A 57,671-nucleotide genomic window follows, 5' to 3' on the forward strand; every position below is an offset into this window, starting at 1 on the left:
GGCGAGAAGGATTTGGGCAATCTGGACGAAATTAATAACGAATTAAATGAGTTGGATGACGATGTGTTAACCAACGAAGCCGAAATTAAACACCCCAACCGTAATGTGCACAAAGGCGAGGACGTGGCCCGCTTTACCGACCGCGATGATGATGACGATCAACCGTAATTATGTAATGCCCTGTGTATGGCAGATTTATTATACTTTTATGGGCAAATAACCTTTAAAACCCGATCGGCCTTTTAACACAAAATATGACTATGATCACGGCACTTGACGCTAAAACCGCACTGGTTTTAATCGACCTGCAAAACAGTATTGCCGGCCTGCAAACCGTGCATCCTTTTAATGATGTGGTAAAAAACTGCACTCAATTAATTGATGCTTTCCGGACTAAAAAGCTGCCGGTGGTTTTTGTTCGGGTAATTACCGTCGGTGCTAAGTGGACACTGGCGCGGGTGGAGCGGTCGAATATGCCAAAGACTGAAGAAGGCATCCGCGAGATGAAAGCGAAAATTGAAGCTACAGGCGCTGCAAATATCATTTCACAACTGGAAGTTAAAGACGGCGATCTGCTGATCACCAAGCATACCTGGAGTGCTTTTCCTGAAACGTTATTGCATGACGAACTGCAAAAGCGAGGTATCACCGGTATTGTATTGGGCGGTGTAGCTACCAGCATTGGTGTCGAAGCCACGGCCCGCGACGCGAGCGTGTTGGGTTATAACCTGACTTTTGCTAAAGATGCCATGACAGATCTGACCGCTTCAGGGCATGAACATAGCCTGAACACTATCTTTCCGCGTATCGGCGAGATTGATACTACCGAGGCCATCATTGCCAAACTAAGGGAACTGGCTGTTATTTCTTAAAATAAGGCTTTATTATAGTTGCTATTTTCCTGGTGGCTATAGCAGAACCCTGGGCCGATAAGTGATGTTGGTCTACAAAAAATGTATCCGTTGCAAATTCGGGTATATGTGCTAAGTTGACGTAGATACCGTTGTTTTTTTTGACGATGGCTTCACATTTTGAGGTATGCTGCAATGATATGTTGGGATTATTTAAAAATTGTTCGTAATCTTTTCGCACAGGTTGTTGAACAAAAATCAGCTTAACATTTTGTTGATTTAAAAAACGGGCAAGTGAGTCTAATGATCGGTACTGCGAATTGGTATAAGCCGTAGGAAAAAGGATTTTGACATTACCCGCACCTGGTGCTGCGGTTTTGCTCAGCAATATAGCGCCATAGTTATCAAACATAAGCGAGGTATAAATATTATATTTTCGAAAGGCATTAACCATTTTTTTGCGATCTGCGATAGCGGGTAATGAATTAAAGTTTTTGTAATAAAAGTAGCCTTTAAATTGTTTGAGGAAGTCGGGCACATCAAGATATTCTTTGATAGATGCATTGCCTCCTGATTCGAAGTCGCGCGTTGAGGACGCTATTATGACGTACCGGGGCTTAAGCCGCGGCGTATAATATTCTAACAGGTTTTTAAGATCGCTCATTTGCAAACCCCACGATGCCAGATTATAATAGCTTCGGCTCAGGCTGTCGGTTATAACCTTAGAGTTGATGTTATCTACAGTCATCGATGAGCCGATGGCCAAAATATCGACTTGCTTTATATGGTGTTGTCTGAAATGGTCTATTTTAGCGTCAAAGCTTACAGAATTGGTTAGCAACGGTTCATATCCCAGTTTTAAAAGGAACGCGAACAAACAAACCACAGGTGCCACGATTGCAGCCAGGCTCAAGAGCAGAGAGCATACTTTTTTAAACATCTCTTAGAATTGGAAATAGATAAACTGTTTGTGGCTGGCGGTACCAAAAGTTAACAATAACAATATAAAAGCATAATAAATACCCCAGCGTATATATTTAGGCTTGCTGTTTACATACTCAAGTATGCTGCGGCGTTTTTGTAACAAGTGCACGGTTTCAAGTATGGCTATTACCAGTATTGCCGGTATCATTTTATTAACCGGGGGCGCTAGTGACTGCAGATGGTGCGTGTGTATAATGCTCATAACATCTGCGCAGGTATCAGTAAACATACTTTTCAAAATATGGATAGCATCGGCAATGGTATGGGCTCTGAAAAATACCCACGAAATACAGATCAGCACAAAAGTAGTTGGAAACTGTATCCAGCTATATAATTTCGGGAACCTGGTAATACCGCTGGCCCTGGCCACACGGTCGCGTAGTTTTTGGCTGATAATAGCGAATATGAGGTAAAAGCCATTTAGTACCCCCCAGATAATGTAGGTCCAGTTGGCTCCATGCCATAAGCCGCTGATCAGAAACACAACAAACAGGTTAAAGTACCAGCGTGATGCACTTACCCGGTTGCCGCCTAAAGTGATGTACAGATAATCTCTGAACCAGGTTGACAGCGATATATGCCATCGGCTCCAAAACTCGCTGATACTTTTGGAATGGTAGGGGCGGTTAAAGTTTTTTACCAGTTTAAACCCCATAACCTTAGCAGCACCAAGGGCAATATCAGTATAGCCGGAAAAATCGCAGAATATCTGAAAAGCAAAAAATATTGTGGCGATGACAAAGTTTAGCCCGTGGTATTTATGCGGCTCATCATAAGCTACATTTACAATGTCGGCGAGCCTGTCGGCAATAGCAATTTTTTTAAACAAGCCCCAGGCCATAAGCTTTAAACCATCTGCTATGCGCTGATAGTCGAAATCATGCTTTTCATAAAATTGGTGCAGGATATTTTGTGGACGTTCTATTGGTCCGGCAACCAACTGCGGATAAAACATTACATATAAGGCGTAAATGCCAAAGTTGCGCTCGGGTTTATAATTGCCGCGATAAACTTCGACGGTATAGCTCATAGCCTGAAAGGTGTGGAAAGATAAGCCTATGGGCAGCAAAATGGCGAGATAAGGCACCGGGTTTTTAATGCCCCAATTACTCATTACTATGGTGATGTTTTCGTTAACAAAATTATAGTACTTAAATATTGCCAGCACGCCGATATTGGCCACCAAACTGGCCGCGAGTAACCATTTTCGCCTGCGACCCTGCGACTGCCCGATATATATCCCCGCAAAATAATCAATCACAATGGTAAAGAACAGGATCAGTATATAAACGGGTACAAAGCTCATGTAAAAATAGCAGCTTGCAACAAGCAGCAAAAAACACCTGAAACGATGCGGGAGCAGAAAATACAGCGTCGTAACTACGATGAAAAAGTATAAGAAGTGATAAGAATTAAATAACATGACATCGTTTACGGTAATTAAAATTATAAAAAATTATAAAATTGAGATTAACGGCAGGCAGCTTTTTTTACAGTAATACTCATAGCGGTGTTGTATTATGATATTGTAAATCAATTATATTTGATAAAAACCATTTATCATGACGCAGATAAAAAAAGAAGACATCAGCCAGGAAGTATTCGACCTGTATGATGATTATGCACACAACCGGCTTGACCGTCGCGGATTTATGCAGAAGCTGTCACTTTATGCCGTAGGCGGGCTGACGGTACCGGCACTGATGAGTTTTCTGATGCCCGATTATAAAAACAATATCCAGGTAAAAGCCGACGACCCGCGTTTAGAATCGGGATACATCACTTATCAGTCGCCCAACGGTGGGGGTAACATCAAGGCGCTGCTTTCAAAGCCCAAAGATGCCAAAGGCAAGCTGGGCGGCATTGTGGTGGTGCATGAAAATCGTGGTCTGAACCCTTATATTGAAGACGTGGCCCGCAGAGCAGCTGTAGCCGGTTTTATTAGTATAGCTCCGGATGCACTGACGCCGCTGGGTGGTTATCCGGGTAGTGACGATGCGGGCCGCGAAATGCAATCGAAACGCAATTCGGGCGAAATGCTGCAGAATTTTATTGATGCATTTAATTATCTCAAAAACCATAAAGACTGCAACGGTAAAGTAGGTGTGGTGGGTTTCTGTTATGGAGGCGGTGTTGCCAACTCAATGGCTGTACGTTTGCCCGACCTTGCTGCTGCCGTACCTTTTTATGGCGCGCAGCCGCCGGCAGCGGATGTGCCTAAGATACAAGCTCCACTATTGCTGCACTATGCTTCGTTAGATACGCGCATAACCGGTGGCTGGCCTGCTTATGAGGAAGCGTTGAAGGCAAATCATAAAAAATACCAGGCTTATATTTATGAAAATGCAAACCACGGCTTCCATAACGATACTACGCCCCGTTATGATAAAACCGCTGCCGAGCTTGCCTGGAAACGTACGATCGACTTTTTTAAAGAACATTTATCGTAATAGGCAGAGCCTGTATTTTGCCTGTTCAGCATTGATGCGCGAACAGGCTTTTTATGAGCATTTGCATTCATAATATCAAGGCTTAAACAAGACTGTTAGGTGTGTGTTATTTACACAGCTTTATGAATATAGCTGATCTATTGATACTCGTTATTGTGCTGGTCTGTGCCTGGGCATCCTTTCACCGCGGATTTATTCTTTCGGCGCTTGTTTTATTGTCGTGGATAGCGGTGCTGGCCCTGGCGCTGTTACTCTATAAACCGGCCGGTGCACTATTATTAAAACTGCTGCCTAAAACCGGCAAATGGTCGTCTGCACTGGCTTTCGTCATTGTTATTATACTGGCGCAGATAAGTTTTGACCGTTTAATTTTTTGGTTATTGCGGCGTTTACCGCAGCGTGTGTCGCAAAGCCTGCTAAACCATGTGTTGGGCATTTTGCCGGGGCTGGTTAACGGCTTGGTATGGGCAACATTGCTGTCGGCTTTTTTAATCATTTATCCAAGTGACGGGACATTTATGCGCGAGGCCAGGAGAAGTCGCGTTGCAAAACAACTGGCCGGCAACATAAACGGGCTGAATAAAAAGCTGTCGCCCATATTTACAGATGCACTGCTGCAACTTCGCGGAAACAGTTCTGCCGCAGTGAGTCATGAGCGAACGGTGCAGCTGCCGTTTAAAGTGATGGCCGCCCGGCCTCGGCCTGACCTGGAAGCTGAGCTTTTACGATTAGTTAACGGTGAGCGTACACAAAGAGGGCTGCAACCCTTGAAAGCCGATCCGGAACTGACTAAGGTTGCACGCGAACATTCTGATGATATGTTTCGCCGTGGTTATTTCTCGCATTATACACCCGAAGGCCTTGACCCGTTTGAGCGGATGAAAAAAGACGGCGTGCATTTTTTGACCGGGGGAGAGAATATCGCCATCACGCAAACTTTACCCATGGCACATGAGGGATTGATGAACTCGCCCGGGCACCGGGCAAATATTCTAAATCCGGCTTTTGGCAGGTTAGGTATCGGCATTCTCGATGGCGGGCTTTACGGGCTGATGATCACGCAGGCGTTTCGGGATTGATAAAGCCCTCAACCGAACTTAAAATCGGCGACTTTTTGGACCTTCCCCATATTTGCGAAGCCTTGAGCTCTTCATATTTCGCCTTACACTAAACGTTATTTGCAGATGCAGCACATTTCTTGCTGCGTTGTAATTTAACGAGTGCAACAAACTCAAGTGCGATACCTATACCGCCCAAAAACCCTTTCAGAAAATCGGGCAGGGGGAAATACCGGCTTACTATGGGCATGAGGCTGGTTAACAGCAAACCACTGATCAGTAAAAATAAAACAGGTTTTGGCATGGCGTTACGTTTCATATTATTTAAGTTGTTTTGATATGCTTTCTAATCGACGGGTAATAACATTTAGTTTTTCTGCATTTCTTTTGAAGGTGCGTGGCCTTACAATAAACCACATAATTGCCAGGTAGATTGCGGCCCCGGTGTAGGTGGCAATGAGCCAAAGGGTATGCTGACGCACAGGTTCATACAAGTATAATCCCCAGCCTATCGAGCAAAGCAGTAAGATCATTACCATGGTCTTTTTATAATAGTAGATCTGATTTTGCCGGGTCTGCTCTATAAAAGCCAAAAATTCGAGGTTACTGCAATCATCCAACCGGTAAAAACGCTTTAACGACCTGACGTTGGTAGCGGCCAATAACAGGGCAGAGGCGGCCATTAACCCTCCGCCTATAAAGGTGGTTACGAGTTTAAATTGGCCTATAAATAGCGCTATAATGATCAGGCAGGATAATGCTAAGGATAATATAATAACCAGCCATTTTTTTCTAAGCTTTTGACCGCGAAATCCTTTTACCAGCTTTATCATTTCTTTTGAGCTGGGCAAATTGTCTGTTTTTGCTGTATGCCAAATGGCTTTCAGATCATCTAAATTGTCCATGTGCTTTAAATTTTTGACTTAGCTTTTCTTTTATCCGGTGAATTTTTACCCGTACATTCCCACTGTTCAGACCTACAATGGCAGCAATTTCTGCTTGTGGCAAGCCTTCCAGCTCAAGCGAAATGATGATGCGATCCGTTTCTTCGAGCTCTGCAATACACTGGTATAAAAAGTTCAGTTTTTCTTCTTGCGACTCTTCCCTGGTTTCAACAAGATCAAAAGGCAGCTCTGCAACAGGCATTCGTTTAGCAACCTCCAGGGCACGCAGGCAGCGGTTTGTAGCTATCCTGAATATCCAGGTGCTGATCTGCGATTGGTTGCGAAAGCCGGGCAGATTTTTCCAAACTGAAATAAAAGTTTCCTGCACCAGATCTTTGGCTTGATCAGCATCGTTGGTATAGCCTAAACACACCCGAAATATTTGCGGGGCATAGCGGTTATAAATTTCCTCGAATGTTGTCATTTTGACCAGACCATTATAAGATGATTTTTCATTTATGCCGGGTTAGATACGGCACTTTATAAAATGTTACAATTTAACGGGTATTAGCTGAAAATAGGAAAAGCGGTAAGGACAGAAATCAGGGGCCTTACTGCTGACTTTAATAAATGAAAACAGCTGATGATCATAGCTGCTATAGCCAATATGAAATTTCGGATGTGGCAGGGTAAGTAAGTATGTGGCTGTGGGAATATGATACTAACTAGCAGCGATTAAAGTTTGAGGAGCAGACGATTTTATCCTCGTCAAAAGCCAGGCGGCCTGGCGTTTTGACTGACGTTCAATTTCCGCACATAACGATATTAAAGCTTCATCTCTTAAACCCAAAGCTGCCTGGCCCAAAATAATCGCAGAGATGTTTGCCTCATTGGCCATCAGCCATAGGTCTTGCAGGTCTTGTAAAAGCGCGAGTGCCCCTTTTCGCTTTTGATCAAAGAAAGCGTGAAGAAGCCGGTCGGCTTCCGGATTGTCTTCTTCGTGGTATTTAACGGTCATAGGTTGTATCTGATCGCTCAGTTTTGCAGACCAACCGGCTAACATTTGGCAGTTAGAAAAAATATCAGGTTCTGCTTTGTGGGTGTCGCCGACATAGTGAAAAGCTTTGGCCAGATCCTTTTCGCTTTCATGCACCAATCGTATATAAGCTCCTATATGCATTGTTATAAATTTATTGCTTTGTAAATTGACTTATCGCACTTCTTATCTTACCTAAAACACCCTGGCCGGCTTTTTTAATTTTTACTGCCGAGTATTTAAAATGAGGTTGTTTACTCACCGGGTCCCATTCTGTAATGGTAAGTTCGTTAGCAGCTCTTGAACGGCCCGGGTTATCCCAATAACCGTAATGAAACGGAATAAAAAGCAAGCCGGGTTCTATGCCACCAATCTTAACCGGTTCAGTCACCTTCCCTCTGCGCGACTCTACTTCGACCATATCTCCCTCTGCTACTCCTAATTCTGCCGCATCTTCTTCTGACATTTGTATAAAAGCGTCAGGAGCCGCATCATTCAATTGTTTTGACCGGCCCGTTTTGGTACGGGTATGAAAATGATAAACCACCCTGCCCGTTGTTAACATAAACGGATATTCTTCGTCAGGCAGCTCATGCGGCGGGGTATAGTCTGACGGTTTAATAAACGCTTTGCCTTTAGGATCAAGCACCTTATATTCTTCTTCCGTTACTGCCGCGCCGGTGTCCAGGTCATGTCCATAGGTTTCACAATAATCTTTAGCAGTGTTAAATGTATGATCGGTATATAAGTGTTTGGCGCCATCCGGGTATTCATCGTTACAAGGCCATTGGATGCCGCTGCCTATGTTTAATTTCTTATAGCTCATGCCACTATAGTCGCAAGGCCGGCCCTTGCTGCATTCTTTCCATCCTTCGAAAGCACCTTCAGCATCGTTCCATTTTATTAATGGATTGCCATCCTTATCTTTAAAATCCATTCTACGGGCGTAGTCGATAAAAATATCCAGGTCAGACCGGGCGTCTCCGGGAGGGTTCACTGCCTTGTTTGATAGGTGGACAGTCCGGTCGACATTGGTAAAGCAGCCCGTTTTTTCGCCCCAAATTGCCGCAGGTAGTACAATATCAGCATGTTGGCAGGTCTCTGTCATAAAAGCGTCCTGTACAATAACCAACAGATCTTCTTTGTCTAATATCTTTCGAACGCGGGCTAATTCAGGCAAAGAAACCGCCGGATTTGTTCCGCTTATCCATAATAACCTGATCGATCCTTGTTCGGCATAACGCCATATCTGCATAGCATGTGTAGGCGGCGCCCAGTGGGGGATCTTGTCCGTTTCTATATTCCATATTTTGGCAAGCTCGGCAACATGCTGTTTATTACTCCAGTTTCTGAAAGCGGGCAGGTCACCATCGGCTCCGCACTCCCGGGTATTTTGTGCGGTAGGCTGACCGTTCATCTGATAAATTCCGCAGCCATCACGCCCGATCATTCCCCTGATAAGATGCAGGTTATTTACCTGTACAGAAGCAGCCGTTGCCTGCATAGACTGATAAAATCCCTGCAATACCGTTGAAACCAATGTTTTTGTTTGCGCGAGCAGATCAGCAGCTTCTTTTAACTTAAATGCCGGTACGCCGCTTAGGTGTTCTACTTTTTCGGGCGTCCATTTTGAAACTACTTTAACCAGGTCATCATAGCCTACGGTATGCCGGCTTATAAAATCGGTATTAATATTGCCCGATTGGATGATGAGGTTCAACAAACCGTTGATAACGGGAATATTAGTACCCACCCGCGGAGCAAGATGTACGGTAGCTTTTTCGGCGGTAAACGTTTTTCTTGGGTCGATAACGATAAGCTTTGGCGGATTCGGGCCCGCCAAACGATCTAATATCCGGGTCCATAGCACTGTTTGCTGCGACGCAATGTTATGTCCGCAGTGAAGTATCGTGTCTGTTGTATCCAGATCAGTGTAAGAACCAGGCTGCCCATCAGAGCCAAAGGACTCCTTAAGCGCTGCCGCCGAGGTGGCGGTGCATAAACGGGTATTTCCATCCATGTGCGGTGTTCCGATGCCTGCTTTGCCGATAATTCCCAACGTATAATATTCTTCCAGGAAAAGCTGTCCGGAGGTATAAAACCCGATACCGAGACCGGTTTGTTCAACTATAATTTCTTTAGACTTTTCAACGATCATCTCCATCGCTTCGTCCCAGGTAGCTTCCACCAACGCACCGTTTTTTCTGATCAAAGGCTTGGTTAGCCGGTCTTTGCTGTTATTTGCCATCCAGGCGTGAAGGCCCTTGGGGCCGAGCCTCCCATGATTTACCCTATCTTCGGCGCGTCCGCGTACGCCTACAATACACCCGTCTTTAACGGCGATATCTAAGCCACAGCCATTAGAACATAATACGCATGCTGATTTTACCCAGTGGTCGGGTTCTGCAGTAAGGGATTGATCCACTCTTGCCGGCCATTCTCCATAATAGGGATGGCGTTCGCCCCATATGTCGGTTATGCTATTTCTGGACTGTATCATAAGCGGGAGTCTTTTACAGTAAATTTTGAGCGCACGGAATATGCGATTGATATTTTATTAACCAGAAAAGCTTTGAAGTGTTTTTAGCCGGTTTTTGTCATGCTCACATGCTGAAGCTATTATGACCCCCCGGCAACTGATATATCTTATTTGAATAATAGCCAATATAATAATGGGAGATCGCGGCATCTGTTAAGTTATATTAATAATATTTACTCTATAGATTTGGTAGTTTAAATTATTGTTTTTATGTTTGTCTCACTTTTGTAAATTATGCCTATGACGGGGGAGTCCACGTTTATGCGTTTTACTTCGTAGTACTTGCGGCATTCCTGATAGCCGCTTATGTGCCCTATCTTTATAATTTATTGATACGCGAACGCGCTACTGTTCATAAACGTATATATCCTGATTTTACCAAACCCGGCTTAAAGTATACACGCCTTGTGTTAAAGGCGCTTACGCTTATCATTTTCTTTGGGGTATTAACTTATACCGAGTACATCAACTTTAAATACGGCCCCTATAAACAACCATCAACAGCGGGCGTTAAACAGTTACGCGGCAACTACCATGTTACTGAGTTTAAATTGAACGGGCAGGATATCCCATACAACCAGTTAGATACGGTGCGCTGGCAGGAAGCTACTTTTGAGAATTGGACAACCCTGACTTTTAAAGTTAACCAACCTGTGGTGATCGACCCATCAAACGGCGGCGGCAGCCCGATGCACGATATTCAGCGTACATTTGAAATAACCGGGGTGGCCGGCGGGCAGCGGGCCTTTCATTATTATGCCGATACAATTGATAAAGTATTATACCTGCAGGATAAAAATGCCGTTGCTCTACGTCGTGGCAGGGGCGGCCGCGGCAACCGCAATCGGTGTGGCGATGCTAAAAAGCAACCGCAGGATAACTGGATAAGCAAAACTGCCTGGCAGCATATCGGCGACGAAAAAATGATGATCGACAAACGTGCTTGGTCAACCCGCAGAGATAGGGAATTTGCCCAAAAACAACGTGAGCCAAAACGTAACAGGATGGTATTAAAATATACCACTACGGATGGCTCAAGGGTTATTCTTACAGGCATTAATGAACATAAAGACTCGATTTATATAGTGCTTGACCGTTATAACCGTAACTATATTTTACCAAAAAGCACTTTAGTGGCGGGGAAGTATTAATTTAAAAGAATGATAAAACATAGTACAGATTTTGACGCGGTAGTTATTGGCTCGGGACCAAACGGACTGGCTGCAGCTATTACTTTGCAGCAGCAGGGCCTATTTGTGCTATTATTGGAAGGTAAGTCAACCATTGGTGGCGGTTTACGTACCGACGAGCTTACTCTACCTGGGTTTCAGCATGATGTTTGTTCAGCGGTTCATCCGCTGGCAGCAGCATCTCCATTTTTTGAGACATTGCCATTGCACCATTATGGCTTAGAATACATCTATCCGGAATTTGCAGCGGCCCATCCTTTTGACGACGGCACCGCAGCTATTTTACAACACTCAGTAGAAAAAACAGCCTTGTCATTGAGCGGTGACAAGGATGCGTATATAAAACTGCTGGGGCCGTTGGTTAAGTCATGGCCCGGGATGGCTGCCGATATATTGGGCCCGCTACATTTTCCTAAACACCCGCTGGATTTGGCCGCATTTGGCTTAAATGCACTATTGCCTGCTACCTATTTAGCTAAAAGATTTAAGACAAAAGAAGCGAGGGGTCTGTTTGGCGGGATGGCAGCACACAGCATTCAGCCATTATCAAATGCGGCAACCTCGGCAATTGCATTGGTGCTGATGGCCAACGGGCACCTAAAAGGCTGGCCTGTTCCTAAAGGTGGTTCAAAAAATATAGCAAATGCATTGGCCGGCTACTTTACCAGCCTGGGCGGGCAGATACAAACCAATACCTATATAACTTCGTTAGATCAACTACCCTCAGCAAAAACAGTACTGTTAGATATTACTCCAAAACAGTTATTAGCCATTGCGGGACATAAGTTCTCCAACATTTATAAATGGCAGTTGGAACGCTACCGTTATGGTATGGGCGTATTTAAAATTGATTGGGCACTTGATGCCGAAATACCTTTTACTGCTGCTGATGCTTCAAAAGCAAGCACTATCCATATAGGGGGCACATTTGAAGAAATAGCCAATGGCGAAAAGCAAACGAGCAAAGGCACCCATGTAGATAAACCATTTGTATTGCTGACCCAACCATCTGTTTTAGACCCAACCCGCGCACCGGAGGGTAAGCATGTGGCCTGGGCCTATTGCCACGTACCCAATGGCTCTACCAAAAACATGGCCTACCAAATTGAAAATCAGATAGAACGTTTTGCCCCCGGTTTCCGTGAACGGATAATTGGCAAGCATACCATAGATGCCGCACAATTGCAGGAGTATAACCCCAACTACATAGGCGGCGATATTAATGGTGGCATTATTGATCTGGCGCAATTATTTACGCGCCCCGCCCTGCGCAGTTCGCCTTATCGTACGTCAGCGAAAGGTTTGTATATCTGTTCGTCCTCAACCCCTCCGGGCGGCGGTGTACATGGCATGTGCGGCTATAATGCTGCAAAGCGTGCATTAAAAGATGTTTTTAATATACAGCTATGAAATTATTAAGCATCCTGCTGATATTTTCAGCTATTACTTTCTTGCCCTTTAGGAAAGATATAACACAGCAAAATACTTTACCTGTTACCGACACTCCAAGCCGCCCGGTAAAGTTTGGTTTTGGCAGAGTAGCAACCGGACGGCAACGTATTATTTAAACCTGAATAAATTACATTAAAATATGGCACAACATTCTCATCATGAAACTACAAACAGATCATCTTCAACTCCGCTAACCGAAGATTGGTGGGCGGTAATATTGGGCCTTGGTATAGTTATACTGGCCTATGTATCTTACCTATCCGGCTCCGGTATTTCGTGGATAGCCGTGGCTCCGTCTAAATGGGTAAACTTTTCGCAACTGGCTGAGCAGTTTCAAAAAAACGGCGTCAGGTATCTGGGCCTGCTTGGTGTTTTATTGGTATTGTTTACTACCGTGACGTCTTTTATCGGACAAAAGCCAAAGCAGTTTATCCCGGCGTTCATTTTCATATTTGTAGTATCAGCTATTGTCTACACACTGGGTAGTTGGGATCAGGCGGGGAAATATACGCTTGAGCCGCCTTTAGTGGCCCTTGCGTTGGGTTTATTTCTTTCTAACGTGGTTAAGCTGCGCGATGGTTTGACGCGGGTTTCCGTGTGGAATTTTATATTAAACTGGGCATCATTTTATTAGGCGCTACCTTGCCATTCACATTAATTATCTGGGCAGGTCCGGTGGCTATTTTGCAAGCCTCAATGGTTTCATTAGTTACGTTTTTAACCATATTTTTTGTTGGCAGGATTTATCAAGGTAAATGCATTTGCAACAACAGTGCTTAAGGATACCACTTATGTCGTAATGGTTAAGGATTGGACATCAACTTATATTAAGGAACAAACGGGGAGGCTCGTACAACTCCAGTACAACAGACATACTATGATAGAACATGATTTTTCGCAGACTTCTGGTGCATATCTTGGGATTCATTCCGGAGAAAATGGAGATGCTGCTGTTGCTGCAATATTAGGGAACTATCCAGGAGCACTCAATATCTATAAGGCCGATGATAGCAATCCACATGAGTTTTATCCTGTTGAGATGGGAACAGAACTTGATCAGGCTATGCAGGTACAATCCGTTGTTCAAAAAAAATATTGTCCTACCTATCACTAAATTTAAAAAGCCATGAAAAAAGCGATATGTGTTATAACAATGATTTTTTTCAGCGTAGCAGCTATTGCGCAACGTTTGGAAATAAACAATGTCGCAACAGTAAATCCGGCAAATAAATTAACAAAAATAAGTACAGACCGAACAATATCTGTTATTCATGAAAAGTATAAAAATAGTAATGATCACGTATTTAAGGTTTTAAAAGACTTTCATTCGCAAGACACTTACCTCATAAATGACCTGGTGGTTGCAATTCATCCGGTTCAATTGAAACAGCCCCTGAACGTCGATTATCTTATAAAACAAAAAGCGGGCATGGATGCGTTGTCAAAAAATGTTGCGGGATATAATTCATATATAGAAACGATAAATGGCCGGCGTTTTTTGATTACATTATTACCGGCTCCGGCAGGTGAGTTGTGGACTTATTCATATTTTACTGCAGACAAATCACGAACGAAGACTATTGACGGAATGATGCCTTTTGACGCAACAGACTCAGCTAAGGCCAAAGCAACTCTATATGACCTTCTAAAAAGTTTAAAATTTAAATAACAGTAAAAGTTATGTTCTGAGAAAACCATAGATTATTTATGGCTTTTCTCAATCTGCAGTTGCAACAACCACAAAATGAAAAGGATTACATTTTTGATAGCATTTTTAATAACCACAATCACTTGCTTTGGGCAACAAATACAATTTGCGAATATGGCCAGCATAACGCCACCAAGCAGGATGCAAAAAATGCAGCGTTCAGAGCTGCTGAGTATAACACAGCAGAAATTAGGAAAACATCCCTCTCTTCAAAGCTTTTTTAATAATCATCCAGATGATGTGTATAAAGTGGGTAACATTATGGTTTTACTTAATACTATACCCAGGCGCCCGTCTTCTAAATTAAAAGCCGAAAAAATAACAATGCAAAGCATAGGCCCTGCCAGCATTGAAACTGTAGACGGCAAAAGATTCGCCTTAGGGCTGGACTCTACCAAAAAAGATGTAATTCTTTATCGTTTCTTCTGTGTAAATAGCTCTAATACCGTTCAAGTAGCAGGCGTTGTCACAGCGGATATCAAAGACAAGGAAAAGGCAAAAGCAATCATTTATGATATCATAAAGGGTATAAAGTTTAAAGTCCAATAGTGCCCAGTGCTAGCAAAGCCAAGCTTAATAATAAGTTTTTCTTGCTATTTGATAACGCCAAGGCCGATTTGGGTATTAATGAAAGCAAAAAGGCCGACATTTCTGTCGGCCTGTCTACTAAGGCTCCTGAGGCTGGGCTCGAACCAGCGACCCTCTGATTAACAGTCAGATGCTCTAACCGGCTGAGCTACTCAGGAGTGCTGTTTTAGCCCACTTTTGATTAGCTGCTCAAACTATTTGCAAACCATGACCTGGTTAAACTATTATTCCTTTATAAATTTTGTTATACAAATGCTTCGACTACAGGGTCACTTTACTAGTCATTACTTGGCTTCAACAGCATTGAAATAAGAGCTAATACAAGTGAAACCAAAATAGCCCCTTCCCAGGAAATCCTGCCTGAAAACGAAGAGAAGAAAATGGAAAAGATTAAAATGCTAATAAATCGAACAAGAAAAGCTTTCATAACAGTTACCCCTGTCTTAATATCAAAATGCCAACCCATGTTGCCAAGCTAATTTACTAATATTTTCTGGTTGACAATCTTCAAGCTCTTTGAAAATAGCCCCCATTTCTAAATATCTTTCAGACTTAAAAAAGCCATCCGGGTCTTTGATTTTAAGCCTATTTATTTCCAGTTTCACATTACGGATCAATGCAATTTCATCCCGTACATTCTTATTTTCATACCATCCATTAAAGAACCTATCAATCTTGTCTACATTAGCTGGAATAGAAAGGTCAAATTGGGCGAAGTTCTTATCAGCCCACTCTTTAACATCCACTTTGTATTTTTCCAAGTTGGCTTTATTAGCTTTATTTACTAATTCAAGATTCATTAGGTCATCATAATCAGCTTTCAGCCTATTATAACCGGCTTCATACTTAGAAGCAGTAACCTGCATTTGCCGTTGATATAAGCTCAAGTTTGGATGATACTGGGGAAGATCCGGTATTACAGCCGTAACCCCAGGCATGTAAGTTTGAGCCTCTCCGGTGAATGCCCTGGCACTAAATATGAAGCAGAACAGGATGGTCTTTATACATTTCATGATGCTTTTTTTATCTGTTGGCTGTTGGTTATAATAATTTCTGGTTTACCCTTAAATATTGTAATAGCACCGGTAATACATACTTGACCGTTACTAAATTCAATATTGGGCGGAGTTTTAAACTGCTTAACAACAGCAGCTTTAATCACCACTGTCAAATCTTGGTTTGGGTAATAGCCTCCGATGTTTAATAAGACCATACCGGTTGACTGTATAACCTTTGTGCTATACACTTTACCACAGGCTGTAACTGTGTCTTTTATGTGGCGGGGGGCTTCCTTTGCTTCTATTCTTGTTTGCGCGTATGCCGCCTGGAATATACAGACCATGCTGATTATTATCAGTCTGGAAACTTTATGTTTCATTTTATTAAGGTTAAAGGTGAACAACACAACATTAAGGCAAATTTGCCACAAATCAAAATAAAATTTACTTCCAGCTTTGGGTTGTGCCACAGCTTAGGGATATAGCAGCCATTAGACTACTTGCAGAAAATGTAAGGAAGTATCGTATTGAAAAAAATATGACTATGGAAGCTTTGGCTAATGAAGCCGGTATTGAGTATAGTCAGATCAGTAGACTGGAAAGAGGCTTGCTGAATACAAGTGTATCAGTAATATTTGCTGTGGCTAAAGCTTTGAAAATCCCACCATCCAAACTATTGGATGAAATAGGTAATTAAAGTTGACTGTTCAAAAAGGCGTTTTCTTCTTCTAAGTTTTTATAAAACCTATCAAATCTTACGTTGAATACATCCTCATCAAATGTTTTATAGTCCTGTAAAGCTTTTTCCAGGCAACTCTTCTTTCCTAAAATTACAACATCTGCTTGTTCAATCTGCATAAAATTATTACCTAAACACTCAAAGTAAGACCTCTCATAATCTAGCTTAATCCTATGTAATTTTCTGTTCCGAAAGGTCGGGTCATCATTAGATGGTAAAAGTCCGACCATATATTTATGATTAATAGGCATCTTGATTGTCCCGGTAGGATCATAAATGTTATGTGCCGTTTTTACAGGGTTATCACTCGTTATAAAAAAATCACCAGGATGAGCTTCATAAACAACAATCCTATCATTTATTCTTCTACTGGTAAGGTCCTTAAACCTGTTAAAGCTATCAACATTATATCCTTCCCTTGTGTCCTCTTTTTGCTCCTTTATAACCTCATCAACCGTTTTATTTTCAAAGCTTATTGCTCCACCTCCATCAAAATGAATTTTCTTTTCTAATCCTTGAGACTGTATTAAGTTATAACCATGTTGTATAGAACTAGTAAAAATATTATTAATAGCATTAATGTATTTAGCAGTCCTCCAGTATTGACATATAACAAAAGCTATTATTTTAAATCTATCATTCGGACTGATATTGTCACCGTTCATTAAAAGATTATATACCTGGGCATAATCAGCTTCTACTGTTTTACTATAGAATTTTTCTAGGAACCTTTTATCTCCATCAGGTAGCTTCTTAAAAGTATAGAATTCTTTTTGTTTACAAACCGCTTTGATATTGACGTTGAAAATCTTAGTATCATCTACTTGTACATTACAAGCATCAATTAACCAATCCTTGTTTTTACTCAAAGCAAAGTTTTTTAGATAGCACCTCGGTACTAGATGCTGTCCTATAGGTTCACTCATAAAACAACCTCACTCCTGATTATTATTGTTTTTCATAAAAATAAAACCCTTTTCTGGTATACAGGCTTTTACAAACAACGCACCAAAATCGGTTAACTTTATAATACTATGCTGGATTAACCCCGTTTGAATACCGGCTTCATTTTGGGGGTATTCAGTATCAACAACAGGCCAGGTAACTAGATTTAGGCTTTCTAAATGTGAATAATACATATGAAAATGCTCCGGGAAATTGAATTGGGTAGCAGGAAGATCTGTCTTTGTAATTTGGTAGTTAATAAACTTGTTTGCTTCCCTGTCTAAATCTCTGTATGTGGTAACCTTTATTTCAATATCTTTTAATTTAAATAGAAATAAGGCCTCATCCGGAGAAAGCTGATCTATTATGTGAAAAAATGCTGGATGAGCTTCATTTACACGTTCTATATCAATAGCACGTGACAACAGGTTAAGATAAAGGTCTGTTAAATAATTATCTTCCTCTAAAAACTTTAACCGTTCTATAATTGGGCCACTAAGGGATGCTGGTGCTGACTGTTGGTTGTTTTCAGGAACAGAGTTTCTTACCCTTTCAAAATATTTAGTTATTCTGTCTTGATAATTTGCCGCTAGCTGGAACGGCATGGTAAACAACCGTGCAGACTTCATTAAGTCTGTGAGCATTTTACCGGCTTCCTGTACTGAGCCTGAAAAACCATCTTCGTAAACTCGTTTGATGGTTTCTGCTCCAAAAATATTTCCAAGCTTTTCTAAATCTGTCATCAATATTATTATAAATATACCTGCGAGCCTGCTGCGAACGGAACAACAGGTCTGTGTAGGGAAACCATGAAATGGGACTACACAGAATGTTTACACAAGATACTAACAATGTGTGAAATGCCGGTTCGGTAGGGAATAATTTTTAGTATTGCCGCCTGTTGTGACCAGCAGGTGAGCCTAACACGGCAAGCGGGTAGCTTATAAATGAGTGAACGCACGTGAATGATTTATAAGATACAGGAGCTTGCATGGAAACGGAGTTGGCTTAAAACAGAAAGCATGACAGATTGATGCAGCCCGGGGCCTGATACCAGGAGCATCAATGGAGTTTAACGGGCTTGGAAAGCTTGTTAAACGTAATGGCATCTGGCGTGATTTATGAGTAAGCCAATGGAGTTGGAATACCTTTGGGCCTGTGGGGTGGCCTGTGCAAGGGGAAATGAAGTATACTCTATTTTATTATCAACTGAAAATAGCTGTAGGGCATCCATTTTTTGAGTACCAGGTACATGATAATTTCTTCATCATGGGGTTTTACAGCATCAACATTTACTAGAGCATTTTCCTTTAAAATATCCGTTGCTCGAATACACCGTACTGTAAACGGAGCTACTAAGGTTCTCAAATGGCCTTTATCCGTTACTATCATTAAGGTGTTTTCATCACATAAAAAAAAGTTCTTGTTGTTCATAGGTAAACCCTGATAGTTTATTGGTTAAATAATAAAAGTTTAAAAATGGAGGGACAGCATTATGCTAATCCCCCCAAATTATCACCCTCCTAAAGGTGAGAAGATCATCAAGCCATTTCTGTGCTTTGTACCGGAGTTGCTCCAACTAAAACGGAGCTGGGACTACGTTGGTAAGCCCAGGTGTAGTTTAATAGTAGCACTTCACCAGTACGAGGGTTCAGAAACTCATAAGGTTCTACATCAAGCTTTACAATTTCACCTTCAAGCTGAGAGCCAATTAAGCTTTTAGCCGTTTCCTCATCAAAGGTGCTTGGCATTGAACACTTACGTGTAGTTGCATAGAAATTACCTGATACCTGGCTCTGAATTAGTTCAAGTCCACCGGTTAGTTCAAGTGCTATGAACACACGGCCATCTGCTGTTGTGCGTACAGCATAATTACTTACTGTTACCATTTTTTTAATTTTTAGGATGAATAATTATTGTTGCCAGTTTTACCCCAGGGGGTAACTGTCCGGCAAGAAAGAGGGGGGGATGCTTGGATGGCCAGGCTTTGTCTTACTCGTACACAAGCTCAAATTTTTTATAGCTATTTAATGTCTTATGTATTGAGTATTTAACAGTTTGTAAACGAAATGTAAAGCTTATATATGTTATCAACAATGACTAATAACTTCCTCTCTCATGCATTCATATAACAGATTTTTATTAGTATTTTGTAGTGTACCCCTCTCCAGAAGCATTGGAGTTGTTCAGCCTAGAGGGTCTCAAAAGATAGTTATAGGCAACGACATTGGGTTGTAACCTGCGGGCTTGAAATAATAGCTAAACATAGCGGGGGAGTTTTCTCCGGTAGGTACAAACGGGTTAACTTATAAGTTTGAGGGTGGAGCATGACACATAAGTAACAAGTGTTCTGAATTAACAGAGTAGGCTATAGGCATCCATGTAGGTGTAGGTATGAAAATACTGACGTACGGCTCAGACGAAGTAGTTAATTGAAGAGTAGCAGGAAAAAACTGTAAGGGGATACGTGTGCTTTTATGACAGAAATAGAATGATTAAGCATGAGGAATACCATTGTGCATATCTTTCATGTGATGTCTAAAAGTAAACCTATGAAATGAACTAAAGCCAGTTTAACTTTGTGCTTGCACATAATAACATAAAAAACTGATTACCTGTAGTGAAAGACAACATTGAAAATATATTGAAACCCCAGATAGGGCAACCAACATTTGGTTTCTCTTCTTATAACCTTACTTCAAAATTATCTTCAGACAGCATGCTTAAGTTAAATTACAATAGAGAAGTAGTTTATAAAAAAGTAAGCTTCTGGATACAGCACCACCCAGTGTCCATATGGGAACTCTTGTACAGAGGAAAAATATCATTGGCTAAAGATGCTCATCAAAAATTGATGGCTGTTGTACAACACCGGTATCCGGAACTGTATTTTAAAAAAGAAGTAAGACGGCTTAAATATAAAAAGCTTGCTGAAACAAGGATGTTATAGCTTTTACCCGCAGATCATGAACTGCTCATTGGATGATACTTATTCAAAGCTTCTTTCAGTTCCTCCAGGTTACTTTCCCTGTACCTTTCTGTACTGCTCACATACCGGTGTCCTGCCATATACTGTACTACCCTTAAATCCTTCTCCTTTAACCATTCAGTAATCACACTCTGCCTGAGTTGTTGTGCATGTCTGACCTTAGGGTTTATCCGCTTTAATGCATAGAACAAATGCAGCAATGTGTTCTTTAGGTCCTCGTTGTCATCTCTACCCGTAAATAGCCTCGGCGACCTGCTTTGCAGTTGCCCTCTTATTAAAAGGGAATATTCCTGCAAGTCAAGTACCTGGAATGACTGTAAAGCCAGTAGCCTTTCGTTCTGTCTACCTGTGACTGGTATCTGTATCTTACCATCACGTAGCTTTAGATGCTCAGGCCGCAAGGTTTCCAGTTCTTCCCTGGTCAATGCCTGATAGACCAACAAGCCTAATATGACTTTGTTACGGTGTGTACGTGGGTCTATGATCTGATAGGCATTGTATAAGGCTTCTAGTTCATCCTTGCTTAACAGGTTGTTAGGTACGGTACGAATAGCTCCTTTTAGATTGATGCCTGTCGCAGGGTTATAACTAACCTGGTTCTTAAACTGTAAGTAGTCAAAGTAATACCGTAAGGCCAGCATCATTCGGTTAATCAGGTTAACTCCTTTACCCTCATTCTTTAATTGATCCGCATAGTCCAATATCTCTGTATAGGTAATTTGTTCTAAGGCATAGCTTGTTTCTGCTAGCCAGGCTGAGAAGTAGCTGGCGTAGTTACGATGCTGCTGTATGGTATCCGGTTTAAACCCTTGCTCTATAAGGTAAGTTTCAAATGTGCTAAGATTGGTTTTCATGTTTCAGGTGGGTATATATCTGCGTACTTTCTAAACTGCTATGTCCTAAGAATCTTTGTATCTGTTCTAACATCATTCCTGATTGTAAGAGATGGCTCGCTATGCTGTGACGAAGCGTGTGAACACCAACAGGTTTAGTAATGGTTGTTGCTGCTCTTAACTGTTGCAACCTCACGTAAGGGGTTGAGCTACTTAATCGTTTACCTTTAACATTGATCAATAGTGCTTCTTCTTTCTTGTTACTCAACAAGTGAGGCCTGCTGTAGCAGATGTAGTTCTCCAAATCGGCTTTGTTGTTGCCAGCTAGGGGCACATAGCGTTCTTTATAGCCTTTACCTTTTTTGACCAAGACCAAGTCTTTATCAAACAGTACGTCCCGTACATTTACATTGACACCCTCATTCTTCCTCAACCCGCAACCATAGTATAAAGCAAGCATAGCTTTATCACGTAGGCCTAACACATCTTCTGTTGTAGCTCCAAAAAGCTGCTGTACTTCTGATATGGTGAGCACATTGCTACTCCGGTCTGCTGCTCCTTTAATATGATAGTTTACTGCAAAGCTTTCTTTACCACTCTCTGTGAGGTATCTGCTAAACTTGTTGATCACCTGTAACTGTTTACGGATATAGTTCTTGCCTAGTCCTCCACCTGATTTGCGGTTGGGCCGGATATGCAGGTATTCAAAGTAGCTATTGATGTGTGTAGGGTGTATATCATGGGGATGGTTACACTCTTTGGCTTCTAGAAAATCCAGGAACTCGGTCAGCATTTTAGGCATGTACTTCTGACTAGTGGGTTCAAAGTTGAGTATGCGTAGCCATTCAGAGAACCCCGCATGTAGCCGTATGTATAGTGGATTTGTCATAAATTGTAAGCATTAAAGTGTAGCGCCTGTTGTAATGGATTGATGGGTTACTGTGGCTTCTTCCTCTTTTTCTGTGGATTAAGTAACTCATTGCTATTATGGGTTACTGGTGGATTACCTATTATCGACTGAATATATTCTAAGACACCTACTATCATTTCCTTTGACTTGTTTTGTAGCTGCTCCAAGTCATTCCAGTTACTCACTTTGTACTCGAATCCTTTGTATCTGTTACCCCTGATTATTTTGATATAGTTCAACTTTTCCAGTTCAGCCAGGTAACGTTGCATACTACTGTGACTTAGGCGTAAGGCTGATCTGATGTCTTTGCTATAAAAGTTTTCAGTACCCTGTAGTTTTAACCAGGCTTTTAGCTTTTCAAAGAAGTTACGGCAGGCGTCGTTTAACTCATCACTCTTTTTAAGCAGTGTAACCTCCAGTAAAGTAAGGGCTGCTTCTATATCAGCCAGGGTAGTTTCAATAAACATTTCACCGGTAATAACATCCGTTTTCAATTCTCTTTGGTATTGATGATAGTATGTGACAGTCTCTATAAAAAGTAATAGCAACCACATGGTTCTTCTTGGCTTAAACACTTCATCAGGTAGCTTCAAGTATGTAGCATAAGGGTTTCGAACTGTCACTTTTTGTAAAATCCTTTGTACATTTTTTAGTTGTTCTTTTACCGCATTCTGCTCTGATTGATCAATATGTCCGGCACTCAATTTTCTTTGGTATTCCATAATACGGTCATCTTGCTCTTTACTATTATCCATGTAAAGCAGTATGCATCTGTTAGCATTGTCCTCATAAAGTTCTTCGCGGGTAGTACAACCACTTACACATACAGGGCCCTCAACATTTAAAGTCATGGTTTTCATGTTTCCCTTGCTGTCTTTCAGCGTTACCGTTTTACTGATTTTACGTTTACTCTGCAACTCTCTTAGCGGGTACATTACATTCTCGGCTCCGTCCAGGTCTTCTATTAAGAACAGCTTATGCTTCAATTCCTCTTTACCGAAGTAGTAAAATGCATTAGCTGTAAGTGTAGTGATCTCTAGCTTATCTTCCTCCGGCATCAGTTCTCCCACTTTCTCCTGTAGCCAGGTCTTACCTGTACCTGATGCACCCAAACACATCAGATGTAGTGGTATAGTCCTTTTCCTTGAGGTGTAAACTAAGTAAGCTATCAGTGCATTGGTTTCTTCACCAATAATTCCACTCTGTGCTATTAATTGTTTTGTCTGTTCCAGCAAGCCAGGGGACTTTAAAAAACTGACAGCTGCTTTACGTTGGGATTCTGTTAGCTGTATCTTTTCTTGTACTTTAGGTTTCAGACTTTCCAGATGTTCTGTACGGTATACTTCTAAAGCTGTGGTTAATTCAGTTATAACCTGGTTGACTTCTTCAGTGGTTATACTTAAAAACTCTGATACTCTTTCTATCAGTTGGCTTGTTTGTATTGTGTTATACAAGTCTACATTATGCCTGAATACGTTTTGCTTGTTGTCTTTTATACCGCCCAAGACTGTAATATGTAGCCTATCTGTGATATAGTGCAATAATTCAGGATTGTCTGTAGTGAGTTTATTTGGTTTCATAACTGTGGGGTTTGATAAAAGAGATAGAAGCTGGGTGTGCTAACACCAGGTAATCAGAATGAATAGTAAAGGGTTATATGATAGCTGTAGCTAGACTGGCTATGGGAGGTGTAAAGTAGTAAGAATGTATTGGTGGGTAGAAACAACAAAGCCTGACACCAGGCCAGGCTTCTTATAAATAGCTAAGAGATTATAAGCTTAAAGCCAAGAAATAGAAACCGAATGGCTGGGCTTGATTGCCAATTTCAGTTGTTTAAATCATTATCACCAATTTTAAAACATGACCATTTTTAGTTCATCTTTTTTAAATAAAATAAAGTTACAATAACAATAAAACCTGGGATTAACAGAGAAAAATAGGTCCACGAGTGGGTTGTTATCAATAATATTTGATTAACAATAAAAAATGCGGTGTATAAGTACACCCCCCACTTTTTCATGTACCATATTCCGAGGACGCAAAACAACCCTACCAGCAGGGAAAACTCCAAATATGGTAGATACCACTTACCGATGCTTTTGATTGGCCCTAATACCAAGCTTTTATGTGATATTATCAACCCACTAAATACTATTCCACTAGCGACAATTACTGTACAAACTATGATAATAATGATCGGCCTTTTTCTTTCTGTGTAAACCATAATAGTAAAGCAATGATCAAAAATGTTTTACCATAACTACGATTCCAATTATAATGGCCATAACTCCACCTCCTAATAATTTATAATCAAATCCTAGTTGATCTACATTTTCTGTTTTAATTTTGGTGAGTTGATTTTTTGTAATGTAAATACCCAAAGCAGTTAAAAAAAAACCGCCAATTCCGTAAATGGTGTTCATCTCTTATTTATTATTGTTGTTGCTGCTGTTGTCTATCTTCCTCACGTTTTTTGAAAAAGTCTTGAGCATATTTTGTTGCTTTTTTATTATGTTCATTATCCGGCATTCGCTTATCAGCTTTTTTTTCTGACTTACCTTCCTTTTTCTCCTCTTTTAATTTATCTGTGCCAATATCGGCTAATTTTTCTGTAACTGATAACATAGCTCCTAAAATTGGCTTTTGTACAGAACTAAGTTTCCCAACTCTTTCTAATCCTTCCAGCCTACTACCAGCAGCACCGAAAGCGATAGTACTTACGGTTGTGATAGCGGCATTTTTATCATTTCCCTTCATTAAATCTGAACCTACTGACCAAGCAGAAGCCGCGGTTTGAAATTTTTCACCTAGGGGGACCAATTCAAGACTAGCTCCATCCGTAAAGGCTGCACCGGCATATCCTCCAAAAACTAAAGCATCGCCTGTATTTGACAAAGCCTCTTGAGGGCTTCTTTTCGATGCCATAGCAGCATATGGACCGGAGACCATTACCGCAGTGCGCATATATTCACGTGCATAGTTTTTTAATGCATCACAACACCCATTGTTCCCCTCCGGCGCTCTACCATCTGGGTCCGTATATCTTACAGGGTCATCAAATGTATAACCATAAGGTGTCATTGACTCTTGTCCAGCCTCAACTAGCGGATCCACACTCGTCCACCTTGCAATCACCGGATCATAAAACCGCGCACCGTAATCATACTGCCCAAGTTCCGTCTGTAACTCCTTCTTATTGTAAAGATATTTATTTCCCGGGCTAATTACTGAACCTATTGATAATTCATATCCAAATGGCAGGTAGTCGTCTTGCTGTATCAAGCCCGGCGTACCGGTATGGCTGTCAAATGTGCTACGTACATTAGAAAGAAACGAAAGGTTTCTCAAAGCGACCTTGCTTTGGAAATAGCTGTGCACCCTAACGTATTAGGACGCTATGAACGCGATGAAACGCTACCGTCGATAGAAGTTGCAGCTAAGATCGCAAAGGCTTTAAATGTCTCGTTAGACTACTTAGTTGAGTTGTCCGATACCGAATTAGACAGCACTGTATTAGCCCGTATTGATAGCATAGCCACCCTACCAGAGCATGACAAGCAGCGTATCTTCACTGTAGTTGATGCTTTGGTACGTGACGCCAAGCCAAGAAATACAAAAGCCCAACCTAATGGCTGGGCTTGTGGTATAATAGTGGCGGCTTACTATAGTTTCGAAATATCTATTACTTGAATATCCTTGATTACGTCTTTAGCTGAGAACACTGCCTTACCTTTATGTTGAATGTTAAACAATATGTCTCTGTATATTTCTTTATAACCAACGGCCTTTGTACTGTCAACCTTTAAAGCGATTTCAAACAGGTCGTTATCCTTTTCAAATACTGTAGAATAGGTCATGTAAGGCTTGTGCTTTATTGACGTATAATACTCTCCGTATACTGATTCTTTATCCTCAAAGGTTATCTTCTTAACAGTATAGCCTGTAAATACCTCCACGGTATCGTTCTTAAGTGAATGGTATGTCGTCTTAAGATATTTGGTTACATCGAGGCCGCTTGAAACCTTGTTATACTTTAGTACAACGAAGAAGGTACTTTGATCAAAAGCGTCAACATCTGACATGAATAGATACTTGCTTTGTTGCCTCATCTTCCAATTTGTGGGGATGCACACCCTTTCTTCATCGACATCATAGCAGTGCCAATCTTTTGAGGCCAAGGATCGTCCCTGTTTCATTTCATAGTGCACGATAGTTGTGTCATGCTTAAGTTTGTTACTATCTCCTATACACCCTAACATTAAGGACATAATTATTAATAGCAATGAAGTTAATCCAATTTTATATTTCATGGTTCTACTGTTGTACAGTTACGCCGACACTTAGCGTACTTGTAGTTTTAACTTTATTCTTTTCATGAGTATAGCTTGCTTTAACACCAACATCAGTTTGCGAACTTAGTTTTGAGTTTTCTGATGTGTTTGTATGTGAAACATATCCAGCGAAAGTTGCTCCTTTTATCGTTTTACCTGCAGACATCTCTGTATTGGTTGTAACTTTGGATGCACTTATGTTAGTAGTATTGTTAGTGCTATAATCTATACCCCTTACAGTCGTACTTCCTTCTACCTCAGTCTGCTGACTGACCTCTGTGTTATTAGTAACTTTAAACATTGGTGCATTCGGAGTATTTTGAGAGTTTGGTGTAAGAAACTGACCGAGGTTAGTACGTGCTGTGGTCGTGTTGGTTATATTGACTGATGTGGTTACTCTAGCATCTCCAAATCCTAGGCTTACTTTAGCATCACTAATAACTCTGCTTACACTGGTTGAAGTACTTATGTATGCTCTGTCAATAGCAGAGCCAGCAGCTTGAAAATATTGTCTAAAGCCTTCCGCAATATAAGCCATAGGATTACCCAAACTTTGAGGTCCTGCACCACAGCAACCCTCCGTCTCCATCCCATCAGGATCAATATTCCTAATAGAATTATCATCTCCGTAAACATACGGACTGAACCTCCTTGACTTCTCCGCCAGCGGGTCAACACTTGTCCACCTGGCTATCACAGGGTCATAAAACCTGGCGCCATAATCTAACTGATCAACCAGCGCGTCCTGCTTTTCCTTACCATTATAAAGATACTTATTCTCTGGGTTTAAACGATACCTTCCGGTATCCAAACCAAAAGCAAAATACTCGTCTTCCTGGATAACGCGTGCTGCCCCGGTGCTAAAGCAGCTTGCTAAGTGCCTAGTGAAATAGAAGGCATATCTACTTCATAAGAGTTCAGGCAATTAATGCCAACTATTATTAGTTATTCATTCCAAAAACTTTTCTTGGCTTTAAGTTGGTTATCTATTTCTTGATATAATCTGGTAAAAAAGTTGTTATTACTTTTTAATTTAACCCGGTTAGAATCAATAATAACATTGACACCTATCTGTGTTGCCGTAATAGTATTTTCTTCGTTTGCAACCGTGTTCCAGTAATTCAATATTGTTAACGCGCCTAGACACAAAGTTTCACCCTTGGCAAAAAGAAAGTATGGCATAGTATTCAATATAGACATAATGTCTTTTGATGACGGTGTAAACCCATTTACCATCCATTGAAATACGTGTTGCTCAATTTTAGCTGATTGCTCAACTTTACCGATCACTTCTCTTGCCTTTTGTTCTCCATACTCATAAACATATCTGTAAGCAATAATATCGGTCAACTCATTAAAAGGCATTTTTTTCATGCCGTCATAAATTTCTTTTGTCATAATAAAATAATGAACTATAAAGTGAAAATATGAAATGTATTTCATTGTGCAAAAATGAAATAGATACCACATTTAAATGTGATAAGTGTCAGGCACGAGGAACTTATAAAAGCATTTGGTAACCAGGTAAGGCAACTGCGTAAGCAGAAAGGCTACACTATGCAAAAGCTTGCTGAAGAGGCTGGTATTGACACCCGTCAGTTATCATATATTGAATTAGGAAAAGTGAATACCACTATCAGTTCAATTTATGTCATTGCCAAAGCCTTAAACATTTCTATATCTGAATTATTGAAACTGGAAAACTACTAAACCCTTAGTGGTTCTGTTAAGAACCTTTTTTGCCGCTCACCAGCTGCGAACTGAGCACCAGGTCTAAGTAGGAGCAGCACTCAAGAGTGCGACTACTTAGTACGTTTACGCAAAATGCTGGCGGTGTATTTGAGCCTGGTTAGGCATGGGGTTTCAAATACTGTGACAGCATTGAAGCCTTGTGCGAGAAGCAGGTGAGCCTAACACGGCAAGCGGGTAGCTTATAAATGAGTGAACGCACGTGAATGATTTATAAGATACGGGAGCTTGCATGGAAACGGAGTTGGCTTAAAGCAGAAAGCATGACAGATTGATGCAGCCGGGGCCTGATACCAGGAGCATCAATGGAGTTTAACGGGCTTGGAAAGCTTGTTAAACGTAATGGCATCTGGCGTGATTTATGAGTAAGCCAATGGAGTTGGAATACCTTTGGGCCTGTGGGGTGGCCTGTGCAAGGGGAAATGAAGTATACTCTATTTTATTATCAACTGAAAATAGCTGTAGGGCATCCATTTTTTGAGTACCAGGTACATGATAATTTCTTCATCATGGGGTTTTACAGCATCAACATTTACTAGAGCATTTTCCTTTAAAATATCCGTTGCTCGAATACACCGTACTGTAAACGGAGCTACTAAGGTTCTCAAATGGCCTTTATCCGTTACTATCATTAAGGTGTTTTCATCACATAAAAAAAAGTTCTTGTTGTTCATAGGTAAACCCTGATAGTTTATTGGTTAAATAATAAAAGTTTAAAAATGGAGGGACAGCATTATGCTAATCCCCCCAAATTATCACCCTCCTAAAGGTGAGAAGATCATCAAGCCATTTCTGTGCTTTGTACCGGAGTTGCTCCAACTAAAACGGAGCTGGGACTACGTTGGTAAGCCCAGGTGTAGTTTAATAGCAGAACTTCACCGGTGCGGGGGGTCATAAACTCATACGGTTCTACATCAAGCTTCACAATTTCGCCTTCAAGCTGAGAGCCAATTAAGCTTTTCGCCGTTTCCTCATCAAAGGTGCTTGGCATTGAACACTTACGTGTAGTTGCATAGAAATTCCCTGATACCTGGCTCTGAATTAGTTCAAGCCCACCGGTTAGTTCAAGTGCTATGAACTCACGGCCATCTGCTGTTGTGCGTACAGCATAATTACTTACTGTTACCATTTTTTTGTTTTTAGGATGAATAATTATTGATGCCAGTTTTACCCCAGGGGGTAACTGTCCGGCAAGAAAGAGGGGGGGATGCTTGGATGGGCGCCCATTGACACTTTCAAAAACGAAGTAAAAAATATGGAAGAAATTTAAAATTATAGCTATTAATACTGTATAAGTGATACTGCTTTTTATAGTTATCGCAACGGATTGAACTAATAATGTTACCTATTGGCATAACCCTTTACAGACTCACACCCAATGTTTTGTCCGGTATTTAACGTAAGAAGAAGGTGGACGGACGATAAGAACTTAGGAGTCCTTACATTAAAATGACATAATGTCAGCTTTTGAGGGTGTTGAAAAATTTAGTTCTAACTTTTTTTTCTGACGTGCAGATCAAGTATTGTTGTTAACTGATTGTTAATATAGTTTATCACCTCTAAAAATTAGGGGTGAAAATTCCCCAAATGAAATTATTTTGTAAAGCATCAATAAAAATGCCAGGTCCATTTAAGTTGTAGCTAAGAAATCAAAAGTTGTTTCTACAATATTCAATGGCAGTAAACTTGTTGGTAACTGCTTGTAAAAAAGGAACTAAAGGAGGTCAATCCAATAGTTCCAATGGTGTGTCACGTTATCAAGCAGCGTTACTGCCGACATACCGAGATGGTCGTGTGCTTAAAGGTGCAAAACTATAAAATGTTTGAAAGTTTCAAATTTTTATTAATTGCATTTACACTGTCTTTTTACTGCTTGATACGTAGATGACTTCCTGACACGTGATAGAAATGGAAGACCCCATTTTGCCAATGGGTAATTGTATATTAATATGTAAGCGTATGAAGAAAAATGGAAAGTCTGTTGGTGCCAGACATTATGAGAAAAATGCACTGCTATGTCATTTTGTTAACTATGGTCAGGAAAATGATTTTATAGAAATAAGAGCCGGTATTATTTGTACAAAAAATAAGGAGGATTAAATGAAAAAGAATTTAAACAAAGTTCCCAATATTTTTATTGCAAAAATTCAGGCTTCTAATAATAATGCTTTTATTGCCGCTACAACCGTAGAAGCAAAAAAAAGTGATATAGCTGCTGGGTTATACCATCATATCGGCGTAGCTCTTTCCGAGGATACAGAGGTGGTAGTTAATGGTGATATTTACCCATTACCAGAAAATGGAAGATATTCAAAAAGGAACCAGGAGGGGAAATTTATTACTAGAAAAGATCTTCCTAAAATTTACAAGCAGTTCTATTATGGTGAAAGACCAATATTCGGTGATTACTCTAAAGGTACGTTTTCGTTAATAGTGACCAAGCTAGTTTATCAAAAAGAGTTTGTACCGCCTGAAGAGGTTACCATATCTACTGAAATATTAAATGATTATCGTTCCGGTGACGACCATGTATATATTTTAAAAGTCATGGTTAATAAAGTCATGGATAAAAATGACAACAGTTTTTATTCTGACTTATTATTTTGCTTAAATATACTACAGGAAAATATAAATAAATCTGATGTTTTCGAAGCTGAAGCTGCCCAAGCTGATTATCTAAGGACTTTAAATATAGGATGGGAGTTATTACCACTAGGAAACCGAGATATTCTTGATGAATTACTTGGCGGTGGAGGTGGTCGACCATTGACAGATCAGCAAAGGGGCATTATTCAAGAACGATATAACTACTTGGAATCACTTAATCCAACTCAGTGGATTAAAGGTATTAGTGGCATGAGAAGATATTTCGGAGCAAAGTTTGCGGACAACATAGTAGTGCTTGAAAACTTAGATTATGGAAATGCTATCTATGTTATGTTTGATAACTGGGAAGAGCTAAGTACGCTTAGTAGGACTGAATTACTTAAAAAAACCAACAGGGATTTCGAGAGGATCAAACATACCGGTAATGGATGGAGGACTAAGTTACAAATGGTAATAGCAGATAGATTAAATAGAAATTAACGTTCTACTATATAACAAAAAGGAGGTAACATTTTATTGCTACTTCCTTTTTTGTCCACAAATTCTATGCAAGCTGGACAGATTTGCTATTTACCAGGCTCTTCCCAGTCTAACCTGCATGGAATTTCTGTTGTTGGATAATTCACCGATGGTTGACTTGTCAATTTTTACACCTTCCTTTCTTAATTCATCCGAAATGCTTCTGTAGGATAACTGTTGCTTATGTCGCCAGGATTCTATGTATTGTAACTGTGGGCTTATGGGCGTTTTTCTGAAATTGACCCAGTAATGTCAGACAAAGCGGTCAGGCATTCTGTAAAAGAAAAGGCAACTATTTAAGCTGCCTTTTTAAACGTCCGTCCTGTCTATTCACTAAATAGCAACCGGACAAGCATCACCGGGTGAAGTTTTGCCGGCTCGTTGCTGCCTAATTATTTCATTAATTCTGCTTCTGCATAAACTATAACCTTCTTCCTTAATCTTGGCTTCTACCTCCCTTACGGAAAGCCCCTGGTCTGATAAAGCCATTATCCGTAAAATCAAAGCGGGTGAAGTCCCACTTCTTGTTTTACTTAAATCCGAAATTAGGCTTCTGTCTCCCGTATATTCATACCTCAACGTTGAATCCAATTTTAGCTTATAGGCCTCCTTTTTATCAGCCGGTGACAGATAATTGGATTTGGTTATTATCAGATGCCGACAGTCGTCCTCTTTGGGGTCAGACCTTAATTCTAATACACATCTCATTGATGATTCAATCCCCTGTGAGCCTAATACATTCGCTTTTGATGGTGCTCCTGCCTCGCCTTTTTTGCTGACATGGTGTATGAAAAGGACAGTACATCCATATCGGGCTGCTAATTCTTTATACTGCAAAAAGTGCTTCCTGACTTGTATCGCATTATTTATGTCCTGCTCAAATGTGTCGGAAAAGACATCTATAATGAGTATGTCTACTGGATTGGTGGCAAGCCGTTTTTCAATCAGCTTTAAATTATAGGTAGATGACCAGGTTAGATTAGTAAGCCTCTTTATTTCTTCCTCGGTCAATTTATACTTTAATAACTTTTCCTGCCAATCCTGAACTGAATCTTCAGTACTGATATACATAGAGCTGTTATAGGTAAGGTTTAACTTAAAACCTGCTACCTCGTTTTTACCCAAAGCAGCCGCAACTGCTATTTGTCGTGCTAATATAGATTTGCCGGTATCGCTCGGGCCTGATAGTACACATATTGTGTTCAACGGAAGTATTCCATCTATAAGCCAGTTATGTTCTGGTACTTTAGCATTAATTATTTCTAAACCCGAAATAAATGCCTGTCCTTCTAAATCCTTTACAAAATTACTTACCGGGGATGCTTCTTTCATGTTTTCACCCCCATTTGATTGATCTAATAGGTTTTCTTTATTTTGACTATTCATAGTCTTTTTTGATTTTACTTATGAGCTTCCTTATGGAATACGACTGACAGGGTTAACTAACCCGGCTGTTTAATAACAGCCTCGCCATTTTCTGCTTTGCTCTTGGCAGATACGTTAAAATTTAGTTAAGTAAAACAGATGAGGCAGAGAGCCCATCATCTATTGATCGTCTTGGTGGGTGGGTGAGTGCGATTTAGCTAAATATATACATAACACCCGTTCAATCCGGGATTTTGGTTTTAAAGAGTTTGGGATTGGGGGATATCATAATCCATGCCATCCCTTAAATATATCATCATGCTGGCAACCTGTCAGTTGATTTTGACATGGCGTCATTATTTTCATGACAACTGCTGTTTATCACAGCCTCATGCATCTTATCAACTACTTCTTTATCAAAAGCATCCAGGTAAATGTTGGTTATCCTATTGCCGTATTCATGCCCCAAAGCCTCTGCAATAAGTTCGTTTGAATATCCCATGCGTTTAGCTGTGGTAGCAAAAGTATGCCGGCCCACATAAGTAGTAACTGGCTCTGTGATACTAAGATTTTCGGCTAGCCGGTTTAGATATTTGTTGGTTGTTTTAATCCATTGGAAAATCAGCTTTTTGCTCTCTAAAGTGTCTTCCTCAATGTAATCTGGAAGCACCGGCAGTAAAAAAACTTTGGATTGGTTGGCGTATAACTTTAATATCTGTTCAGCCTGTGGGAACACTTTGATGCTATATAGTTTATGGGTCTTTCTTCTTTTGTATTCCAACCTGCCTTTTATAATATTTCCAGGCTTCAAATAGGCCAGGTCGGTAAATGATATACCTATCAAGTAAAAACTTAGTATGAAGTAGTTACGCGCGTGCCACTCCGGTGTATTTGTAGTAAGCTTTAATTGTTCGAACTGCCTTATGTTGACTCTGGTAATAGCTCGTTTGGCTGTCTTTTCTGTCTTGATGGATATGTCTCTAAACGGATAGGCTGATCGTTCAACCAATTTAGCCTTGATTGCTTTGTTGTATATTGCCCTAATGGAACGAAAGTAGTTACTAATTGAATTTTGCTTTATGCCTTGCTTTACAAGGGAACGGCTGAACCCATCCAGTAAATTATAGTTGATATCAACCAGTTTTAATTTGTTGTCGCCATAGTAATTTAAAAGCCTATTTACAGCCGTCCTGTATACTATTGCATTTCCGGTTCTTTTAACCTCTATCATTTCTGCTATCAACTTCTCAGCAAAAGGTTTAAATAAAGCCTGGGCATTAACCTTAGGCTTCCCGGCCAGTATAAGCTTTAAATCCTCAAATGAGAAGCTTTCATTATCCTGCTGAACTAAAATAGCACGTTGTATTTGATAATACTTTTTGCTTAAGGTCGTGTTGATGCTTTGCGCATTAGGATGAGCCTTTAATACTTCTCTATTGGTATTGTCCCAAAGATGCTCCGGTACGTCTATACCCGAGGTCATGGTATACGTTTTTTTAAAGTCAGTTATTCTAAAAATAACAGGATAGTTTCCATTTGATTTTTTTCTTCTTGTGTCTAAAGTTGTTTTTAAGGTTACCATAAAACGGGTGTGTTATGGTCATGGTTGCACAAACTATGCGCAAACTAAAGGCTGTAATGACTGCTTAAGAGGGTGGTTTAGAAATAAAAAAACCACCTAGAAGTTACTCTAAGTGGTTGATTATCAGGCTCCTGAGGCTGGGCTCGAACCAGCGACCCTCTGATTAACAGTCAGATGCTCTAACCGGCTGAGCTACTCAGGAGTACATTTCCGGTTTGGAGTGTGCAAAAGTATAATTTATTAGCTTATTTCACAATGTTTTTTTAAAAAAAATGTAAGTCGCTAAATATGAGATTAATTCTTTTTTGGTGATTAACCCGGGATACTTTTACGTTCAGAATATAGCGCCAAAGCAGTCGTATGATAAGTGGTGGATTTTAATGATATTTGCGCAAAAAAACAGAAATTATAATGAGTTTATTAGTTATTGGTACCGTGGCGTTCGACGCTATTGAGACACCTTTTGGTAAGACAGATAAAATTGTCGGCGGTGCTGCAACTTACGCAGGTTTAGCCGCTTCATACTTTTATGATAAGGTTAAGATTGTTGCCGTTGTCGGTGACGATTTTCCCGAGAGCGAAATAGCTGATTTTCGGGCTCATGGTATTGATACAGAAGGTTTACAGGTTAAAAAAGGGGAGAAATCTTTCTTTTGGAGTGGCAAGTACCATAACGACATGAACAGCCGCGATACGCTGGCAACAGAACTGAATGTACTGGCCGATTTCGATCCGGTCATTCCGGAAAGCTATCAGGACTGTGAATACCTGATGTTGGGTAACCTTACCCCGCAAGTGCAGCAAACGGTTATTAGGCGCCTTAAAGATCGCCCTAAATTAATTGTAATGGACACCATGAATTTCTGGATGGACATTGCCATGGGCGATCTGTTGGAAACCATTAAAATGGTTGATGTACTGACTATTAATGATGCCGAAGCCCGCCAGCTTTCGGGCGAATACTCATTGGTTAAGGCCGCGCGCAAAATATTAACCATGGGCCCTAAATATCTTATCATTAAAAAAGGCGAGCATGGCGCATTGTTGTTCCACGAAGATAAGATCTTCTCGGCGCCGGCTTTACCGCTGGCCGAGGTGTTCGACCCGACAGGCGCAGGTGATACCTTTGCCGGCGGTTTTATCGGTTATATGGCTAAAGTAGGCACGGTTAACTTCCATAATATGAAAAATGCAATCATCTTTGGTTCGGCGCTGGCATCTTTCTGCGTAGAAAAGTTTGGTACCGAAAAGATCAAAAATCTGACAGATGCCGAAGTAAGCGATAGGGTACAAGCGTTTGTACAGTTGTCGTCTTTCGAGATAAGATAATCGAAAAAGTTATAAATATTAAAGGCGGAATGAGTTAATCAATTCCGCCTTTGTTGTTTGTAATTGGTTAGCCGGTTATTTTTTAAGCTTGTTAAGTTTGATGCCCAAAGTAATTTGCAGATTGTTAGTATTGGTGGTAAATGAGCCCAGGGCTGAGCCCGCTTTTTGTGATTGAGGATAATAACTGTAAGTAGCATCCAGCCATAAAAACTTATAGGTAAACCCGGCACCTACAGACAGACCATAACGCAATTTATTTTCAAAATACGCCGGCTTTAGCTTACTTTTAACGCTATCAACATACCGTGTAGAGTCTTTATAGGATAGTTCGGTAACGCTGATGCGATTAACATCTTTAATAGGTATACTTAATAAAGGCCCGGCTTTTAGCCTGATATTTGGTGTAGCCTTATAGATCAAATGTATCGGTACATCTATCGTATAAATTTTGCGCGAGTTATTTATTTTGAACGTTTGTACAGTTTGCAAGGTGTCTACTTTAATTGGGTGATTATAGTTATAACTGCCATGGTCAGTGTGTGGGGTTAAAAATCGGCCTTGCGCACCTACAGCCCATTGGTCATTAAAGTTGTGATTGACAAATACCCCTAAATATATATCTACCGGAAAACTGCCATAAAAATTAAAATTTTGAGCTTTGGATGTAAAGCTACCGTTAGTGTTAAACCCTAACAACAATCCCCAATCAAAATTACTGATCATTGAGCTATTGGCAGATTTAACATTTCTTGCACTTTTATCTAAAATTCTTATGCTTGTATTTGGGCTGACGAATAAGTTAGAAGTTAATTTAGCGTTTGACGCAACTTCATTCCACGTTAAGGTGGCTTTAGCAAGCGCAGGGGTTAAAAAGAATGTTGAATTGTTTTGACGCTTATAGTCTGGTATTAATCTTGGCGCATCAGGTTCGTTTTTTTGATTATTGCCAGATATTATGTTGTGTTGACCGGCAACCAACTTATATTGGTTTGTATGATTGCCGGGTAGGCGATTACCTAATCTATTATAAGCGCGCTGGCCGCTCCCGTTGCTATTTCGAGATGATAACATACTTCCGGTTATAGTATGATTTGCCTTTGAAGTATTGACTGACTTGTTATTCCTTAATCTTGAATTATAATTTGCAGTCAATAAGTTTACAGAACTAAGTGTATTGTTATCATGGGCTTTAACTGTCGATTTATAGCCTTCCCGCGTGTTCTTTAAACTTGAATTGTAGTTGGTAGCGGGGGCGTTCGCCGAAGTAGTTATTTTGCTGTTATCAGACGTTAGTACATTCAATGAACCGTTTATTTTATTGTTGTTTTCAGGATGATCTTTTCCCGTAGCGTCTGCAGGTAAATTTGTAACCGGAGCGCTGTTTTTATCATTTTCTAAACTGTCTTCCACAGCAATAGGGTTGGCAGAAATGTTGTCTTTTCTGACTTCAGTTTTATGTTTTTGGTACCGATTGTTTTTGTTGTTATTGTTCTTATTTCCTGCCACGTAAGTAATTATGCCTGCTGCTACAATGAATCCTGCCGCAACATATAATAATTTAAATTTTGCCAGATGCGTGAGTGCATTACCGGTACTTAAGTTACCGTCATTACCAGGGATATTAACCGGCATGTGTTTGTCCAAAAGCTGGTGCATATCAGACCAGTCAGTATTCGCGTCGGAGCCGATATGCAGTTCATTGCGTTTTTGCTGCCAAAGCTCGAGGTATTGATTCCAATTTCTCATATGGCTTTGTTACTCCTTTCTGTTGTACTGTTGCTCCAGTTGTCTAATAATGTTCTTAACTTCTTTTTGGCCTCGGCTAAATGCCAGCGCGAGGTGCCCTCGCTAATATTTAGTTGTCCGGCTATCTCTTTATGATTAAAACCATCCATTTCATACAGGTTAAAAACCATTTGAGTAGCATAGGGCAGTGTGCGGATCTTCGCCAGGATATCCTCAAAATATAACTTCTCTAACACCGATGCCGGGACAACAAAATCACCCTCCTGATTTTGTTCGACCAGGGTAAGCGTGGTAAACTTTAGCTCTTTACGGCAAAGATCAATGGCTGTGTAGATCATGATCTTGCGCATCCATCCGCCCAGTTCGCCTTTTTCCAGGTCAAAACTTTCGATTGACTTAAAAACTTTCAGAAAGCCTGTATTGAACGCTTCTTTAGCCAGTTCTTTATCCGGCAAATAGTTATGGCAAACCCGTAGCATATCGGCATAAAATAACTTGTATAAAGCCTCTTGTGCCGTCCGATTGTTATTTATACAGCCGTCAACCAGTTCGCGGGTTTGGTGTTTAGACAGATTCATTCAAAAATTATCGCCGAGATAGCTTCTCAAAAACGCTCTTCGCAGGGGATTATAGAAACGTTGGGTCCATTTGAAAATATTTTAAATATACAGGAGTTGGGCAAAGTTTAACCGCTAAACTTCTGTATTGTTGTTAATTTTTAAGTTAAAGCGCAATGCGTTTAAATGACCGGTAACCCCGGGATGTATTTCCGTTTAATAGCTAATGTGTTTGTTTTTATCTCGAGGCTCAAGTATCGTTATTAATAAAAATAGTGCAAATGATATATAAGTCAGGTATAGCATTGTTTAAGTTGAAAAGCTTAGCAACAAGGGCCGGCTATATAGCTGCCGGACCCTTGTGTCTACTGGCAACAATTGGTTAGGTAATTAAAGTGTTATATGTTTTGAAGAAAATATCACGCCCGACGTATAATTCCAGGTTATGTCCATATAGGTTTGATTAAAAGTAATGGAACCTGTATAAGTTGTACTGCCAACAGTTATAGTTAGCGGATAGGAGTTGTCGGGTACAATAGAGGAGTTTGCCATTGAGTTAAAATTCATAGTTCCTTTTAGCTGAGTGTCAGGCATTGTGCATAGTGTAGCCGGAGGCTGTACAATATTAATAGCGTTTACCACATAGCTATCATTGATTTTAAATGAACGTATATTCAGATAGCTATTGCCGCAAGGATAAGTGTTGCTGGTTTGAACCATCAGCTTGAAACCCGTAGAGTCGGCGTTTGGTACCTTAAAATAGGTTGGAGTGATAACAAGATCGCCGGTGATCGGAATATTGATGGTAGTATCGCCGCTCTGATGCTGAGGCGGCGGTGGCGGCGGGTTAAAGTCCTGATCTAATACAGTTATGGTTTTAGAAAGTGGTGTATGGCCTGCGTCTGTTGCAGTCACAGCATAAGTGCCTGCTTTAGTAAATACAACAACTACCTTGTTGCCAAATTTATACAGGCTGCTTAAGCCTTCCAACGGATTCACGTCCCATTTTATTGAATCGTTCTCTGCACCGAGTAAGATCAATGTGTCAAGCTCGTTATATTTTATAGTTGTTTTTTTGGCTATAAGCGATAAAACGTTTTCAGAGTGATCTTTCTTGCATCCTGCTATCAACGCTATGGATAGCAGAAATGCTAATGATAAATAAATAAAGTTTTTCATCTTTTTAATTATTAAAGTTTAATAGAGTGGACGTCCTTTTATTACATCATCGGGCTGGGTATGCAAAACGTTGGGTGAAGAAGAAAAAAAATAAAAAGAAAGTCTTGCCGCGCCTATCGCTATTGGGATGGTTTCTGCATGTTACATGCTAAATAAGATATGTTTTATCGCCGTTTCAGGATCCTGAAACAAATTCCGAATAGCGAGAATGTTAAGCTAACCTCCCAATCGGGTCGAAATTCTGGAACACCCATTCATCATGCGGTGCGTCGCCAAGCTCGTGGGTTAAATCCTGACCGGCCCAGTGTTCATAGTGTTTGCCATTGCGCCAAAGGCGGCTGCGGCTAACATCGTATATTAAACCTTTGTAGGCAACCCATACCTCGGGCTTGTCCTGCCCGTTGCGCAGGGCCAGTTGCGATCTGGTATATACCGGCAGGTCGTTCATAACTGGTTAAAAACTATGTTTAACTAATGCCTGCAAATACAAAGCGGCCTTATGAGTATTAGATATCCGGATACGATGATCTGCAATCTCATTAACCGGCGTACGCTGAATTTTTTTAAACAGCTGCAGATAATAACTATAAGCGGTATAAACACCTAAGCGAACGCCCTGGGGCAAGAGCACGATCCCTTCAAGGCCTTTATCAAAATCTTTTTTGATGTCGGCTTCAATAGCCTCTTTATCTTGTTGCGTAAAGTTTTTAAAATCGATGCCGGGAAAATAAGTACGCCCGCGATCTACATAATCAGCCTTGATATCGCGCAAAAAGTTGATCTTTTGAAAAGCCAGGCCCAGGCTAAGCGCCATTGGTTCCAGGCGGTTGTACAGCTCCTTGTCTCCCTGGCAAAAAACCTGCAGGCACATCAGTCCGATCACCCCGGCCGAGCCGTAGATGTAGGTTTCGTAGTCGGCATTGGTATAAACTTTATGGTCAAGGTCCATCTCCATCGAGCGTAAAAATTCCTCGATCAGCTGCTTTTCAATACCGTATTGGTTTACCACCAGTTGAAAAGAATGCAGTACCGGGTTAAGACTTATCTTTTGATCGATAGCTTTAAATGTATCCTGTTTAAAATCATGGATAAGGGCGGCATTGTCATGATCATGAAAGGTATCAACAATCTCATCCGCGTAGCGCACAAAGCCGTAAATAGCATACACAGGATACCTGAATTGCTTTTTAAATGCCTTAATACCTTTGCTGAATGAAGTGCTGTATTTAGTGGTTATTAATTTACTGCATTCAAAACAGGCTTCGTCATACAGATCCATTGTCTCACGTGTGCGCTGGGCTTCAAAAGTACATATTTCAACCCGCCCGCAAAACAATTTGCTTACTTTAGGCCAATCAACTCATGAAATCTTCAAAACATATCGTTGTAATCGGCAGCGGCTTTGCGGGGCTGTCTGCAGCCTGTGTTTTGGCTAAAGAAGGGTATAAGGTAACAGTGGTCGAAAAGAACGACCAGCCCGGCGGTCGCGCGCGGGTATGGCGGCAAGACGGTTTTACCTTTGACATGGGACCAAGCTGGTACTGGATGCCCGATGTTTTCGAGAGCTTTTTCACGTTATTCGGCAAAAAACCATCTGATTATTATGAGTTGAAAAGGCTCAATCCGGCTTACAGGATCTATTTTGGGAAGGACGACGTTTTAAACGTACCGGGGGAGAGACTCGAACTCTCCAAAGCGTTTGAAGCCTTAGAACCGGGCAGCAGCGCCAGGCTCGACCAGTTTTTAAAACAAGCCGAATACAAATATCGCGTTAGCATGAGTGATTATGTGTTCCGGCCATCACACAGTATTACCGAGTTTATTGATTTTAACCTGATCAGAAAAAGCCTGAAGATGCAGTTGCTCGGCAGTATGCGCAGCCATGTAAACCGGTATTTCAAAAACCCGAAATTGCGCCAGTTGCTGGAGTTTCCGGTATTGTTTTTAGGGGCCACACCGCAAAACACTCCGGCCATGTATAGCCTCATGAACTATGCCGACCTGGTATTAGGCACCTGGTACCCTATGGGCGGTATGCACCAAATTGTGAAGGCAATGGTAAGTCTGGCAGAAAGTTTAGGTGTAGAGATCAGGACCAATACCGAAGTTATTAAAATCGAAGTTAATGGCAATCTGGTTAACAAGGTGCAAACCGGTAAAGGCGACATCAAAGCTGATATGGTAATTGCAGGTGCTGATTATGCGCATGCAGATCAGCAATTATTGGATAAACCTTACCGTAACTATACCGCCAAATACTGGGGCAAACGCACGCTGTCGCCCTCAAGCCTGTTGTTTTACATCGGCCTGAATAAAAAGGTAGCCGGTATACAACACCATAGCCTGTTTTTCGACGCCGATTTTGAACAACACGCCAAACAGATCTATACCTCGCCGCAGTGGCCGGAGCATCCACTATTTTATGTGTGCTGCCCCTCTAAAACGGATAATAGCGTGGCGCCAGAAGGCTGTGAAAACCTGTTCTTTTTAATGCCAGTGGCGCCTGGTTTAGAAGATACAGAAGCCATCCGTCAAAAATACTTTGAGCTGTTGCTATCGCGATTTGAAAACATAACAGGCCAAAGCATACGTAATAACATAGTGGTAAACCGCAGCTATGCTGTTAACGATTTTAAGGCCGATTATCACTCGTTTAAAGGTAACGCCTACGGCTTGGCCAATACCTTAAGACAAACGGCCTTTTTTAAACCGGCTATGCGCAATAAACATGTTGAGAATTTACTTTATACCGGTCAGCTCACGGTGCCGGGGCCGGGCGTGCCGCCGGCCATCATTTCGGGGCAAATTGCAGCGTATGAGGCGATAAAGTATTTTGAAAAATAAACTATTTGTAATTGCGAGCGAGGAACGAGCGTGGCAATCGCAAGGATGCTATATTGCCGATGCTTTTCTCCGTGCGATTGCCACGCTACGCTCGCAATGACAAAAGCTTCTTTAAAAACCTTTACCCAAGCTATTTGTAGTAGAAAAGGACAAAATTACATCGTATGATGCCTTTATCAACCCAGGTAGCCTGGCTGTTTTTGATTGCTATACCCGTAGCCTGCATTGCATGGACGGTTACACACGAAGAGGTGTTCCGTGAGCCGCGCGACTTTTGCATTAAGCAAAGCAAAAGCAAAGGCAATGTGGCAAAACGCAAATTTTTTTACCTGTTTACCTGCGAGTATTGCTTCAGCCATTATATTACTATTTTGATGTTGATACTAACGGGATACAAGCTGTTACTTGATGACTGGCGGGGCTATCTGCTGGCCGGCTTTTCGATAGTGTGGATAGCCAATTTTTATATGGCCATTTTTGCCCTGATAAAAGTGGATGTCAACCTGGAACGACTGCAGGTTAAAAAAGAACAAGAGGAATTGGAGGAAAAGAAATAGTCTTGCGCTATTTAAACACCGTTTTTTGATAAACCAGCGGGCTTTTACCGGTTATGCTTTTAAAGTATTTATGAAAACTGGTAAAATTATGGAAGCCGCTTTCGTAACAGATCTGTTTCAGGTTCATTTTGTTTTCAATAAGCAGTTTACAGGCGTGGCCAACACGTATCTCGTTAATAAACTGCAGATAGGTTTTGCTGGTGCGCGATTTAAAATACCGGCAAAACGAGTTAGGGCTGATGTTGGCCACTTCGGCCATTTCTTCGATCTGTATCTTGCGCTTAAAGTTGGCTATCGAGTAATTGTAGATGGCGTTGATACGGTCATTCTCGGATGTCGCAAAATCAACCCGCGAACCTATAGATGATATTACCTCAATTTGTTTGGCGCCGCCTATGCGCATCAGCGCTTCCATCAGCAGCATGATCTTTTGCGGACCTTCAGCTTTTACGGTGGCTTCAATCAGTTTTCCCAACGGCAGGCGTTCGTCGCCATTTATTTTGATGCCGTGTTTCGATTTTTCGAGTATGTTGCGGATGATGGTGTTCTCCGGTAATTGCAGGAAGTTGTCGCCCCAGAAATTCTCATTAAAGTGTACCACACTTACGTCAGCATGATTGTTCGCCTCATCTTCAAAGTAAATATTATCAAAGCGCCAGTAATGCGGCAAGTTTGTCCCCAACAAATACACATCCCCCGACTGGAAATGTTGTATGCTGTCGCCAATAAAGCGGGTGCCGTTACCCTGTCTAAAGTAGATCAGCTCAACCTCTGGATGGTAATGCCAGTGATTGTTTACATAAGGCACCTTGTCCTGCCTCGAGCTGAACGAGTGCACCAGGTCATTAGATACTTTGAGTAATTGCGGTTTCATTGGGGCCTAATATTATCTAATTTATTCTTAATTATAAATATTATATTCAAAATATGCCAAAATCAATGATTAATTAGACAATAACGCAAATTTTTTTAAATGCTTATTCTGCTTTCTTTGGTATACCGAATTATAACTAAACCACACAAAACGTGGCAGATCATCAAACCAAACACACCATGAGAAGATCAAAACTATTACCGGCATTATTTATGGCTATGCTTTGTTTTTCGGCCGCCAGGGCGCAGAAAATGATAGGCACCGAAACCGACGCACAAAAGCAACAGCGCATGGCCTGGTGGACCCAAGGCCGTTTCGGCATGTTTATTCACTGGGGGCTTTACTCGGGTGCTGCACGCCATGAATGGGTAAAGCATAACGAGGCCATGAGCAACGAGCAGTATCAAAAATACTTCGACCAGTTCAATCCTGATCTGTTCGACCCTACTAAATGGGCCAAAGAGGCTAAAGCCGCAGGAATGAAATATGCGGTGCTAACTACTAAACACCATGAAGGCTTTTGTTTGTTCGACTCAAAATATACCGACTATAAAGCAACAAACACCCAGGCTAAACGCGACCTGGTGAAGGAATATGTAGATGCTTTCAGAGCGCAGGGCTTAAAGGTGGGTTTCTATTACTCATTGCTGGATTGGCACCATCCTGATTATGTGATGGACGACATCCACCCGCTTATGCAAAAAGACAAAAGCAAAGAACACTATGCAGCTTTAAACAAAGGTCGCGATATGGCTAAATACCGCCAGTACATGCGCAACCAGATCACCGAGCTGTTAACCAAGTATGGCAAGATCGATATCCTTTGGTTAGACTTTTCATTCCCGAACAACAAAGACAAGACCCGCGGTAAAGGCCATGACGATTGGGGTTCTGTCGAGCTGGTAAAAATGATCAGGAAGTTGCAGCCGGGTATTATTATAGATAATCGGCTTAACCTGGAAGAATATAAAGATGGTGCCGACTTTGAAACACCCGAACAGGTTAAACCAAAAGAGTTAGAAAAATACAGAGGCCATACGTGGGAAACCTGTCAGACTTTCTCAGGCTCATGGGGGTACTACCGCGACGAGAACACGTGGAAAACACATCGTCAATTACTTGACCTGCTGATCACCTCGGTAGCCAACGGTGGTAACCTGATCCTGAACGTTGGACCGACCGCTCGTGGTGAGTTTGACTACCGTGCCAATAACGCTTTAGATACAATGGCTTACTGGATGCACGCCAATAACACCGCTATTTATAATTGTACTTATGCTCCGAGCGAGTATGCTGTTCCGGATGGCGACAGGCTGACTTATAATCCGAAAACCAAAAAGCTGTATGTCCACTTGTTCAACTATCCGGCTGATGGTATTTTGACGCTGCCGGGCTATGCAAGCAAGGTTAAATATGTACAGTTTTTGAATGATCATTCAGAGATCGCTAATAAATCATCAGCAGCAAATAGTGAAGATTTGGTTGTAACTTTGCCGAAAAAGAAACCACCTTACGAGATACCAGTTGTAGAACTTAGCCTGCAATAACCTGTCGAGTAACAAAATATATTACTACTGTTATAATGTCTGATAAAAAAGAAACTGTTTTAAGAATACATCCGCATGATAATGTGCTGGTGGCTTTACAAGACCTGCCGGCTGGGACCATCATCAATTTTAATGGCGATGATATTACGCTGGTAACCAACGTGGCTGCCAAACATAAATTTACCATAACCGACCTGGGTACAGATGCCGAAATTTACATGTACGGCGTACTGGTGGGCAAAACCAACCAGCCAATAGGTAAGGGAACCGCTATCACAGTCGACAATATACACCATGCTGCCAGCGATTTTAAACTGGGCGAGCGCAAACTTAACTGGCACAAGCCCGACGTTGATAAATTTGCGCAGCGTACCTTTTTAGGCTATCATCGCGCCGACGGCTCGGTAGGGACAGCTAACTATTGGCTGGTGATACCACTGGTGTTTTGCGAGAACCGCAATATCATGGTTTTGAAGGATGCATTGGTAGAGAAACTGGGTTTCCGAAAGGCCAAGACTTACGAGACAGAGGTGGACAGCCTGATAGATTTATACAAGACCGGTAGCTCGGTTGAATCGATACTTACTGCCGACTTGCAAATGGGATCGGTAGAAAATAAACAGAACAAGCTTTTTGAAAATATAGACGGTATCAAGTTCCTGACTCATGATATGGGCTGCGGCGGCACCAAGTCAGACTCTGACGCTTTATGCGGATTGCTGGCGGGCTATATTACCCACCCCAATGTGGCGGGAGCTACGGTATTGAGCCTGGGTTGCCAGCACGCACAGGCCAGTATCCTGGAAACAGAGATCAAAAAACGTGATCCTAACTTCAGCAAACCACTTATTATGCTGGAGCAGCAAAAGATAGGCAAGGAGAGCGTATTGATGCAGGAAGCCCTGAAACAAACCTTCGCCGGATTAATAGAAACTAATAAAATTGAACGCCGCCCGGCACCGATCAATAAGATCTGTATCGGTTTAGAGTGCGGTGGTTCTGACGGTTTCTCGGGCATATCAGCCAACCCGGCTTTGGGTTACGTGTCTGATGTGCTGGTGAGCTTAGGCGGCAGCGTAATTTTGGCCGAGTTCCCGGAGCTTTGCGGGGTAGAGCAGGAGCTGAGCGACCGCTGTGTCGACGTAGATACTGCCCAACGTTTTATGCACCTGATGCGCACCTATAATGCACGCGCCGAGGCCGACGGCTCCGGCTTTTATGCTAACCCGTCGCCGGGGAATATTAAGGATGGCTTGATCACTGATGCTATAAAATCGGCAGGAGCAGCTAAAAAGGCTGGTAACTCACCCGTTACTGCGGTGCTCGACTATCCCGAAAAAGTAACCAAGCCTGGCTTAAACCTGTTATGTACCCCCGGCAGCGATGTGGAGAGCACTACGGCCGAAGTTGGTTCGGGCGCTAATATTGTGCTATTTACCACCGGTTTGGGTACGCCCACCGGTAACCCTATAACCCCGGTTATTAAGCTGTCGACCAATACCCGTATTTATGAGCGGATGCCTGATATTATTGACATCAACTGCGGTACTATTGTAGAGGGCACTGAAACTATTGAGCAAACCGGCGAGCGCATTCTTAACTATGTGATAGATGTAGCCAGTGGTGTAGTGCAGCCAAAATCGGTACAGTTGGGGCAGGATGATTTTATCCCGTGGAAAAGGGGGGTGTCATTGTAAATGCATTTATCCAACTGATTTATTAAAGACGCGAAGCATCGCGTCTCTATGTTTGGTATTTATGTAGAGACGCGATGCTTCGCGTCTTATCAGATCATTACCGCTTCCTAACTAAATTATGGAAAGATTTCAGCCTCTGGTCGGTGTTATCACCGCACCAGCATATGGAAAGATTGCATTATCCCCGCGTTAGCGATGGAAGCGGATACCGGCCCCGTGCCTAAGGCCTTGCAGGCGTATGAGCGGACAGCGCGGGCCGCAGGTAACGCCTTGATTCATTAACACACCCCTGCAACCGCATCACCTGCCGCGCCTCCCTCTCAAGAGGGAAACTGGGTTTAACGCCCTCCAACCATCAATCTTTAATACCTAATCATTAACAACCTATCGTTCCATCACTAAATTATTACAAAATAACCTTCCATTTTTTTAGCCCTATAGGTAATAAATTGTAAATTAGTATCCTCACACCAAACAATAAACCACATATTCCAACATCATGGAGAAAAGAAGAGAATTTATCAGAAAGGTGGCTATTACTACCGGCGGCATCGCTCTGGGTAGCAAAACCTTTGGTTTTACTGCGAAAAGTTATAACCGCATTATTGGCGCTAATGATCGTATTCACGTAGCAATCGTCGGCTTAAATGGCCGCGGCGGCAGTATGTGCACCACTTTTGCCAAGCAGGCTAATTGCCTGGTAAATACTGTATGCGATGTTGATTCGCGCACCATTCCAAAAATCCAGAAAAGAGTAGCCGATGCCAGCAAAGGCGATGCCCCAAAAGGCGAAGGCGACGTACGCAAAGTATTACAGGATAAAGATATTGACGCTATTTACATAGCAACGCCCGACCACTGGCATGCGCCGCTGACTATTATGGGCTGCCAGGCCGGTAAGCACGTTTACGTAGAAAAACCGCTAAGCCATAACCCGCACGAAGGTGAACTGGCTATTCAGGCGGCACGCAAATACAACCGCATTGTACAAATGGGCGCACAGCGCCGCTCATCGCCTTTGGCTATCCAGTGCGTGCAGGAGTTACATGATGGTATCATTGGTCGCGTGGGTTTTGCTAAAGCCTGGTACACCAATAACCGTAAGCCATTGTATTTGAAACCGGCACCGGTACCAAGTTGGCTGAACTATGAGCTGTGGCAGGGCCCGGCACCGCGTCAGGCTTATCAGGACGGATTAATCCACTACAACTGGCACTGGAAATGGATTTACGGTACCGGCGAAGCTTTGAACAATGGTACCCATGAGGTGGATCTGGCTCGTTGGGGATTGGGTGTTGATCTCCCAACCCGCGTTTCGTCAATGGGTGGCAGATATCAATATCAGGATGCCTGGGAAACTCCTGATACACAGATAGTCACCTTGGAGTACCCCGGACGCGTGATGCTGATGTGGGAAAACCGCAGCTCGAACGGTAAAAAGATTGAAGGCCAGGAGCGTGGCGTTATTTTCTACGGCGACAAAGGCAGCATCAATACCGATGGCGAAGAGTATCAGGTATTTGATCTGGATGGCAAACTGATAAAAGAGGTTAAAAAACAAGGCCCGGTAGAAGATGCTACTATCCAGGCACGTAACACGGCCAGCCCAAGTTTAGGTATGGACGCCCAGCACGTGGCTAACTTTTTAGAAAGTATCCGCGATAACAAACGCCCAAATTGCGATGTGGAGTTGGGTTATAAGAGCGTGGTTGCTATGCAATTGGGTAACATTTCATGGCGGGTTGGCCGCGATCTGCATTTAGATCCGAAGAATGCACACATCCTGAATGATGCCGAAGCGCAAAAATTATGGAGCCGTACCTACGAGCCGGGCTGGGCACCAAAGGTTTAAATTTACAACACATCTAAACACCAATAATTCAGTAATGCGAAAATATACTGCTTTTGGCAGCGGCTTGTTAGCCGCTGCTTTAATGCTAAATACAGGTTTAGCTAATGCCGTTGCCGGACCGGGCAAGCCATCGCCAAAGAAAAATTCAACTAAACACGCTGTGATTGAAACCAATCGTATGGCCTGGTGGAGCAAGGCACGTTTTGGAATGTTTATCCACTGGGGTGTGTACAGCGTACCAGCCGGTGTGTACGATGGAAAGAAGATTCCGGGTTTAGGCGAGTGGATCATGCACGACGCTAAAATTCCGGTAGATACTTATCAGGCATACGCCAAAGATTTTAACCCTACAAAGTATGACCCTGAAAAATGGGTGCAAACGGCTAAGGCAGCCGGTGTTAAATATATTGTCATTACCACCAAACACCACGATGGTTTTGCTATGTTCGACTCGAAAGCCAGCGACTGGAACATCGTTAAAAGAACGCCGTATGGTAAAGATGTTATTAAAATGCTGGCCGACGCCTGCCGTAAGTATGGCATGAAACTGGGCTTTTACTACTCACAGGCTAATGACTGGAATAATCCGGGCGGTGCGGCAGCGGGCGGGCACTGGGATAAAAAGCAGGACGGCAGCTTTGATGATTACCTGGACAAAGTGGCTATTCCGCAAATCAAAGAAATATTAAATAACTATGGCGACGTTGCCGAATTATGGTGGGACGTACCTACAGATATGACTAAGGAGCGCGCAGCTAAAATCACACCGTTATTAGCCAAACATCCTGAGATCATTACCAACAATCGTTTAGGCGGCGGTGTGCAGGGCGATCTGGAAACGCCTGAGCAGTACATCCCGGCAACCGGTATCCCTGGTCGCCATTGGGAAACTTGTATGACGATGAACGATACCTGGGGTTTCAAAACCTATGATGAGCATTGGAAATCAAGCCAAACATTGATTCGTAACCTGGTAGATATTGCATCAAAAGGCGGTAACTACCTGCTTAACGTCGGCCCTAAATCAACCGGCGAATTCCCCGAGCCTATTGTTGAAAGACTAAAAGCTATGGGCGACTGGATGAAGGTAAACGGCGAAGCTATTTATGGTACAACTGCTAGTCCGTTTAAAAAATTGCCTTGGGGCAGATGCACTACTAAAGAAATGCCTAACGGCAATACCACACTCTATCTGCAGGTGTTTAACTGGCCAACTGATGGTCAGCTATTGGTACCCGGACTAAAAAATCAGGCAATATCAGCCAAATTACTGGCTAACGGTTCGGCTTTGAAATTTAAGAAGACTGCCGAAGGGCTTTCTATTACAGTCCCTTCAGCTGCGCTGGATGAGAACGCGACTGTTATCAAGTTGCAAATCAAAGGTAAACCCGATGTAGAGACTATTATCCCGTCAGCAAATGCCGATGGTTCTTTTGTGTTAAGCCCTGCAGATGCTGATTTAAAAGGCGGTGTGCAATCAGAGCATGACATACCAAACCTGGGTTATTGGACCAGCCCTAAAGCTACGGCTTCATGGCAGATCAAGATCACTAAACCAGGCACTTATGCCATGGAAGCGCCAATTGCAGCTGCTCGCGAGGGTAATTCATTCAACATCACTGTTGGCGACCAGACGGTAAAAGCAACCGCGCAGGTTACCGGCAATGATGGCAGGTATGTGTCAAATAATTTAGGCCAGATCAAAATTACTCAAGCCGGTATAACCACCATTACCATAACCCCGGTTGCCGAAAATTGGCAGCACATTAACTTGCGCGCTATTACCTTCAAACCTGTTAACTAAAAAATGAAGAAGTATATATTCCTCATTGCATGCCTGTTATTTGCGGTGAGCTTTGCCAGAGCGGCCAAAGTTGATACCGTGGAAACCTACAGCGATGCGATGCATAAAAAAATAAAGGCCGTAGTAATTACTCCTGCCGATTACGAGCAGGGCAAACAGTTTCCGGTAGTGTATTTGTTGCATGGTGCGGGGGGTAACTATAAGCAATTCTATGAGCTTAACCACGCCATTGCCGATTGGGCCGACTATTATCACCTGATGATAGTTTGTGCCGATGGCGGCGTCACCAGCTGGTATTGGGATAGCCCGGTCGACCCGAATTTTAAATATGAAACTTATGTTTCAAAAGAACTGGTGTCATATATCGACAAAAATTATAAGACCATTAAAAATAAAACCGGTCGCGCTATTTCGGGCCTGAGTATGGGCGGCCAGGGTGCTTTTTACCTGGCTATCAGGCACCAGGATGTTTACGGTGCGGTTGGCAGTATGAGCGGTGGGGTAGATATCCGTCCCTTCCCTAATAACTGGGACATGGCCAAACGGCTGGGCACTTATGCCGAAAACCCGGATAACTGGGAGAAAAATACCGTAACCAATATGCTGTACCTGATCAAACCAAACTCGCTGGCTATTACTTTTGACTGCGGCACAGACGATTTTTTCTACCGGGTAAACTGTATACTGCACGATAAAATGGTGGAGCGTAATATCCCACACGATTTTACCTCACGCCCCGGTGCGCATACTTCGCAATACTGGGCCAACTCAGTGCTTTATCATTTGATGTTTTTTAATACTTATTTTAAGAAGCACACGCCCAAGGCCTAATAACTAATATAAGCCCGCGTCATTGCGAGGGACGAAGCAATCTCTACATAGGACGGTCAATGTACATATTATTAGCGTGCAGAGATTGCTTCGTTCCTTGCAATGACGTATTTAAGAATAGTAAAACAAAAACACAACAACAATAACACATGTCTTACCAACCATCACCACAACGATATCAAAACATGCCTTACAAGCGCAGCGGCAAAAGCGGCTTAAAACTGCCGGCTGTGTCATTGGGGCTTTGGCAAAACTTTGGATATTATGACCGGCTTGAAAATTGCCGCAACATCCTGAAAACTGCCTTTGATAATGGCGTTACCCATTTTGATCTGGCTAACAACTATGGCCCGCCTCCCGGTACGGCCGAGGAGCAGTTTGGCCAGATACTGCATTCTGATTTCCGCGATCACCGTGATGAACTGATCATTTCATCAAAAGCAGGCTACACCATGTGGGACGGCCCTTATGGCGATTGGGGTACCAAAAAGTACCTGGTATCAAGCCTGGACCAAAGCCTTAAAAGGATGAAACTGGATTATGTAGACATTTTCTACCACCATCGTCCGGACCCTGAAACTCCGTTAGAAGAAACTATGGCCGCTTTGGATCTGATTGTCCGCCAGGGTAAAGCTTTGTACGTGGGTATATCTAATTATAAAGCACCCGAGGCTAAAAAAGCCATCACCATGCTCAAAGAAATGGGGACGCCTATCATCATTCATCAACCTAAATACTCTATGTTTGAGCGTTGGGTTGAAGATGGCTTGCTTGATGTGCTCGAAGAAGAGGGCATAGGCTGTATACCATTTTCGCCCCTGGCACAAGGCCTGCTCACTGACAAATACCTAAATGGCATCCCGGCAGATTCACGCGCCCTTAAAGTAGGCGATTCACTTACCGAAAACAGTATTACCCCTGACAGGATCGAAAAGGTTAAAAAACTAAATGAACTTGCCAAACAGCGCGGGCAAAAACTGGCGCACATGGCTTTATCATGGATATTAAAGGATGACCGTATTACCTCAGTGCTAATTGGCGCCAGTAAGCCTGAACAAATGCTCGACTCACTGAAATGCCTCGAGAATATCAAATTTACTCAGGAGGAATTGAAGATCATTGATAATATTTTAAAATAACCGGACTGTAGTTCCTGAAATAAAAGGCCGGTGGTATTGATACCATCCGGCCTTTTTAGGTTTATAATTATGATTTAGTTAGGTGCATTAATGGCCGCAAGCAAAGGAAATAACAGCAGACAATTGTTTTCATGTAGGTGTAAGGTCCAGGTAAGGTATTTTTACTGTCCGGCTGTTATTCCTTTATTGTACGCTGTATCTGTAAGTTTTTCGTCCTAAATGTCCATCGGCGTCAATGCCTTCTATAGTTACCCGGTAAGTGCCGGTTTGGTCGCTGTTAAAGTATGACACGTTTGCGTGCCCGATGGTACGTGTAAGTACAGCCGGGTTCCAGTAAACGGTGCTTCGCAAATCGGCAGGGGTAGGGCCGTCTTGCGGCCTGTCATATTTAGGTGAATAAAATACCCTTGTCAAATCATACCCCTTCGGCGAATAATCGATAGTGCCATCGCTTTTTGAATAGCGGAAGTTGCCATTTTTGGTATAGATGGCTAATACCGGGGGTAGTGGCGGTCTGTATTGTCCGGCATACATACCCAATAATTTCATTTGTACCGCCGTGCTTTCATGCACCAGGTAAATTTTATTGATATTGGTTACGCTGTCCGTCAGCAGGTCCTGGTATTGTTCAGGGGTTACCCGCATGCTGTCAATTAACACTACATACCGTTGGTTTTGATAGGTCGGTATCCACAACATACCATAATCCTGACTTACTACCGATGTAAAACGTATGCGGCTGTGAAACATCTCTTCGAGGCATTCTCTTAAAGTGCTGCATGGTTGCCGGCTATCAGGTCTGTACACTTCGTCGGCCTGGTTCTCCTTGATGTTGGCAGTACCCACTCTGGCTTTTGCCGCGCGTATTCTAACTTCTTTTAGTTGTTGTACACGGCTAATCAATCCATGTTTAACCAGGTCCTGGTCTTGCTTTATATCGTTATCAATGGTGGCTTTTGTTTGCTGAGGGATGTCCGGATTTATGTCGCCAATGTTAGGATTTGCAATTACATTGGCCCTTTGGTAATCGTTAAGTTTAACAATAACACGGCCCTTTCCCCTGGCATTAGCACCATGGATAGTAAATTGCGCACCTTCGGTAAAAAGTATTCTCCTGAATTTGAACCGGCCATTTTGGTCGGCTACCGTATCCCGGAAAAATCCGGTTTTATTATTCAATATAGCCACCTTGGCATAGGCAACAGGCTTTTTATTATAGCCCATAATCACGCCGCCGATCTCTGTTCCCAGCTTTTCGGGTGTAAAATAAGGTGCCGGTGTGTTGCCCGATAATACATTCTTCCAGGCAAACCGGCGGTAGCCCTGGGTAAGCATCAATATATCCAGGTTTTCGCGTGTTTCCTGGTTTGGGTTAACAAAGTAATAGTTAGGCTTTTCTATATAACCTTTGATGTCTGAACTCAATAATAATTGTGAAAATATCGAATTTTCATTGACTTCGTCAGAGGGTACAGCTGTTTCGCTCACAACAGATATCGAAAAATTACCTCCAACCGGCGCCCCCGCTTCATCTTCGGCATCAACAGCCAGCTGTACCTTTTCGCGTCGGGTATAAGTTTGTTTATTGCTGCTGATGTTGAGCTTAATGTCGTCTCTGTTTTGAATGAAGGTGATACGCTCGTTTAAGGGCTGTCCATCTGCAGAAAATAGGGTGAACTGCATTATGCCCGATGGTATCTCTTTTATTGGGAAGTAAAGCAAGGTAAACGCATTGCTCACGGGTACACTGGCAGAGAAATAGACTTTGCCATTTGATTGCCCTACCAAACTCAAATTTTTGTTGCCACTTCTCAGCGCATCTGCCGATGCGCCAACTTTAACCAGTACCGAGTCGTTCTTTGCGGTTTGAAATACGGAAAGCGCATATCCATCTGTTGCTATATCAAGTAGCTTAACCGTGTTTGATGTGCCGTCGGGATAGGTTACTTCGGCGCTATAGGTTTTGCCGGCTTCGGGTGTGAGTACAAAATAGCCCATACCCAGGTGCCTGGTCTCAATTTTGGCAACTTCTTTACCGGTATTATCTACGATACTGCCTGTAATATTTGCGCCCACGCCGTTAGGTGCAGTAGCTTTAAACGCTATCCTGCTTTTTATACCGGCAACCAGATTGCCGCCCTCGGGGAAAAACTGAACATCGGTTTGTAGTGATGCTGTTTTTACCGGGAAGTTTTTAGCCACCACTTCGGCACCGGTAACCGCGATCTTTGTTGTTAAATAGGTTTGAATAAGCTCATTGGGTTTGTTGTTAGGCAGATTGATGCTCAGTTCGCCTGCTGCATCGGTTTTTCCTCCACCCGATGAAATGACATCCCAGCTTTTTTTGAGCAGGTAACTTACCTGCTTGTCAGCAAGCGGCCGGCCTTTCAGATCAGTATATTTCAGGATAGCTTTAATTTTGGTTTTATTGCCATCCTTTGTATATACATACTCAATTTTGGCAAATACAGTATTGGCTATTGAGTTACCGATAGAAAAGGTACGGTCATAAAAGTATTCGGGGCCTGCATTGCGCATCCATTGGGTGTAGGCCCTGATACGGTAGTTGCCCTCATGGAGCATGTCATCATCTAAAATAAAATTACCTACAGCCATGCCCGTAGTGATGGGCAGTTTAAGTTGCTTGGCCAGCGAGTCGCCTTCGGTAATCAAATCGACATACAGAGCCCCGCTTATTGCCGATAACTGATGCTTTTCGCCGGTTGTTACATAAGCCTTAAACCAAATGGTATCGCCTGCTAAATAGTAGGGCTTATCGGTTTGCAAGTACACTTTCTCCTGCGGATTGGCGTCTGTCCACTTTTGCAGCGCAGCAACTATCCTGTCTACCGGGTCCTCGGCCTTATTGATAAAGCTCAGCATCACCGCAAGCAGCCCTGTTAGCACGATGGCAACGGATAGTGTTAATTTAGTTTTCATGCTGATGTGCAATAGGTTGTAAGCGTTGGTACAACTAATGTAAACAACTTATTACCTTATTGAAAGAGTAAGTTTTAAAAAATGACTTTTAAGTATTTTTTTTATTGTTGCATAAATTAACAGCTACAGCGCTATTGTTGTTTTAGATAGCAGCATTAACTACTTAAAATTACGCCCTTTATGAAAGGGCTCGTTTTGCCAATGATTAGATTTGATATCTGTTAGGGTTGATGACAGGTCTTTGTTGTTGTTGGATAAAGTAATTACAGGGACGTTTTCGTCATGAAGGGTAGTGATTGAGCTGAGCAGCTTATTGAGGTTGAAACAGCGTTTGACAATAACGTGGATTACCTGACCTTCTATCTGAACTTTACCTTCAACCATTAACAACCGGGCCTGTAGTATTTCCCTGCGAAAAGTTGCAAAAGCCTTTTCCCAGACCACCAGGTTAGAAAAGCCTGTTTCATCTTCAAGAGTAATAAATACAATGCCCTTTGCCGTGCCGGGGCGCTGGCGTACGGTGATCAGTCCGGCTACTTTTACCGCGTCACCATCTTTTAGCTCAGACAATTGGCCGTTAGGGGTGACATGCAGCATATCCAGTTTTGGGCGTGCAAAACTTACCGGGTGCGCTTTTAATGATAAACCGGTAGCCGCATAATCCTGAACCACATGTTCGGCTTGCGACATAAAGGGAAGGCTGATCTGTCCTTCTTTCGTACTTTCAGACGGCTGGCCTTCAAACAACCCGATTGGTTTGTCGCTCAGGGCAGGTACTTCCCAAAGCGCCTGTCGCCGGTCAAGGTTCATAGAGCGGAAGGCATCGGCATCGGTTAACCGCTCAATGGCAGATTGTGGCACACCTGCATTGCTTAACTGGGAGATACCGGTATAGCCCCTGCCGCGGGCGGCAATGAGCATTTCCATATCATCCTGGTTCAAGCCCTTTACCTGTCTGAAGCCCAAACGCAATGCACAATATTTGCCATCTTTTTCCTCCAGCGTATTATCCCACATGGAAAGATTAACATCCACCGGTCTCACCACCACCCCATGTTTCTCAGCATCTATCACTATCTGTGCAGGCTGGTAAAAACCCATGGGCTGACTATTGAGTAACGACGCTGCAAATACATCCGGATAAAAATATTTGAGCCATGATGAGATGTAAACCAAGTGCGCAAAACTGGCAGCATGACTTTCAGGGAAGCCATAGCTACCAAAGCCTTCAAGCTGTTTAAAGATGCGTTCGGCATAGGCCAGCTCATAACCACGGGCTACCATTTGAGTTACTAATTTCTCTTTGAATTTTTTTACTTCGCCTATTTTGGCTTTAAAAGAGGCCATACTGCGGCGCAGTTGGTCGGCTTCGGCCGCAGTAAATTCTGCAGCTACCATGGCTATTTCCATGGCTTGTTCCTGGAACAAAGGCACGCCTTTGGTTCTGGATAAAACGGGTCTTAGTTCCTCGTTTGGATATTCTTCAAGCTCAATACCATCGCGCCTGCGCAAATACGGGTGCACCATATCGCCCTGGATGGGGCCGGGCCGTACAATGGCTACTTGAATTACCAGGTCATAAAATTCTTTTGGTTTTAATCGGGGTAACATAGACATCTGTGCGCGGCTTTCAATCTGAAAAACCCCCAAGGTATCTGCCTTGCAGATCATGTCATATACTTCCCTTTTTTCCCTGGGGACATTGGCCAGCGTTAGCTCAAAACCATAATGCAGCTTAACCAGATCAAATGCCTTACGGATGCAGGTAAGCATTCCCAGCGCGAGTACATCAACTTTTAAAATGCCCAGATCTTCCAGATCATCTTTGTCCCATTCCAATTGCGTACGGTCTTCCATGCGGGCATTCATTACCGGGCAAATGTCTGATAGTTTGCATTGGGTAATAACGAAACCTCCCGAATGCTGCCCTAATTGCCGGGGGAACCCCATGAGTTGGTCGGTAAGCTGCAATATTTTAAATAAATGCGGGTCATCGGGATTTAGGCCCTGCGAGCGAATGCGATCAGGGGCAAAGCCTTCCTCCGAAAAGCTCCATATAGCGCCGCCCAGCCGCTTAATGGTATCTTCAGATAATCCCATGGCTTTACCGACATCGCGTATAGCGCCTTTGTGGCGTTCTTGCGTAACCGTAGCCACAATAGCGGCATGCTCACGGCCGTAGGTTTCATAGATCCATTGGATGATCTCCTCGCGGCGCTCGTGCTCAAAATCTACGTCAACATCAGGCCACTCATCACGCGCATCCGACATAAACCTGGAAAAAAGCAGGTTGGATTCTTCGGGATTCACCGGAGTTATCCCCAAACAATAACAAACTGCACAATTAGCTGCCGAACCGCGCCCCTGATGCAGAATGCCCAATTCTTTGGCCTTGTTTACATATTCATAGATCCGTAGAAAATAGGGAGCAAGTTTACGTTTTTTGAAAAATGCCAATTCTGTGTGAA

Annotated in this window: 57 protein-coding genes and 2 tRNA genes (2 of these 59 running past the window's edge); 26 read left to right on the forward strand and 33 right to left on the reverse strand. The window is 42.2% G+C overall.

The window, feature by feature from the left end; genetic code table 11:
• Together ABD772_RS06795 and ABD772_RS06800 are read left to right on the forward strand one after the other, a co-directional pair.
• Positions 1–168: the 3' portion of a hypothetical protein gene (locus tag ABD772_RS06795; protein WP_345102079.1), read on the forward strand. The gene continues 54 nt to the left of window position 1, outside the view; the window shows 168 of its 222 coding nt (coding positions 55–222); its start codon lies beyond the left edge, outside the window; it ends in the stop codon at positions 166–168.
• Positions 169–260: 92 nt separating this feature from the next.
• Positions 261–872, forward strand: a complete 612-nt coding sequence (locus ABD772_RS06800; RefSeq protein WP_345102081.1) for an isochorismatase family protein — start codon at positions 261–263, stop codon at positions 870–872.
• Here the strand turns inward: ABD772_RS06800 and ABD772_RS06805 are convergent.
• Positions 862–1,791 (reverse strand): hypothetical protein, encoded by a 930-nt coding sequence (locus ABD772_RS06805; protein ID WP_345102083.1) that lies wholly within the window; start codon positions 1,789–1,791, stop codon positions 862–864. The genes ABD772_RS06800 and ABD772_RS06805 overlap by 11 nt on opposite strands.
• Positions 1,792–1,794: 3 nt before the next feature.
• Complete coding sequence (locus ABD772_RS06810) at positions 1,795–3,141, reverse strand: MBOAT family O-acyltransferase (protein WP_345102085.1); 1,347 nt, start codon at positions 3,139–3,141, stop codon at positions 1,795–1,797.
• A gap of 256 nt (positions 3,142–3,397) precedes the next feature.
• On the opposite strand from ABD772_RS06810, the gene ABD772_RS06815 reads away from it, so the two are divergent.
• The gene (locus tag ABD772_RS06815; protein ID WP_345102087.1) at positions 3,398–4,285 is read left to right on the forward strand and encodes a dienelactone hydrolase family protein; all 888 of its coding nucleotides are present in this window, start codon (positions 3,398–3,400) and stop codon (positions 4,283–4,285) included.
• A gap of 122 nt (positions 4,286–4,407) precedes the next feature.
• Positions 4,408–5,364, forward strand: a complete 957-nt coding sequence (locus ABD772_RS06820; protein ID WP_345102089.1) for a CvpA family protein — start codon at positions 4,408–4,410, stop codon at positions 5,362–5,364.
• Positions 5,365–5,452: 88 nt separating this feature from the next.
• Here the strand turns inward: ABD772_RS06820 and ABD772_RS06825 are convergent, their stop codons facing one another.
• The 5 genes from ABD772_RS06825 to ABD772_RS06845 all read right to left on the reverse strand — a co-directional run bounded on the left by ABD772_RS06825 (position 5,453) and on the right by ABD772_RS06845 (position 9,763).
• Positions 5,453–5,662 (reverse strand): hypothetical protein, encoded by a 210-nt coding sequence (locus ABD772_RS06825; protein WP_345102091.1) that lies wholly within the window; start codon positions 5,660–5,662, stop codon positions 5,453–5,455.
• A 1-nt stretch (position 5,663) separates the two neighbouring features.
• Positions 5,664–6,248, reverse strand: coding sequence for a hypothetical protein (locus ABD772_RS06830; protein ID WP_345102093.1), 585 nt, complete (start codon positions 6,246–6,248; stop codon positions 5,664–5,666).
• Positions 6,232–6,711 (reverse strand): RNA polymerase sigma factor, encoded by a 480-nt coding sequence (locus ABD772_RS06835; RefSeq protein WP_345102095.1) that lies wholly within the window; start codon positions 6,709–6,711, stop codon positions 6,232–6,234. The genes ABD772_RS06830 and ABD772_RS06835 overlap by 17 nt, the downstream gene beginning before the upstream one ends.
• Before the next feature lie 237 nt (positions 6,712–6,948).
• A complete protein-coding gene (locus ABD772_RS06840; protein WP_345102097.1) occupies positions 6,949–7,407 on the reverse strand; it encodes a hypothetical protein in 459 nt (152 codons plus the stop codon).
• Between the two features lie 10 nt (positions 7,408–7,417).
• Entirely contained in the window at positions 7,418–9,763 is a 2,346-nt protein-coding gene (locus ABD772_RS06845) for a molybdopterin oxidoreductase family protein (protein WP_345102099.1), read from the reverse strand.
• Positions 9,764–10,131: 368 nt separating this feature from the next.
• On the opposite strand from ABD772_RS06845, the gene ABD772_RS06850 reads away from it, so the two are divergent.
• The 7 genes from ABD772_RS06850 (at position 10,132) to ABD772_RS06880 (ending at position 14,701) form a co-directional block, all read left to right on the forward strand.
• A complete protein-coding gene (locus ABD772_RS06850; protein WP_345102102.1) occupies positions 10,132–10,953 on the forward strand; it encodes a hypothetical protein in 822 nt (273 codons plus the stop codon).
• A 9-nt stretch (positions 10,954–10,962) separates the two neighbouring features.
• The gene (locus tag ABD772_RS06855) at positions 10,963–12,402 is read left to right on the forward strand and encodes a phytoene desaturase family protein (protein WP_345102104.1); all 1,440 of its coding nucleotides are present in this window, start codon (positions 10,963–10,965) and stop codon (positions 12,400–12,402) included.
• The gene (locus ABD772_RS06860) at positions 12,399–12,560 is read left to right on the forward strand and encodes a hypothetical protein (protein ID WP_345102106.1); all 162 of its coding nucleotides are present in this window, start codon (positions 12,399–12,401) and stop codon (positions 12,558–12,560) included. The genes ABD772_RS06855 and ABD772_RS06860 overlap by 4 nt, the downstream gene beginning before the upstream one ends.
• Before the next feature lie 23 nt (positions 12,561–12,583).
• Complete coding sequence (locus ABD772_RS06865) at positions 12,584–13,078, forward strand: hypothetical protein (protein ID WP_345102108.1); 495 nt, start codon at positions 12,584–12,586, stop codon at positions 13,076–13,078.
• 99 nt (positions 13,079–13,177) lie between these two features.
• Positions 13,178–13,558 (forward strand): hypothetical protein, encoded by a 381-nt coding sequence (locus tag ABD772_RS06870; RefSeq protein ID WP_345102110.1) that lies wholly within the window; start codon positions 13,178–13,180, stop codon positions 13,556–13,558.
• 12 nt (positions 13,559–13,570) lie between these two features.
• Positions 13,571–14,113: a hypothetical protein gene (locus tag ABD772_RS06875; RefSeq protein ID WP_345102112.1), complete on the forward strand. Its 543-nt coding sequence runs from the start codon at positions 13,571–13,573 to the stop codon at positions 14,111–14,113.
• A 75-nt stretch (positions 14,114–14,188) separates the two neighbouring features.
• Positions 14,189–14,701: a hypothetical protein gene (locus ABD772_RS06880; RefSeq protein WP_345102114.1), complete on the forward strand. Its 513-nt coding sequence runs from the start codon at positions 14,189–14,191 to the stop codon at positions 14,699–14,701.
• 123 nt (positions 14,702–14,824) lie between these two features.
• On the opposite strand, the gene ABD772_RS06885 is transcribed toward ABD772_RS06880, so the two are convergent.
• From ABD772_RS06885 to ABD772_RS06895, 3 genes are all read right to left on the reverse strand, one after another.
• A tRNA-Asn gene (locus tag ABD772_RS06885) sits at positions 14,825–14,898 on the reverse strand.
• A gap of 291 nt (positions 14,899–15,189) precedes the next feature.
• The gene (locus ABD772_RS06890; protein ID WP_345102116.1) at positions 15,190–15,753 is read right to left on the reverse strand and encodes a hypothetical protein; all 564 of its coding nucleotides are present in this window, start codon (positions 15,751–15,753) and stop codon (positions 15,190–15,192) included.
• The gene (locus ABD772_RS06895; protein WP_345102118.1) at positions 15,750–16,208 is read right to left on the reverse strand and encodes a hypothetical protein; all 459 of its coding nucleotides are present in this window, start codon (positions 16,206–16,208) and stop codon (positions 15,750–15,752) included. Before ABD772_RS06895 ends, ABD772_RS06890 begins: the two co-directional genes overlap by 4 nt.
• Here ABD772_RS06895 and ABD772_RS06900 point away from each other — a divergent pair.
• Positions 16,202–16,435, forward strand: coding sequence for a helix-turn-helix domain-containing protein (locus ABD772_RS06900; protein ID WP_345102120.1), 234 nt, complete (start codon positions 16,202–16,204; stop codon positions 16,433–16,435). The genes ABD772_RS06895 and ABD772_RS06900 overlap by 7 nt on opposite strands.
• Here the strand turns inward: ABD772_RS06900 and ABD772_RS06905 are convergent.
• From ABD772_RS06905 to ABD772_RS06915, 3 genes are all read right to left on the reverse strand, one after another.
• Complete coding sequence (locus ABD772_RS06905) at positions 16,432–17,403, reverse strand: DUF4238 domain-containing protein (protein WP_345102122.1); 972 nt, start codon at positions 17,401–17,403, stop codon at positions 16,432–16,434. The two genes, ABD772_RS06900 and ABD772_RS06905, sit on opposite strands and share 4 nt — an antisense overlap.
• Before the next feature lie 9 nt (positions 17,404–17,412).
• On the reverse strand, positions 17,413–18,165 hold the full coding sequence (locus ABD772_RS06910) for an Abi-alpha family protein (RefSeq protein ID WP_345102124.1): 753 nt from the start codon (positions 18,163–18,165) through the stop codon (positions 17,413–17,415).
• A 798-nt stretch (positions 18,166–18,963) separates the two neighbouring features.
• Entirely contained in the window at positions 18,964–19,311 is a 348-nt protein-coding gene (locus ABD772_RS06915; RefSeq protein ID WP_345102126.1) for a hypothetical protein, read from the reverse strand.
• A 731-nt stretch (positions 19,312–20,042) separates the two neighbouring features.
• On the opposite strand from ABD772_RS06915, the gene ABD772_RS06920 reads away from it, so the two are divergent.
• Positions 20,043–20,372, forward strand: a complete 330-nt coding sequence (locus tag ABD772_RS06920) for a hypothetical protein (RefSeq protein ID WP_345102128.1) — start codon at positions 20,043–20,045, stop codon at positions 20,370–20,372.
• A 14-nt stretch (positions 20,373–20,386) separates the two neighbouring features.
• Here the strand turns inward: ABD772_RS06920 and ABD772_RS06925 are convergent, their stop codons facing one another.
• The 5 genes from ABD772_RS06925 to ABD772_RS06945 all read right to left on the reverse strand — a co-directional run bounded on the left by ABD772_RS06925 (position 20,387) and on the right by ABD772_RS06945 (position 25,436).
• A complete protein-coding gene (locus tag ABD772_RS06925; protein WP_345102131.1) occupies positions 20,387–21,265 on the reverse strand; it encodes a tyrosine-type recombinase/integrase in 879 nt (292 codons plus the stop codon).
• A complete protein-coding gene (locus tag ABD772_RS06930) occupies positions 21,249–22,133 on the reverse strand; it encodes a tyrosine-type recombinase/integrase (RefSeq protein WP_345102134.1) in 885 nt (294 codons plus the stop codon). The genes ABD772_RS06925 and ABD772_RS06930 overlap by 17 nt, the downstream gene beginning before the upstream one ends.
• A gap of 47 nt (positions 22,134–22,180) precedes the next feature.
• Positions 22,181–23,734, reverse strand: coding sequence for a hypothetical protein (locus ABD772_RS06935; RefSeq protein ID WP_345102137.1), 1,554 nt, complete (start codon positions 23,732–23,734; stop codon positions 22,181–22,183).
• Positions 23,735–24,394: 660 nt separating this feature from the next.
• On the reverse strand, positions 24,395–24,577 hold the full coding sequence (locus ABD772_RS06940) for a hypothetical protein (protein ID WP_345102140.1): 183 nt from the start codon (positions 24,575–24,577) through the stop codon (positions 24,395–24,397).
• Between the two features lie 10 nt (positions 24,578–24,587).
• Positions 24,588–25,436, reverse strand: a complete 849-nt coding sequence (locus tag ABD772_RS06945) for an RHS repeat-associated core domain-containing protein (protein WP_345102144.1) — start codon at positions 25,434–25,436, stop codon at positions 24,588–24,590.
• Between the two features lie 15 nt (positions 25,437–25,451).
• Between ABD772_RS06945 and ABD772_RS06950 the strand changes: the two genes are divergently transcribed.
• Complete coding sequence (locus tag ABD772_RS06950; protein WP_345102147.1) at positions 25,452–25,844, forward strand: helix-turn-helix domain-containing protein; 393 nt, start codon at positions 25,452–25,454, stop codon at positions 25,842–25,844.
• Here ABD772_RS06950 and ABD772_RS06955 read toward each other — a convergent pair.
• The 3 genes from ABD772_RS06955 to ABD772_RS06965 form a co-directional block, all read right to left on the reverse strand.
• Positions 25,817–26,464 (reverse strand): hypothetical protein, encoded by a 648-nt coding sequence (locus ABD772_RS06955; RefSeq protein WP_345102151.1) that lies wholly within the window; start codon positions 26,462–26,464, stop codon positions 25,817–25,819. The genes ABD772_RS06950 and ABD772_RS06955 overlap by 28 nt on opposite strands.
• A gap of 4 nt (positions 26,465–26,468) precedes the next feature.
• Positions 26,469–27,326 (reverse strand): RHS repeat-associated core domain-containing protein, encoded by an 858-nt coding sequence (locus tag ABD772_RS06960; protein ID WP_345102501.1) that lies wholly within the window; start codon positions 27,324–27,326, stop codon positions 26,469–26,471.
• Positions 27,327–27,430: 104 nt separating this feature from the next.
• Positions 27,431–27,883 carry a hypothetical protein gene (locus ABD772_RS06965; RefSeq protein WP_345102154.1) on the reverse strand — a complete coding sequence of 151 codons (453 nt, stop codon included), beginning with the start codon at positions 27,881–27,883 and terminating at the stop codon, positions 27,431–27,433.
• 78 nt (positions 27,884–27,961) lie between these two features.
• Between ABD772_RS06965 and ABD772_RS06970 the strand changes: the two genes are divergently transcribed.
• Positions 27,962–28,195, forward strand: coding sequence for a helix-turn-helix domain-containing protein (locus tag ABD772_RS06970; RefSeq protein WP_345102157.1), 234 nt, complete (start codon positions 27,962–27,964; stop codon positions 28,193–28,195).
• An 820-nt stretch (positions 28,196–29,015) separates the two neighbouring features.
• On the opposite strand, the gene ABD772_RS06975 is transcribed toward ABD772_RS06970, so the two are convergent.
• Positions 29,016–29,363, reverse strand: a complete 348-nt coding sequence (locus ABD772_RS06975) for a hypothetical protein (protein ID WP_345102160.1) — start codon at positions 29,361–29,363, stop codon at positions 29,016–29,018.
• A 779-nt stretch (positions 29,364–30,142) separates the two neighbouring features.
• On the opposite strand from ABD772_RS06975, the gene ABD772_RS06980 reads away from it, so the two are divergent.
• Positions 30,143–30,334 carry a hypothetical protein gene (locus ABD772_RS06980; protein WP_345102163.1) on the forward strand — a complete coding sequence of 64 codons (192 nt, stop codon included), beginning with the start codon at positions 30,143–30,145 and terminating at the stop codon, positions 30,332–30,334.
• A complete protein-coding gene (locus ABD772_RS06985) occupies positions 30,335–31,321 on the forward strand; it encodes a hypothetical protein (RefSeq protein WP_345102166.1) in 987 nt (328 codons plus the stop codon).
• A 372-nt stretch (positions 31,322–31,693) separates the two neighbouring features.
• Here ABD772_RS06985 and ABD772_RS06990 read toward each other — a convergent pair whose 3' ends face one another.
• From ABD772_RS06990 to ABD772_RS07000, 3 genes are all read right to left on the reverse strand, one after another.
• The gene (locus ABD772_RS06990) at positions 31,694–32,746 is read right to left on the reverse strand and encodes an AAA family ATPase (RefSeq protein ID WP_345102169.1); all 1,053 of its coding nucleotides are present in this window, start codon (positions 32,744–32,746) and stop codon (positions 31,694–31,696) included.
• A 295-nt stretch (positions 32,747–33,041) separates the two neighbouring features.
• A complete protein-coding gene (locus ABD772_RS06995) occupies positions 33,042–34,307 on the reverse strand; it encodes a phage integrase SAM-like domain-containing protein (RefSeq protein ID WP_345102172.1) in 1,266 nt (421 codons plus the stop codon).
• Between the two features lie 128 nt (positions 34,308–34,435).
• Positions 34,436–34,509 (reverse strand) — tRNA-Asn (locus ABD772_RS07000).
• Positions 34,510–34,718: 209 nt separating this feature from the next.
• Between ABD772_RS07000 and ABD772_RS07005 the strand changes: the two genes are divergently transcribed.
• Positions 34,719–35,636 carry a PfkB family carbohydrate kinase gene (locus ABD772_RS07005; RefSeq protein ID WP_345102175.1) on the forward strand — a complete coding sequence of 306 codons (918 nt, stop codon included), beginning with the start codon at positions 34,719–34,721 and terminating at the stop codon, positions 35,634–35,636.
• A gap of 75 nt (positions 35,637–35,711) precedes the next feature.
• Here the strand turns inward: ABD772_RS07005 and ABD772_RS07010 are convergent, their stop codons facing one another.
• The 5 genes from ABD772_RS07010 to ABD772_RS07030 all read right to left on the reverse strand — a co-directional run bounded on the left by ABD772_RS07010 (position 35,712) and on the right by ABD772_RS07030 (position 40,397).
• Positions 35,712–37,382: an outer membrane beta-barrel protein gene (locus ABD772_RS07010; RefSeq protein WP_345102177.1), complete on the reverse strand. Its 1,671-nt coding sequence runs from the start codon at positions 37,380–37,382 to the stop codon at positions 35,712–35,714.
• Positions 37,379–37,960 carry an RNA polymerase sigma factor gene (locus ABD772_RS07015; RefSeq protein WP_345102180.1) on the reverse strand — a complete coding sequence of 194 codons (582 nt, stop codon included), beginning with the start codon at positions 37,958–37,960 and terminating at the stop codon, positions 37,379–37,381. Before ABD772_RS07015 ends, ABD772_RS07010 begins: the two co-directional genes overlap by 4 nt.
• A 369-nt stretch (positions 37,961–38,329) precedes the next feature.
• On the reverse strand, positions 38,330–39,118 hold the full coding sequence (locus ABD772_RS07020; RefSeq protein WP_345102183.1) for a hypothetical protein: 789 nt from the start codon (positions 39,116–39,118) through the stop codon (positions 38,330–38,332).
• 211 nt (positions 39,119–39,329) lie between these two features.
• The gene (locus tag ABD772_RS07025) at positions 39,330–39,566 is read right to left on the reverse strand and encodes a cytochrome b5 domain-containing protein (RefSeq protein ID WP_345102186.1); all 237 of its coding nucleotides are present in this window, start codon (positions 39,564–39,566) and stop codon (positions 39,330–39,332) included.
• Positions 39,567–39,572: 6 nt separating this feature from the next.
• Positions 39,573–40,397, reverse strand: coding sequence for a phytoene/squalene synthase family protein (locus ABD772_RS07030; RefSeq protein ID WP_345102189.1), 825 nt, complete (start codon positions 40,395–40,397; stop codon positions 39,573–39,575).
• An 83-nt stretch (positions 40,398–40,480) separates the two neighbouring features.
• On the opposite strand from ABD772_RS07030, the gene ABD772_RS07035 reads away from it, so the two are divergent.
• Positions 40,481–41,962, forward strand: a complete 1,482-nt coding sequence (locus ABD772_RS07035; RefSeq protein WP_345102192.1) for a phytoene desaturase family protein — start codon at positions 40,481–40,483, stop codon at positions 41,960–41,962.
• 164 nt (positions 41,963–42,126) lie between these two features.
• Positions 42,127–42,519: a hypothetical protein gene (locus ABD772_RS07040; RefSeq protein ID WP_345102195.1), complete on the forward strand. Its 393-nt coding sequence runs from the start codon at positions 42,127–42,129 to the stop codon at positions 42,517–42,519.
• Positions 42,520–42,526: 7 nt separating this feature from the next.
• On the opposite strand, the gene ABD772_RS07045 is transcribed toward ABD772_RS07040, so the two are convergent.
• Positions 42,527–43,393, reverse strand: a complete 867-nt coding sequence (locus ABD772_RS07045; RefSeq protein ID WP_345102199.1) for an AraC family transcriptional regulator — start codon at positions 43,391–43,393, stop codon at positions 42,527–42,529.
• A 179-nt stretch (positions 43,394–43,572) separates the two neighbouring features.
• On the opposite strand from ABD772_RS07045, the gene ABD772_RS07050 reads away from it, so the two are divergent.
• The 6 genes from ABD772_RS07050 (at position 43,573) to mgrA (ending at position 52,263) form a co-directional block, all read left to right on the forward strand.
• Positions 43,573–44,940 (forward strand): alpha-L-fucosidase, encoded by a 1,368-nt coding sequence (locus ABD772_RS07050; RefSeq protein ID WP_345102202.1) that lies wholly within the window; start codon positions 43,573–43,575, stop codon positions 44,938–44,940.
• A 35-nt stretch (positions 44,941–44,975) separates the two neighbouring features.
• A complete protein-coding gene (locus ABD772_RS07055) occupies positions 44,976–46,637 on the forward strand; it encodes a UxaA family hydrolase (RefSeq protein WP_345102205.1) in 1,662 nt (553 codons plus the stop codon).
• 499 nt (positions 46,638–47,136) lie between these two features.
• The gene (locus tag ABD772_RS07060) at positions 47,137–48,489 is read left to right on the forward strand and encodes a Gfo/Idh/MocA family protein (RefSeq protein WP_345102208.1); all 1,353 of its coding nucleotides are present in this window, start codon (positions 47,137–47,139) and stop codon (positions 48,487–48,489) included.
• Between the two features lie 34 nt (positions 48,490–48,523).
• Positions 48,524–50,293, forward strand: a complete 1,770-nt coding sequence (locus tag ABD772_RS07065) for an alpha-L-fucosidase (RefSeq protein WP_345102211.1) — start codon at positions 48,524–48,526, stop codon at positions 50,291–50,293.
• 3 nt (positions 50,294–50,296) lie between these two features.
• Positions 50,297–51,124: an alpha/beta hydrolase gene (locus ABD772_RS07070; protein WP_345102214.1), complete on the forward strand. Its 828-nt coding sequence runs from the start codon at positions 50,297–50,299 to the stop codon at positions 51,122–51,124.
• 149 nt (positions 51,125–51,273) lie between these two features.
• The gene (mgrA, locus tag ABD772_RS07075) at positions 51,274–52,263 is read left to right on the forward strand and encodes an L-glyceraldehyde 3-phosphate reductase (protein ID WP_345102216.1); all 990 of its coding nucleotides are present in this window, start codon (positions 51,274–51,276) and stop codon (positions 52,261–52,263) included.
• Between the two features lie 183 nt (positions 52,264–52,446).
• Here mgrA and ABD772_RS07080 read toward each other — a convergent pair whose 3' ends face one another.
• Entirely contained in the window at positions 52,447–55,203 is a 2,757-nt protein-coding gene (locus ABD772_RS07080; RefSeq protein ID WP_345102218.1) for a TonB-dependent receptor, read from the reverse strand.
• A 159-nt stretch (positions 55,204–55,362) separates the two neighbouring features.
• Positions 55,363–57,671: the 3' portion of an error-prone DNA polymerase gene (locus ABD772_RS07085; protein WP_345102220.1), read on the reverse strand. 940 nt of this gene lie beyond the right edge of the window; the window shows 2,309 of its 3,249 coding nt (coding positions 941–3,249); the start codon falls outside the window, past its right edge — the gene reads right to left on this strand; its stop codon occupies positions 55,363–55,365.

This window comes from Mucilaginibacter panaciglaebae, assembly GCF_039539265.1.
GTDB lineage: Bacteria > Bacteroidota > Bacteroidia > Sphingobacteriales > Sphingobacteriaceae > Mucilaginibacter > Mucilaginibacter panaciglaebae.

What these genes read in the sequence shown, in the direction of transcription:
- ABD772_RS06800 (WP_345102081.1), top strand. Translation starts at nt 261, where the DNA reads ATGATCACGGCACTTGACGCTAAAACCGCACTGGTTTTAATCGACCTG.
- ABD772_RS06805 (WP_345102083.1), bottom strand. Translation starts at nt 1,791, where the DNA reads ATGTTTAAAAAAGTATGCTCTCTGCTCTTGAGCCTGGCTGCAATCGTG.
- ABD772_RS06810 (WP_345102085.1), bottom strand. Translation starts at nt 3,141, where the DNA reads ATGAGCTTTGTACCCGTTTATATACTGATCCTGTTCTTTACCATTGTG.
- ABD772_RS06815 (WP_345102087.1), top strand. Translation starts at nt 3,398, where the DNA reads ATGACGCAGATAAAAAAAGAAGACATCAGCCAGGAAGTATTCGACCTG.
- ABD772_RS06820 (WP_345102089.1), top strand. Translation starts at nt 4,408, where the DNA reads ATGAATATAGCTGATCTATTGATACTCGTTATTGTGCTGGTCTGTGCC.
- ABD772_RS06825 (WP_345102091.1), bottom strand. Translation starts at nt 5,662, where the DNA reads ATGAAACGTAACGCCATGCCAAAACCTGTTTTATTTTTACTGATCAGT.
- ABD772_RS06830 (WP_345102093.1), bottom strand. Translation starts at nt 6,248, where the DNA reads ATGGACAATTTAGATGATCTGAAAGCCATTTGGCATACAGCAAAAACA.
- ABD772_RS06835 (WP_345102095.1), bottom strand. Translation starts at nt 6,711, where the DNA reads ATGACAACATTCGAGGAAATTTATAACCGCTATGCCCCGCAAATATTT.
- ABD772_RS06840 (WP_345102097.1), bottom strand. Translation starts at nt 7,407, where the DNA reads ATGCATATAGGAGCTTATATACGATTGGTGCATGAAAGCGAAAAGGAT.
- ABD772_RS06845 (WP_345102099.1), bottom strand. Translation starts at nt 9,763, where the DNA reads ATGATACAGTCCAGAAATAGCATAACCGACATATGGGGCGAACGCCAT.
- ABD772_RS06855 (WP_345102104.1), top strand. Translation starts at nt 10,963, where the DNA reads ATGATAAAACATAGTACAGATTTTGACGCGGTAGTTATTGGCTCGGGA.
- ABD772_RS06860 (WP_345102106.1), top strand. Translation starts at nt 12,399, where the DNA reads ATGAAATTATTAAGCATCCTGCTGATATTTTCAGCTATTACTTTCTTG.
- ABD772_RS06865 (WP_345102108.1), top strand. Translation starts at nt 12,584, where the DNA reads ATGGCACAACATTCTCATCATGAAACTACAAACAGATCATCTTCAACT.
- ABD772_RS06875 (WP_345102112.1), top strand. Translation starts at nt 13,571, where the DNA reads ATGAAAAAAGCGATATGTGTTATAACAATGATTTTTTTCAGCGTAGCA.
- ABD772_RS06880 (WP_345102114.1), top strand. Translation starts at nt 14,189, where the DNA reads ATGAAAAGGATTACATTTTTGATAGCATTTTTAATAACCACAATCACT.
- ABD772_RS06890 (WP_345102116.1), bottom strand. Translation starts at nt 15,753, where the DNA reads ATGAAATGTATAAAGACCATCCTGTTCTGCTTCATATTTAGTGCCAGG.
- ABD772_RS06905 (WP_345102122.1), bottom strand. Translation starts at nt 17,403, where the DNA reads ATGAGTGAACCTATAGGACAGCATCTAGTACCGAGGTGCTATCTAAAA.
- ABD772_RS06910 (WP_345102124.1), bottom strand. Translation starts at nt 18,165, where the DNA reads ATGACAGATTTAGAAAAGCTTGGAAATATTTTTGGAGCAGAAACCATC.
- ABD772_RS06915 (WP_345102126.1), bottom strand. Translation starts at nt 19,311, where the DNA reads ATGGTAACAGTAAGTAATTATGCTGTACGCACAACAGCAGATGGCCGT.
- ABD772_RS06925 (WP_345102131.1), bottom strand. Translation starts at nt 21,265, where the DNA reads ATGAAAACCAATCTTAGCACATTTGAAACTTACCTTATAGAGCAAGGG.
- ABD772_RS06930 (WP_345102134.1), bottom strand. Translation starts at nt 22,133, where the DNA reads ATGACAAATCCACTATACATACGGCTACATGCGGGGTTCTCTGAATGG.
- ABD772_RS06935 (WP_345102137.1), bottom strand. Translation starts at nt 23,734, where the DNA reads ATGAAACCAAATAAACTCACTACAGACAATCCTGAATTATTGCACTAT.
- ABD772_RS06940 (WP_345102140.1), bottom strand. Translation starts at nt 24,577, where the DNA reads ATGAACACCATTTACGGAATTGGCGGTTTTTTTTTAACTGCTTTGGGT.
- ABD772_RS06950 (WP_345102147.1), top strand. Translation starts at nt 25,452, where the DNA reads ATGGCTGTCAAATGTGCTACGTACATTAGAAAGAAACGAAAGGTTTCT.
- ABD772_RS06955 (WP_345102151.1), bottom strand. Translation starts at nt 26,464, where the DNA reads ATGAAATATAAAATTGGATTAACTTCATTGCTATTAATAATTATGTCC.
- ABD772_RS06965 (WP_345102154.1), bottom strand. Translation starts at nt 27,883, where the DNA reads ATGACAAAAGAAATTTATGACGGCATGAAAAAAATGCCTTTTAATGAG.
- ABD772_RS06975 (WP_345102160.1), bottom strand. Translation starts at nt 29,363, where the DNA reads ATGGTAACAGTAAGTAATTATGCTGTACGCACAACAGCAGATGGCCGT.
- ABD772_RS06980 (WP_345102163.1), top strand. Translation starts at nt 30,143, where the DNA reads ATGGAAGACCCCATTTTGCCAATGGGTAATTGTATATTAATATGTAAG.
- ABD772_RS06985 (WP_345102166.1), top strand. Translation starts at nt 30,335, where the DNA reads ATGAAAAAGAATTTAAACAAAGTTCCCAATATTTTTATTGCAAAAATT.
- ABD772_RS06990 (WP_345102169.1), bottom strand. Translation starts at nt 32,746, where the DNA reads ATGAATAGTCAAAATAAAGAAAACCTATTAGATCAATCAAATGGGGGT.
- ABD772_RS06995 (WP_345102172.1), bottom strand. Translation starts at nt 34,307, where the DNA reads ATGGTAACCTTAAAAACAACTTTAGACACAAGAAGAAAAAAATCAAAT.
- ABD772_RS07005 (WP_345102175.1), top strand. Translation starts at nt 34,719, where the DNA reads ATGAGTTTATTAGTTATTGGTACCGTGGCGTTCGACGCTATTGAGACA.
- ABD772_RS07010 (WP_345102177.1), bottom strand. Translation starts at nt 37,382, where the DNA reads ATGAGAAATTGGAATCAATACCTCGAGCTTTGGCAGCAAAAACGCAAT.
- ABD772_RS07015 (WP_345102180.1), bottom strand. Translation starts at nt 37,960, where the DNA reads ATGAATCTGTCTAAACACCAAACCCGCGAACTGGTTGACGGCTGTATA.
- ABD772_RS07020 (WP_345102183.1), bottom strand. Translation starts at nt 39,118, where the DNA reads ATGAAAAACTTTATTTATTTATCATTAGCATTTCTGCTATCCATAGCG.
- ABD772_RS07025 (WP_345102186.1), bottom strand. Translation starts at nt 39,566, where the DNA reads ATGAACGACCTGCCGGTATATACCAGATCGCAACTGGCCCTGCGCAAC.
- ABD772_RS07030 (WP_345102189.1), bottom strand. Translation starts at nt 40,397, where the DNA reads ATGGATCTGTATGACGAAGCCTGTTTTGAATGCAGTAAATTAATAACC.
- ABD772_RS07035 (WP_345102192.1), top strand. Translation starts at nt 40,481, where the DNA reads ATGAAATCTTCAAAACATATCGTTGTAATCGGCAGCGGCTTTGCGGGG.
- ABD772_RS07040 (WP_345102195.1), top strand. Translation starts at nt 42,127, where the DNA reads ATGATGCCTTTATCAACCCAGGTAGCCTGGCTGTTTTTGATTGCTATA.
- ABD772_RS07045 (WP_345102199.1), bottom strand. Translation starts at nt 43,393, where the DNA reads ATGAAACCGCAATTACTCAAAGTATCTAATGACCTGGTGCACTCGTTC.
- ABD772_RS07050 (WP_345102202.1), top strand. Translation starts at nt 43,573, where the DNA reads ATGAGAAGATCAAAACTATTACCGGCATTATTTATGGCTATGCTTTGT.
- ABD772_RS07055 (WP_345102205.1), top strand. Translation starts at nt 44,976, where the DNA reads ATGTCTGATAAAAAAGAAACTGTTTTAAGAATACATCCGCATGATAAT.
- ABD772_RS07060 (WP_345102208.1), top strand. Translation starts at nt 47,137, where the DNA reads ATGGAGAAAAGAAGAGAATTTATCAGAAAGGTGGCTATTACTACCGGC.
- ABD772_RS07065 (WP_345102211.1), top strand. Translation starts at nt 48,524, where the DNA reads ATGCGAAAATATACTGCTTTTGGCAGCGGCTTGTTAGCCGCTGCTTTA.
- ABD772_RS07070 (WP_345102214.1), top strand. Translation starts at nt 50,297, where the DNA reads ATGAAGAAGTATATATTCCTCATTGCATGCCTGTTATTTGCGGTGAGC.
- mgrA (WP_345102216.1), top strand. Translation starts at nt 51,274, where the DNA reads ATGTCTTACCAACCATCACCACAACGATATCAAAACATGCCTTACAAG.
- ABD772_RS07080 (WP_345102218.1), bottom strand. Translation starts at nt 55,203, where the DNA reads ATGAAAACTAAATTAACACTATCCGTTGCCATCGTGCTAACAGGGCTG.